49 protein-coding genes (1 of these 49 cut by a window edge) are annotated in these 57,175 nt (G+C 66.2%); 31 read left to right on the plus strand and 18 right to left on the minus strand.

What is annotated here, in order from left to right:
- Positions 1–54 precede the first annotated feature (54 nt).
- From Q9293_RS11385 to Q9293_RS11435, 11 genes are all read left to right on the plus strand, one after another.
- The gene (locus tag Q9293_RS11385) at positions 55–981 is read left to right on the plus strand and encodes a carbonic anhydrase (RefSeq protein WP_306246539.1); all 927 of its coding nucleotides are present in this window, start codon (positions 55–57) and stop codon (positions 979–981) included.
- A 15-nt stretch (positions 982–996) separates the two neighbouring features.
- Positions 997–2,718 (plus strand): methyl-accepting chemotaxis protein, encoded by a 1,722-nt coding sequence (locus Q9293_RS11390; RefSeq protein ID WP_306246541.1) that lies wholly within the window; start codon positions 997–999, stop codon positions 2,716–2,718.
- Positions 2,719–2,792: 74 nt separating this feature from the next.
- Positions 2,793–4,520, plus strand: a complete 1,728-nt coding sequence (locus tag Q9293_RS11395) for a methyl-accepting chemotaxis protein (RefSeq protein ID WP_306246544.1) — start codon at positions 2,793–2,795, stop codon at positions 4,518–4,520.
- A 100-nt stretch (positions 4,521–4,620) separates the two neighbouring features.
- Positions 4,621–5,121, plus strand: coding sequence for a chemotaxis protein CheW (locus tag Q9293_RS11400; RefSeq protein ID WP_306246546.1), 501 nt, complete (start codon positions 4,621–4,623; stop codon positions 5,119–5,121).
- Positions 5,122–5,125: 4 nt separating this feature from the next.
- Entirely contained in the window at positions 5,126–5,428 is a 303-nt protein-coding gene (locus Q9293_RS11405; RefSeq protein ID WP_306246548.1) for a lipid asymmetry maintenance protein MlaB, read from the plus strand.
- On the plus strand, positions 5,425–6,498 hold the full coding sequence (locus tag Q9293_RS11410; RefSeq protein WP_306246549.1) for a methyl-accepting chemotaxis protein: 1,074 nt from the start codon (positions 5,425–5,427) through the stop codon (positions 6,496–6,498). Before Q9293_RS11405 ends, Q9293_RS11410 begins: the two co-directional genes overlap by 4 nt.
- Positions 6,499–6,512: 14 nt before the next feature.
- Complete coding sequence (locus tag Q9293_RS11415; protein ID WP_306246551.1) at positions 6,513–6,875, plus strand: response regulator; 363 nt, start codon at positions 6,513–6,515, stop codon at positions 6,873–6,875.
- Between the two features lie 7 nt (positions 6,876–6,882).
- Positions 6,883–8,976, plus strand: a complete 2,094-nt coding sequence (locus tag Q9293_RS11420; RefSeq protein ID WP_306246553.1) for a chemotaxis protein CheA — start codon at positions 6,883–6,885, stop codon at positions 8,974–8,976.
- A complete protein-coding gene (locus Q9293_RS11425) occupies positions 8,973–9,833 on the plus strand; it encodes a protein-glutamate O-methyltransferase CheR (RefSeq protein WP_306246555.1) in 861 nt (286 codons plus the stop codon). The genes Q9293_RS11420 and Q9293_RS11425 overlap by 4 nt, the downstream gene beginning before the upstream one ends.
- A complete protein-coding gene (gene cheD, locus Q9293_RS11430) occupies positions 9,830–10,444 on the plus strand; it encodes a chemoreceptor glutamine deamidase CheD (RefSeq protein ID WP_306246557.1) in 615 nt (204 codons plus the stop codon). Before Q9293_RS11425 ends, cheD begins: the two co-directional genes overlap by 4 nt.
- A complete protein-coding gene (locus Q9293_RS11435) occupies positions 10,441–11,499 on the plus strand; it encodes a chemotaxis response regulator protein-glutamate methylesterase (protein WP_306246559.1) in 1,059 nt (352 codons plus the stop codon). Before cheD ends, Q9293_RS11435 begins: the two co-directional genes overlap by 4 nt.
- 88 nt (positions 11,500–11,587) lie before the next feature.
- On the opposite strand, the gene Q9293_RS11440 is transcribed toward Q9293_RS11435, so the two are convergent.
- Genes Q9293_RS11440 through cysK form a run of 5 tightly spaced genes read right to left on the minus strand, consistent with a single transcriptional unit; the run spans position 11,588 to position 15,713 of the window.
- Positions 11,588–12,550: an MlaD family protein gene (locus Q9293_RS11440; protein WP_306246561.1), complete on the minus strand. Its 963-nt coding sequence runs from the start codon at positions 12,548–12,550 to the stop codon at positions 11,588–11,590.
- Positions 12,547–13,209, minus strand: coding sequence for an ATP-binding cassette domain-containing protein (locus Q9293_RS11445; RefSeq protein ID WP_306246563.1), 663 nt, complete (start codon positions 13,207–13,209; stop codon positions 12,547–12,549). The genes Q9293_RS11440 and Q9293_RS11445 overlap by 4 nt, the downstream gene beginning before the upstream one ends.
- Positions 13,210–13,218: 9 nt before the next feature.
- Positions 13,219–14,007 (minus strand): ABC transporter permease, encoded by a 789-nt coding sequence (locus Q9293_RS11450; protein ID WP_306246565.1) that lies wholly within the window; start codon positions 14,005–14,007, stop codon positions 13,219–13,221.
- Positions 14,008–14,054: 47 nt separating this feature from the next.
- Positions 14,055–14,702 (minus strand): CAP domain-containing protein, encoded by a 648-nt coding sequence (locus tag Q9293_RS11455; RefSeq protein WP_306246567.1) that lies wholly within the window; start codon positions 14,700–14,702, stop codon positions 14,055–14,057.
- A gap of 54 nt (positions 14,703–14,756) precedes the next feature.
- Complete coding sequence (cysK, locus tag Q9293_RS11460; RefSeq protein ID WP_306246569.1) at positions 14,757–15,713, minus strand: cysteine synthase A; 957 nt, start codon at positions 15,711–15,713, stop codon at positions 14,757–14,759.
- A gap of 126 nt (positions 15,714–15,839) precedes the next feature.
- Here cysK and Q9293_RS11465 point away from each other — a divergent pair, with 126 nt between their 5' ends.
- Together Q9293_RS11465 and Q9293_RS11470 are read left to right on the plus strand one after the other, a co-directional pair.
- Positions 15,840–16,268, plus strand: a complete 429-nt coding sequence (locus Q9293_RS11465) for an Rrf2 family transcriptional regulator (protein WP_306246571.1) — start codon at positions 15,840–15,842, stop codon at positions 16,266–16,268.
- A gap of 146 nt (positions 16,269–16,414) precedes the next feature.
- Positions 16,415–17,926 (plus strand): serine hydrolase, encoded by a 1,512-nt coding sequence (locus Q9293_RS11470; protein ID WP_306246573.1) that lies wholly within the window; start codon positions 16,415–16,417, stop codon positions 17,924–17,926.
- A gap of 58 nt (positions 17,927–17,984) precedes the next feature.
- Here the strand turns inward: Q9293_RS11470 and Q9293_RS11475 are convergent, their stop codons facing one another.
- Entirely contained in the window at positions 17,985–21,101 is a 3,117-nt protein-coding gene (locus Q9293_RS11475; RefSeq protein ID WP_306246575.1) for a C45 family autoproteolytic acyltransferase/hydolase, read from the minus strand.
- 87 nt (positions 21,102–21,188) lie between these two features.
- Here Q9293_RS11475 and Q9293_RS11480 point away from each other — a divergent pair, with 87 nt between their 5' ends.
- Positions 21,189–22,058: an RluA family pseudouridine synthase gene (locus tag Q9293_RS11480; RefSeq protein WP_306246577.1), complete on the plus strand. Its 870-nt coding sequence runs from the start codon at positions 21,189–21,191 to the stop codon at positions 22,056–22,058.
- A gap of 16 nt (positions 22,059–22,074) precedes the next feature.
- Here Q9293_RS11480 and Q9293_RS11485 read toward each other — a convergent pair whose 3' ends face one another.
- Both Q9293_RS11485 and Q9293_RS11490 read right to left on the minus strand, forming a co-directional pair.
- Positions 22,075–22,581 carry a hypothetical protein gene (locus Q9293_RS11485; RefSeq protein ID WP_306246579.1) on the minus strand — a complete coding sequence of 169 codons (507 nt, stop codon included), beginning with the start codon at positions 22,579–22,581 and terminating at the stop codon, positions 22,075–22,077.
- Positions 22,582–23,192: 611 nt separating this feature from the next.
- Positions 23,193–24,029 (minus strand): hypothetical protein, encoded by an 837-nt coding sequence (locus tag Q9293_RS11490; protein WP_306246581.1) that lies wholly within the window; start codon positions 24,027–24,029, stop codon positions 23,193–23,195.
- A gap of 122 nt (positions 24,030–24,151) precedes the next feature.
- Here Q9293_RS11490 and Q9293_RS11495 point away from each other — a divergent pair, with 122 nt between their 5' ends.
- On the plus strand, positions 24,152–25,099 hold the full coding sequence (locus Q9293_RS11495; RefSeq protein ID WP_306246583.1) for a diacylglycerol kinase family protein: 948 nt from the start codon (positions 24,152–24,154) through the stop codon (positions 25,097–25,099).
- 81 nt (positions 25,100–25,180) lie between these two features.
- Here Q9293_RS11495 and Q9293_RS11500 read toward each other — a convergent pair whose 3' ends face one another.
- On the minus strand, positions 25,181–26,047 hold the full coding sequence (locus Q9293_RS11500) for a hypothetical protein (protein WP_306246585.1): 867 nt from the start codon (positions 26,045–26,047) through the stop codon (positions 25,181–25,183).
- A gap of 101 nt (positions 26,048–26,148) precedes the next feature.
- Here Q9293_RS11500 and murC point away from each other — a divergent pair, with 101 nt between their 5' ends.
- The 3 genes from murC to Q9293_RS11515 are packed head-to-tail and all read left to right on the plus strand — an operon-like array spanning position 26,149 to position 30,726.
- A complete protein-coding gene (gene murC / locus Q9293_RS11505; protein WP_306246587.1) occupies positions 26,149–27,516 on the plus strand; it encodes a UDP-N-acetylmuramate--L-alanine ligase in 1,368 nt (455 codons plus the stop codon).
- Between the two features lie 2 nt (positions 27,517–27,518).
- On the plus strand, positions 27,519–30,137 hold the full coding sequence (locus tag Q9293_RS11510) for a M14 family zinc carboxypeptidase (RefSeq protein ID WP_306252440.1): 2,619 nt from the start codon (positions 27,519–27,521) through the stop codon (positions 30,135–30,137).
- Positions 30,138–30,156: 19 nt separating this feature from the next.
- Entirely contained in the window at positions 30,157–30,726 is a 570-nt protein-coding gene (locus tag Q9293_RS11515) for a UbiX family flavin prenyltransferase (protein ID WP_306246589.1), read from the plus strand.
- Between the two features lie 106 nt (positions 30,727–30,832).
- Here the strand turns inward: Q9293_RS11515 and Q9293_RS11520 are convergent, their stop codons facing one another.
- From Q9293_RS11520 to Q9293_RS11530, 3 genes are read right to left on the minus strand one after another with little or no spacing between them, the layout of a single operon-like run.
- Complete coding sequence (locus Q9293_RS11520; protein WP_306246591.1) at positions 30,833–31,762, minus strand: ABC transporter permease; 930 nt, start codon at positions 31,760–31,762, stop codon at positions 30,833–30,835.
- A complete protein-coding gene (locus Q9293_RS11525) occupies positions 31,759–32,832 on the minus strand; it encodes a hypothetical protein (RefSeq protein ID WP_306246593.1) in 1,074 nt (357 codons plus the stop codon). Before Q9293_RS11525 ends, Q9293_RS11520 begins: the two co-directional genes overlap by 4 nt.
- Positions 32,833–32,839: 7 nt before the next feature.
- Positions 32,840–33,937 carry a DUF4388 domain-containing protein gene (locus tag Q9293_RS11530; protein WP_306246596.1) on the minus strand — a complete coding sequence of 366 codons (1,098 nt, stop codon included), beginning with the start codon at positions 33,935–33,937 and terminating at the stop codon, positions 32,840–32,842.
- 114 nt (positions 33,938–34,051) lie between these two features.
- Between Q9293_RS11530 and ribB the strand changes: the two genes are divergently transcribed.
- The 3 genes from ribB to trxA are packed head-to-tail and all read left to right on the plus strand — an operon-like array spanning position 34,052 to position 36,021.
- Complete coding sequence (gene ribB / locus Q9293_RS11535; RefSeq protein WP_306246598.1) at positions 34,052–35,188, plus strand: 3,4-dihydroxy-2-butanone-4-phosphate synthase; 1,137 nt, start codon at positions 34,052–34,054, stop codon at positions 35,186–35,188.
- On the plus strand, positions 35,185–35,679 hold the full coding sequence (locus Q9293_RS11540; protein ID WP_306246600.1) for a Crp/Fnr family transcriptional regulator: 495 nt from the start codon (positions 35,185–35,187) through the stop codon (positions 35,677–35,679). The genes ribB and Q9293_RS11540 overlap by 4 nt, the downstream gene beginning before the upstream one ends.
- A 21-nt stretch (positions 35,680–35,700) precedes the next feature.
- Positions 35,701–36,021, plus strand: coding sequence for a thioredoxin (gene trxA / locus Q9293_RS11545; protein ID WP_306246602.1), 321 nt, complete (start codon positions 35,701–35,703; stop codon positions 36,019–36,021).
- 66 nt (positions 36,022–36,087) lie between these two features.
- Here trxA and Q9293_RS11550 read toward each other — a convergent pair whose 3' ends face one another.
- Together Q9293_RS11550 and Q9293_RS11555 are read right to left on the minus strand one after the other, a co-directional pair.
- Complete coding sequence (locus Q9293_RS11550) at positions 36,088–36,999, minus strand: response regulator (protein WP_306246604.1); 912 nt, start codon at positions 36,997–36,999, stop codon at positions 36,088–36,090.
- 21 nt (positions 37,000–37,020) lie between these two features.
- On the minus strand, positions 37,021–38,271 hold the full coding sequence (locus tag Q9293_RS11555; protein ID WP_306246606.1) for a 3-deoxy-D-manno-octulosonic acid transferase: 1,251 nt from the start codon (positions 38,269–38,271) through the stop codon (positions 37,021–37,023).
- 45 nt (positions 38,272–38,316) lie between these two features.
- Here Q9293_RS11555 and Q9293_RS11560 point away from each other — a divergent pair, with 45 nt between their 5' ends.
- The 7 genes from Q9293_RS11560 to Q9293_RS11590 all read left to right on the plus strand — a co-directional run bounded on the left by Q9293_RS11560 (position 38,317) and on the right by Q9293_RS11590 (position 47,181).
- On the plus strand, positions 38,317–39,345 hold the full coding sequence (locus Q9293_RS11560) for a GTP-binding protein (protein ID WP_306246608.1): 1,029 nt from the start codon (positions 38,317–38,319) through the stop codon (positions 39,343–39,345).
- Between the two features lie 77 nt (positions 39,346–39,422).
- Complete coding sequence (locus Q9293_RS11565; RefSeq protein ID WP_306246611.1) at positions 39,423–40,769, plus strand: response regulator; 1,347 nt, start codon at positions 39,423–39,425, stop codon at positions 40,767–40,769.
- Between the two features lie 77 nt (positions 40,770–40,846).
- Positions 40,847–43,327 carry a Tex family protein gene (locus Q9293_RS11570; protein WP_372342208.1) on the plus strand — a complete coding sequence of 827 codons (2,481 nt, stop codon included), beginning with the start codon at positions 40,847–40,849 and terminating at the stop codon, positions 43,325–43,327.
- Positions 43,327–43,929: a hypothetical protein gene (locus Q9293_RS11575; RefSeq protein WP_306246615.1), complete on the plus strand. Its 603-nt coding sequence runs from the start codon at positions 43,327–43,329 to the stop codon at positions 43,927–43,929. The genes Q9293_RS11570 and Q9293_RS11575 overlap by 1 nt, the downstream gene beginning before the upstream one ends.
- A 20-nt stretch (positions 43,930–43,949) precedes the next feature.
- Entirely contained in the window at positions 43,950–44,828 is an 879-nt protein-coding gene (lepB, locus tag Q9293_RS11580) for a signal peptidase I (protein ID WP_306246617.1), read from the plus strand.
- A gap of 4 nt (positions 44,829–44,832) precedes the next feature.
- Positions 44,833–45,666: a S1/P1 nuclease gene (locus tag Q9293_RS11585; RefSeq protein ID WP_306246619.1), complete on the plus strand. Its 834-nt coding sequence runs from the start codon at positions 44,833–44,835 to the stop codon at positions 45,664–45,666.
- Positions 45,667–45,768: 102 nt separating this feature from the next.
- Entirely contained in the window at positions 45,769–47,181 is a 1,413-nt protein-coding gene (locus Q9293_RS11590) for an esterase-like activity of phytase family protein (RefSeq protein WP_306246621.1), read from the plus strand.
- 168 nt (positions 47,182–47,349) lie between these two features.
- On the opposite strand, the gene Q9293_RS11595 is transcribed toward Q9293_RS11590, so the two are convergent.
- The 4 genes from Q9293_RS11595 to Q9293_RS11610 are packed head-to-tail and all read right to left on the minus strand — an operon-like array spanning position 47,350 to position 52,517.
- Positions 47,350–47,829 carry a hypothetical protein gene (locus Q9293_RS11595; RefSeq protein WP_306246623.1) on the minus strand — a complete coding sequence of 160 codons (480 nt, stop codon included), beginning with the start codon at positions 47,827–47,829 and terminating at the stop codon, positions 47,350–47,352.
- A complete protein-coding gene (locus Q9293_RS11600) occupies positions 47,829–49,694 on the minus strand; it encodes a tetratricopeptide repeat protein (RefSeq protein ID WP_306246624.1) in 1,866 nt (621 codons plus the stop codon). The genes Q9293_RS11595 and Q9293_RS11600 overlap by 1 nt, the downstream gene beginning before the upstream one ends.
- The gene (locus Q9293_RS11605) at positions 49,687–50,757 is read right to left on the minus strand and encodes a 3-dehydroquinate synthase family protein (protein WP_306246626.1); all 1,071 of its coding nucleotides are present in this window, start codon (positions 50,755–50,757) and stop codon (positions 49,687–49,689) included. The genes Q9293_RS11600 and Q9293_RS11605 overlap by 8 nt, the downstream gene beginning before the upstream one ends.
- Entirely contained in the window at positions 50,754–52,517 is a 1,764-nt protein-coding gene (locus Q9293_RS11610) for a M20/M25/M40 family metallo-hydrolase (RefSeq protein WP_306246628.1), read from the minus strand. The genes Q9293_RS11605 and Q9293_RS11610 overlap by 4 nt, the downstream gene beginning before the upstream one ends.
- A gap of 80 nt (positions 52,518–52,597) precedes the next feature.
- Between Q9293_RS11610 and Q9293_RS11615 the strand changes: the two genes are divergently transcribed.
- The 3 genes from Q9293_RS11615 to Q9293_RS11625 form a co-directional block, all read left to right on the plus strand.
- Positions 52,598–54,385 carry an ABC transporter ATP-binding protein gene (locus Q9293_RS11615; protein ID WP_306246630.1) on the plus strand — a complete coding sequence of 596 codons (1,788 nt, stop codon included), beginning with the start codon at positions 52,598–52,600 and terminating at the stop codon, positions 54,383–54,385.
- Between the two features lie 243 nt (positions 54,386–54,628).
- Positions 54,629–56,545, plus strand: a complete 1,917-nt coding sequence (locus tag Q9293_RS11620; protein ID WP_306246633.1) for a chitobiase/beta-hexosaminidase C-terminal domain-containing protein — start codon at positions 54,629–54,631, stop codon at positions 56,543–56,545.
- Positions 56,546–56,597: 52 nt separating this feature from the next.
- Positions 56,598–57,175, plus strand: partial view of a shikimate kinase gene (locus Q9293_RS11625; protein WP_306246636.1) — the 5' portion only. Its footprint extends 568 nt past the window's final position; the window shows 578 of its 1,146 coding nt (coding positions 1–578); its start codon is at positions 56,598–56,600; its stop codon lies off the right edge, out of view.

The raw sequence follows: 57,175 nt of genomic DNA on the forward strand, positions 1-57,175 counted from the left end.
GCAAAATTAGCCCAGTTATCCCTCCCACAGGATGAAATCACGGCGAGGTTCTCCATGACATCCACGACCTCTCTCCTGGCACTGCTGCTCACAGCCACGCCCTTCCTTGCCGCGCACCAGGAGGAGCCGCGGAGCGCCTTCAAGGAGGATCACGCCAAGCCGCGAGCTGGGCGACTGGAAGCCAAGGAGGCGAAGAAGAAGACGGCTCATGGCAGCGAGGCCAAGACTGCCCAGGATCCAGCGGCACGGTTGAAAGCCCTCGAACAGGAGAATCAGCGGCTGCGGCAGGAACTCGCCGCGAAGAATGGCGCGGCTGGATCCCAACCCGGGGCGGAATCGGCCTCGCCCGAGGGCGCGCTTGCGGAGCTCAAGGCGGGCAACGCGCGTTTTGCCGCAGGCACCCGCACCCGCACCCAGATGGGTTACAACGATGCGGCCTTGCGAGCCACCCTTGCCAAGGGCCAGGCGCCTTTCGCCGTCATCGTCACCTGCAGCGACAGCCGCCTGGGCGACAACTTCATCTTCGATCAGGAACTGGGGCGCCTCTTCACGGTGCGCGAAGCCGGCAACTGTCCCGATACCCAGAGCCTGGCCAGCATCGAGTACGCCGTGGAGCACCTGGGCTCCAAGGTGGTGGTGGTGATGGGCCACGAATCCTGCGGCGCCGTGAAGGCGGTCCTGGAATCGGGCCCCACCCCCCTTCCCGGCAACCTCTGGAGCCTGCAGGCCGCCATGTCGGGCCTGGTGGAAAGCGTTCCCCATGCAGCCAATGAACCCGCCAGCGCGCACATGGCCCACCTGGTGGAAGCCAATGCCCGGCGCCAGGCCAAGGTGGTGCTGAGCCGCAGCGCCATCGTCCAACACCTGTGCGAGACCGGGAAGCTCAACGTCGTGCCTGCCGTCTACGAATTGGCCAGCGGCCAGGTGCGCTTCCTTCCGGCGGTGTCCCTGGATGCCCCCAACACCGAAACCCATCACTGATCCTGGAGATCCGCCATGCTGACCAACCTCAAGATCGGTGCCCGCCTCGGCCTCGGTTTCGGCCTCATTCTCGCCCTGCTCATGGTGGTCATGGGCGTGGGCCTTAACCGCATGGGCGTCATCGGCGAGAACACGAAGGAGATTGTCGAGCACTACAACATGCAGGAACGGCTGGCCTACGACATGGCCGAGCAGCAGCACATCGTTTCCCGTGTCATGCGCACCATCATCCTGGAAGCCGATTCGGCGGAAAAAAAGAAATACGACTCAAAGCTGGAGGAAGCCCGAAAAGCCTACGACGAATCCGCCTCCAAATTGCAGGCCAGCCTGCGCTCGGAGGAATCCAAGAAGCTGTTCAGCGCCGTCCAGTCCGCCCGGGAAAAGGTCCGCCCCTCCAACAACAAGGTGCTCGATCTTTCCCTCAAGGGTGGCCGGGACAAGGAGGCTGCGGCCGTCCTGATCGATGAGGTGCAGCCCCAGGCCAACGCCTTGCAGAAAGACATCGATGATCTGGTTGCCTACCTCAAGGCGGCCACGGCCAAACGCTACGGCGAAGCCAAGGCCGCCGAGTCGCAGGCCACCACGTACATGATCACCATTTCCGTGGCAGCCCTTCTCGCCGGCATCGTTCTGGCCTTGTTCATCACCCGCAGCGTGACCAAGCCCTTGGCGGCCATGGGCGCGGTCATCGAAACCGTGGCCCAGGGTGACCTCACCCAGCGTGTGGAGATCGACTCCAAGGACGAACTGGGCGAACTGGGCCGCATCCTCAACAGCACCAACGAAGGGCTGCGGGAGATGGTGCTGCAGATCCAGGAAAGCGCCCTCGCCATCAGCACCGCCTCGGGCGAGATCTCCATGGGCAACACCGATCTCAGCCGCCGCACCGAAGAGCAGGCCGCCAGCCTGGAAGAAACGGCCAGCAGCATGGAGCAGATCACCAGCAACGTGAACCAGACCGCCGACAACGCCCGTTCAGCCAACACCGAATCCAACAAGGCGCGCCAGATCGCCCAGGATGGTGGCGCCGCCGTCACCCAGGTCATCGCCGCCATGGAGGCCATCAACCAGTCCTCGGCCAAGATCAACGAGATCATCGGCGTGGTCGATGAAATCGCCTTCCAGACCAACCTGCTGGCCCTGAACGCGGCCGTGGAAGCGGCGCGAGCCGGGGAGCAGGGCCGCGGCTTTGCCGTGGTGGCCGCGGAAGTACGCAACCTGGCCAAGCGCAGCGCCGACGCGGCCAAGGAGATCAAAGGCCTCATCCGCGAAAGCGTGGCCAAATCCATGGATGGCAACAAGGTGGCGGCCCATGCGGGTGACACCATCCAGGAGGTGGTAACCAACGTGCAGCGCGTCACCTCGCTGGTGAGCGAGATCGCCAATGCCACTCAGGAACAGAGCACGGGCCTCAACGAGATCAACAAGGCCGTGGTTTCCATGGATGAAGTGACGCAGCAGAACGCGGCCCTGGTGGAAGAATCCGCCGCGGCGGCCGAATCCATGGATGCCCAGGCCCATGCCCTGACGGAAATCGTGGCCCGTTTCAAAACCGGCGTCGAAGTCCGCCGCACCCAGGCGGCCCGGCCCAAACCCCAGGGGCCCGCAGCCCAAAGCGCTGCCAAACCCGCCAGAGCTGCGGTGAAGCGCGGCCCTGCCCGCCCTGAAATCGCCCATGCCAGGCCCACGGTCGCCACACCGAAAAGCGACGAGGACGGCTCCTGGGAAGCCTTCTGAAACCCGCCTTCACCGCCAGTCCACCCCCAAGGGAGCAAGGTCAACCCCTAACCCGGAAGCATCAGGAGGCTCGCATGTCCTTCCTCGACAACTTCAAGATGGGCCCGAAGCTCATCGGCTCGTACCTGGTTCTCGCGGCCCTCGCTGCCCTGGTGGGTACCGTGGGCATCAAACAGATTCGTGTCATCGATGCTGCCGACACCAAGCTCTACGAAAAGATGACCGTGCCGCTGGGCGAAATGGGCGACATGATGCAGCTCTTCCAGCGGCAGCGGGTGAACCTGCGCGACGCCATCATGACCGGCGACGTCGAACGCTATGGAGGCCGCATCAAGGAGCTCGAAGGCCAGCTGAACAAAATTGAGGAATCCTTCCAGAAGACCCTCCTCACAGACAAGGGCAAGACGGCCTTCAGGATCTATAAAGATGCCAACAGCAAATACGACGAGGTAACAGCACGGTGCCTGACCCTCGTCCAGGCAGGCAAGAGCCGCGAGGCCGAGGCCCTCATGCGGGGGGAGGGGGCCAAGGATCAAGCGGCTGTCATCGAAGCCCTCGACAACATCCAGAACATGAAATTGGAACTGGCCAAGGCGACTTCGGATGGCAACACCGCCATCGCCAATGGCGCCGTCAACCTGATGCTGGCCATCATGGGACTCAGCGTGGCCCTGGGCGTGGTGACCGGCATCATCATGACCCGCGGCATCACCCGGCCTCTCAATCAGTTCGGCGAAGTGCTGCACGCCGTGGCCGAGGGCGACCTGAGCATCCATTCCGACCTGTCCTCCAAGGATGAACTGGGCGTCATGAGCGAGCAGCTCAATGCCACCATCACCCAGCTGAAGGAAGCCATGCTGCAGGTGCAGGAGAGCGCCCTGGCGATCAGTACCGCCTCGGGCGAGATCTCCATGGGCAACACCGATCTCAGCCGACGCACCGAAGAACAAGCCGCCAGTCTGGAAGAGACCGCCAGCAGCATGGAGCAGATCACGAGCAACGTGAACCAGACCGCCGACAACGCCCGTTCGGCCAACACCGAATCCAACAAGGCGCGCCAGATCGCGCAAGATGGCGGCGCCGCCGTCACCCAGGTCATCGCCGCCATGGAGGCCATCAACCAGTCCTCGGCCAAGATCAACGAGATCATCGGCGTGGTGGATGAGATCGCCTTCCAGACCAACCTGCTGGCCCTCAACGCCGCCGTGGAAGCGGCGCGAGCCGGGGAGCAGGGCCGCGGCTTTGCCGTGGTGGCCGCGGAAGTTCGAAACCTGGCCAAGCGCAGCGCCGACGCCGCCAAGGAGATCAAGGGCCTCATCCGCGAAAGCGTGGCCAAGTCCGTGGATGGCAACAAGGTGGCCGCCCACGCCGGTGACACCATCAAAGAGGTGGTGGCCAACGTGCAGCGCGTCACGTCCCTGGTGAGCGAGATCGCCAACGCCACCCAGGAGCAGAGCACCGGCTTGAATGAAATCAACAAGGCCGTGGTGCAGATGGACGAGGTGACCCAGCAGAACGCGGCCCTGGTGGAGGAATCCGCCGCCGCGGCGGAATCGCTCGATGCCCAGGCCCATGCCCTGACGGAAATCGTGGGCCGTTTCAAGACCGGCGTCGAAGTACGCCGAAGCCAGGCAGCCAAGCCCCACACCACCATCACTTCTCAGCCCGCCAGCCCAAAAACAGCCGCCAAGCCCACCCGGTCCGCCCTGAAGCGGCCACCGGCCCGCCCCGAACTGGCCGCCGCCAAGCAGCCTGTTCCCATGCCCAAAGGCGACGATGACGGGCAGTGGGAATCCTTCTGACCTACCTTGTGAACCGGAACCAAACTCACACCCAGGCCCCGCCCTTCCGAGACAGTAATCAGCCCTGTCCTGCACGGCGGATCCGATGACGGAGAACACCATGGCTACCACAGACGCCAGTTCCCAGGGGCTCCAACAAGTGCTTTGCTTCGCCCTGGCCGGTGAAGCCTATGCCCTGCCCATCCTGAAGGTCCGTGAGATCCAGGCCCAGGCCACCATCACGCGCATCCCCAAGGCCCCGCCCTACATGCCGGGCGTCATCAACCTGCGGGGCGCCATTGTGCCCATCCTGGAGCTGCGCCAACGATTCTCCCTCGGCGAGGCCCCCGAAGATACCCGCCCGGTCATCGTCATCGTGGAGGTTCAGGGCCGCACCTTGGGCATCCGCGTGGATTCAGTATCAGACGTCCTGGATCTGGATCCCTCCGCCATCCGGCCGGCCCCCGAACTGGGCACCCAAACGGCTTTGGGCCGCGAATTCATCGCAGGCCTGGCCAGCCTTCCAGGCGCCAGTGGCAACGATTCCATGCTGATCCTGCTGGATCTGGACCGCCTGCTTTCCGACGGGGAGCTGCTGGCCCTCGAGAACGCCACGGTCTGATCCCATGGCACGGAAGTCCACTCCCCCCCTCCCATCCCACGCCCTCGAGGGCGATCTGGATGTCTTTTCGATCCACCTTCAATGGGAACGCCTGTTGCCCCTGCTGGGTGATGCGAGGGGAACCCTCCAGCTCGATCTGACCGCGATCAGCGATCTGGATCTGTCCGGCCTCCAGTTGCTTTGCGTCCTGGAACACGACTTGAAGGCCAAAGGGATTCCCCTTTCCATCCTGGGCGTGAAGCCGGAATGGCAGTCCCGCTTCGCGTCCCTGGGACTGGGCGCCCTGTTCGGGGGGGGCCCTTCATGAATCGTTGGTTCCGGGGCGCCCCGGCAGCGGGGCCCGAGCCCATCCTTGAACCGCCACCACCGGCAGCTCCGGATGGACTGTTGCGGGCGAACCTCCTCCGCGTGGCCGCCCATGAAGCCAGCATGCTGGAGGGGCGGGTGAATTTCCTCACCCCGGAGCTGATGCAGGTGGACAGCCTGGTGCGAGAAGCGGCGGGCACCCTCCAAGACGCCTTGAAAACCCTGGACCGCAGCGTTCAGCACCAGCACAGCCTGGCCAGCGACGTGCAGGCCACCATGCGCACCTCCCTCGAGGGCTCTTCAGAATCCGAGGGCTTCGATGCCATGAGCGCCACCATCATGGGCACCCTCGATGGCTTCGTGAACCACATGCTGGAGATCTCCCAATCCACCGTGCAGTTGGCGGAGCAAGTGGACGACATCCGTGATCGCTCCGGGCGCATGGAAGGCATGCTGGTCGAGCTGACCGAGATCGCCGGCCGCACCCACCTGCTCTCCCTGAATGCCAGCATCGAGGCGGCCCACGCCCGCCAGTTCGGCGCAGGCTTCGCGGTGGTGGCGGGCGAGGTATCCAAGCTGGCGGACCGCAGCACGGCCCTCAGCGGCATCATCCAAGAGCAGGTTCTCGGCACCCGGGCCGCCCTGGACCGCACGGATGCCCAGGTTCAGGCCATCGCCAGCAAAGACATGAACGTGGCTTTGCGCTCCAAGGGCGAATCCGAAGCCCTGGTGCATTCGCTGCAGACCACCAATTGGCTGGTGAAGGATCTGGTGGGCCAACTGGAGGACAACGCCCGGACCATTTCCTCCCAGGTGGGCCACGTGGTGCGTTGCCTCCAGTTCGAAGATCTGGTGCACCAGACCCTCATGGCCTGCCTCCAGGATCTGGGCAACTTGCTCGATCAGGCCCAGGCCTGGAAGGCCTTCGAGGCCAGCCTGCAAGAGGGCGGACCCGAGGCCGAGGCCCTCGCCACCCTTGATGAAGCGCTTCGCGGCATCGAGGAAGCCCGGGTGCAGTTCCGCGCGGTGAAGAGCGGTTCGCTCAACGCTGGCGATGTCGACCTTTTCTGACCAGGAGCCTCCCGATGGGCCATTGCATTCTCACCGTCGATGACTCGAGCACCATGCGCCAGATGATCACCTTCACCTTGAAGGGCGCGGGCTACGACGTTCTGGAAGCCGCGGACGGCGTGGAAGGGCTGGAGATGGCCAAAGGCAAAAAGCTGTCCCTGATCATCACCGACGTGAACATGCCGCGCATGGATGGCATCACGCTCGTGCAGCGCCTGCGGGCCCTTCCGGAGTTCAAGTTCACACCCATCCTCGTGCTCACCACCGAATCCGATGCCTCCATGAAGCAGAAGGGCAAGGATGCAGGTGCCACGGGATGGATCGTCAAACCCTTCAGCCCCGAGAAACTCCTGGAAGTGGTGAACAAAGTCCTCTGAGGTTCCCATGTCCGACCCCATGGCCCAATTCCGCGAAGCCTTTTTCGAGGAGGCCGCCGAGCTCGCCAACGGCATGGAGGCCACCCTCCTGTCCCTGGATCTGGACGCGCTGGAGGTGGAAGACCTCCACTCGCTCTTCCGCGCCGCCCACTCCATCAAGGGCAATGCCGGCACCTTCGGCTTTCCCGCGGTCGCCGCGTTCACCCACCAATTGGAAAGCACGCTCGAGCCCGTGCGCCAGGGCACCCGCCCCATGACTTCAGACCTGCGCGAACTCCTGCTCCAGGGCGTCGATCTCATCCGCAGCCACCTGCACCATGCCCGCCGCGATGAGGCCCTCCCGCCCAGGGACCAGCAGGCCCAGGATGCCCTGGTGGCGCGGCTGCAGGAGGATGGCGGAAGGCCCGGGTCGGCCCCGGCCGAGTCCGCCCCGAACCGCATCCAGGTCACCCAGAGCGGCACGGGCTTTGCCATCCGCTTCGAGGCGCCGAGGGATGCCTTCCGTCGGGGCGTGAACCTGGAGCGGATCTTCCGCGATCTGGCCAGGCTGGGCACGCTGCGCAGCTGGCCCGATCTGGCTGCGCTCCCGGCCATGGAGGCCCTGGATCCCGAGGATTGCCACCTCGCCTGGGATTTGCGCCTGGAAACCGAGCGGCCCCTGGCCGATGTGGAAGAAGTCTTCGAGTTCGTGGCAGAGGGGGACAACCTCCGCATCCAGGCCCTGACCCCGGCGGGAGCCGTGCCTCCCTTGGGCGACTTCCTGCTGGCCGACACCGATGTCAGCCCCGCGGACATCCGCGAGGCGCTGGCCCTGCAGAAGCCCCTGGGCGAACTGCTGGTGGACATGGGCAAGGTGAAACCCGAAGCCGTCAGCAAGGCTCTGGACCAGCAGCAGAAGAAACGGAACCAGGCTGAAGCCTCCACCGTGCGGGTGGCCACGGAGAAGATCGACCGCCTGGTGAACCTGGTGGGTGAGCTGGTCATCACCCAGGCCATGCTCGCGCAGGCTTCTCAACAATCCAACAGCCTGCAGGGCGAAGAGCAGATGAGCGCCGCCCTGCTGCAGCTGGACCGGCAGACGCGCGAACTGCAGGAGCGGGTCATGGGCATCCGCATGGTGCCCGTGGAAATGGTGTTCTCCCGGTTCCCCCGCATGGTCCACGAGCTGGGCAAGCAGTTGGGCAAGGATGTGGAACTGGTCATGGAGGGCCAAGCCACCGAGTTGGACAAGACCTTCATCGAGATGCTGGTGGATCCCCTCACCCACCTGGTGCGCAACGCCGTGGACCACGGCATGGAGACCAAGGAGGAGCGCCTGGCCTCGGGCAAGCCCGGCATGGGCACCATCGCCCTGCGGGCTTCCAGCCGGGGTGGCCACATCCACATCGAGGTGAAGGATGACGGCAAGGGCCTGAACCGTGACCGCATCTACCAGAAAGCCCTGGCCCTGGGCCTTCTCCAGCCCGGCAACCGTCCCGCCGACGAAGAACTGAACCTGCTCATCTTCGAGCCGGGTTTCTCCACGGTGGAGCAGATCTCGGATCTCTCCGGGCGGGGCGTGGGCATGGACGTGGTGCGCCAGAATGTACGCAGCCTGGGCGGGCGCATTGAAGTGGAAAGCCAGAGCGGGCGCGGCACCCTGATCCGCCTGGTGCTGCCCCTCACGCTGGCGATCCTGGATGGGCTCACGGTGAGGGTGGCTGACGAGACCTTCGTGTTCCCCCTGGCCTCGGTGCTGGAGAGCTTCCAGCGACAAGCCCAGGATGTGCAGACCGTGAAGGGCGACCGGGAAGTCATCAGCCTGCGCGGGGAGTTCATCCCCGTGGTGCGGCTTCAGAAACTGCTGGCGGTGGGCGCAGAGCAGGAAGGAACGGAGCGCACCCTCCTGGTGCTGGTGGAATCCGAGGGCCGCCGTGCCGCCATGGCTGTGGATGAGCTGCTGGGCCAGCAGCAGGTGGTCATCAAGAGCCTGGAGACCCACTACCGGCGGGTGGAGGGCATTTCTGGCGCCACCATTCTCGGCGATGGCCGCGTGGCCCTGATCCTCGATGTGCCCGGGCTCATGCGCCTGGAGGCCGGGACCGCTGCGGTCGGAGCATGAGCGGACCACGCGGAACCGGGCCCGATCCCCTGGCTTCGGACCGGGAGGCCCTGACCGTCGACACCTTCAAGGCCCTCCGGGAGCGGCTCTACAACCACTCCGGCATCGCCCTGGCTCCCCACAAGATCACCATGGTGCAGTCCCGCCTGGCCAAGCGCCTGCGGAGCCTGGGACTGCGCACCTATGAAGAATACCTCCGCCGCCTGGAAACCCCGGACGACTCCGAGTGGTCCGAGTTCATCAACGCCCTCACCACCAACCTCACCAGCTTCTTCCGGGAGGGGCACCACTTCACCCAGTTGGTGGAGCTGCTGAAAGCCTCCCCCGCCCCGCCCCGTCGCCTGCGCATCTGGAGCGCTGGCTGTTCCACCGGCGAGGAGCCCTACACCTTGGCCATGACCCTGCTGAAGGCCTTCGGCCAGAGCGCCGCCATCCACATCCTGGCCACCGATTTGGACACGGCCGTGCTGGAAACCGCGGCCCGGGGCGTCTATCCCGAAGCCCGGATCGAGGGCGTGGAAGAGGCCTGGAAACGGTTCGCCTTCCTGCGCGGCACCGGTGATCGCAAGGGCATGGTCCGCCTGCGCCCCGAGGTGCGCCAGCTGATCACCTTCCAGCAGCTGAACCTGCTCGATGAGCGCTGGGACATCGACCGGGAACCCTTCCAGGCGATCTTCTGCCGGAACGTCATGATCTATTTCGACAAGCCCACACAGCGCAGGCTGCTCAAGCGTTTCCACGACGCCCTCGCCCCCGATGGCCTGCTCTTCGTGGGCCATTCCGAAGCCCTGCTGGACACCACCCTGGGCTTCCAATCCCTGGGTCAGACCATGTACCGGCGCAGGACGGCCCCATGACCCCACCTCCCGCCTCTCTGGTCCACGGTCGCGCGTCGAAATACCTCGACCGCAACTTCAACCGCCTGGCCATGAAGATCCTGCCTGGCGAATTCTACGCCACGGCCCAGGACGAGGTGATCGTCACCGTGCTCGGCAGCTGCGTGGCCGCCTGCATCATGGATCCCATCGCCATGGTGGGCGGCATGAACCATTTCATGCTCCCGACGAAGCCAGGAGAGCGCGACAAGGACGTGTTCTTCGCCGCCCGCTATGGCGCCGCCGCCATGGAATTCCTCATCAACGACCTGATGCACCTCGGCGCGCAGCGGGACCGCCTGGTGGCCAAAGCCTTCGGCGGCGGCAAGGTGATGCGGGGCATGACCACCGATGTGGGAAACCAGAACGTGGAATTCGTCCGGCAGTTCCTCCGCAACGAGGACATCCCTCTCTGGAGTGAGGACATGGGCGGGCCGCACCCCCGCAAGGTCTATTTCTTCCCCCACACCGGACAGGTGCTGGTGAAGCGCATGGAGCGCACCCACAACGAGACGGTCCTGAACCGCGAGCTGAGTTACATCCAGGAAGTCTCCCGATCCTCGTCGGGCGGTGATGTGGAGCTGTTCACATGAATGCGGAACGGAAACGCCGGGTTCTGGTGGTCGATGACAGCGCCCTGGTGCGCCAGGTGCTCGTCAGCATCCTTTCCCGGCATCCCCTGCTGGATGTTGTGGGCACCGCCAAGGATCCCTACGATGCCCGGGAGCGCATCAAAGAACTGGATCCAGATGTTTTGACACTGGATGTCGAAATGCCCCGCATGGATGGCCTCACCTTCCTGGGCAAGCTCATGAAGGCCCACCCCATGCCCGCGGTGATGCTGTCCAGCCTCACCGCCAAGGGCACCGCCACCGCCCTGGACGCACTGGACCTGGGCGCGGTGGATGTCATCGGCAAACCCGCCATGAATCAGGCCTCTGGCCTGGAGGCCATGGGCACTGAAATTGCCGAAACGGTGTACGCCGCCTCCCTGGCCCGGGTCGCGGGCCGCCGTGCGCCCACGCCCCTGCCCCATGCTTCGCTGGCTCCCCTGGCCCAGCGGGCCAAGGCGGGCCGCGCCCTCATCGCCATCGGCTCCAGCACAGGCGGCACCGAAGCCCTGCGCCAGATCTTCGAGGCCATTCCCGAGAACCTGCCGCCCATCGCCGTGGTGCAGCACATGCTGCCGGGCTTCACCGCCGCCTTTGCCGAGCGCCTGGACCGCAGCTGCCGGGCCCGGGTGAAGGTGGCTGAGGATGGCGAAGCCTTGAAACCCGGCACCGTCTACCTCGCCCCCAACGAGGCTCACCTGACCGTGGGCCGGCACAGCGTAGGGCTGGTGGCCATGCTCGAGGTGGGCGACCGCGTTTCCCGCCACCTGCCCTCGGTGGACGTGCTCTTCCAGTCCGCCGCCGAGGCCTGCGGCCACCACGCCCTGGGTGTCATCCTCACCGGCATGGGTGACGACGGCGCCCGCGGGCTGCTGCAGATGCGCCAGAAGGGCGCCCGCACCCTGGGCCAGGACGAGGCCACCTGCGTGGTCTATGGCATGCCCCGGGCCGCCTTCCTGCGCGGCGCAGTGGAGGAGCAGGCGCCCCTCCACACCATCGCCGGACGCCTGGTGGCCTGGTGCGAGCGGGATAGCTAGCCAGAGTCCATCGGGGCCAGTCTGCAAGAAAAGCACCGGGGTCGCCGGCCCACACAGAACCCTGGTGGGTGGCGCGATATCCGACGTCTCAGGGTTTGGGGGGCGCCTGCTTGGCCTCCAGGGCCTTCCGCGCCCGCTCGCGCTCAGTCTCGCTGGGGGTGCCCCACACCACGCGGTTGGGTTTCTGCTTGAGGAGTTCGAGCAGCTCCTCCACCGAGGCCAGGGACCGGCGCAGGCTCTTGAGGCTCTGCTCCAGTTCCGGTTGGTCCTCTGTAGCAAAGCGGCCCATGAAGGCATCGGCCTGCTTGAGGCTGGCGGCCAGGCTCACAAGGATCTGATCCAGCTCGGGGCCGCGCTTCTCCAACAGGGTGCGCACGCCTGCGAGGCTCTTGTCCAGATCAGCCAGGGCCTTGTCGGCCTCAGCCATGCTGTGATCGGCATGGCCCACGAGGCCTCGGCTGTCCTTGGCCAGAGCCTGGAACTCGCGGAGGGTGCCATCCAGCGAGTGCAGGGTCTGGCGCACGGCCGGATGCTCCAGCACATCACCGAGGCCCTTCTTCTCGATGCGCGTCCGCAGGGCATCCACCCCCGCCTGCAGACTGGCCATGAGGTGGTCGGCCCGGTCCAGCACACCCGCGATGGAGGTGCCGCTGTCCCCGGGAATCTCGTCGCCCGCGGCCAGCGGCACCGTGCGCTCCGCCAGGTCCGGCAGCCGCAGATCCAGCATGACGCTGCCCACGCCCTTGGGGGCAAGGCTCGCCCGTGTGCCGCGCCAGAGCTTGATGTCCTCCTTCACAGCGATGCGCGCCAGGAAGTGGTAATCCTTTCCTTCCTGCCGCAGGTCGACCCGCTCCACGGAACCCACGCGGTAGCCCTTGAGCTGAACGTCCGCCCCCGCCGCCAGGCCTTCCATCTGGTCCAGGCGCACCACCAGGGGATAGCTGCGCTCCGTCACCGCCCCCGCGTTCTTGTAGGCCAACAAACCCAGGAACAAGCCCAAGGCGGCCAGCACCAGCAGGCCGAGACGGGCATCCTGTTTCTCGAATTTCATGGCGTCCCCCAGGGGATGAGATGGGCATGCAGATCCAACCGCTCCGTGGCCAGAGCCGCCAGGGCCCCCGGCTCTTCCTGGGCCACCAGCAGCGTCTTGCCCCGGGAGACCCAGCCGTGGATCACCTCCAGGGCCACGCTGTGATCCGCGGCGTCGAGTCCTTCCAGGGGATCATCCAGCAGGATCAGGTCGGGATCCAGGGCCAGCACCCGGGCCAGGTTCGCATGCTTGCGGGCGGCCGCGCTAACGGCGTGGGGACGCAGCCCTGCCACCGCCTGCAGCCCAAGACGATGAAGGGCCGCATCGGTGCGGGCCGCCCAATCCTGACCCGCGGTACCGCGCATCCTCAGGGGCAACGCGACGTTCTCCCGCAGGCTCAGGTTCGACAGCAGCCCGCCCGTGGCGAAAGCCAGCCCCAGGCTCAGCCGCCCCATGTGCGCGAAGGCCCCTTCCCCCGGCCACAGGTCGCGCCCATCCACCGTGACACGGCCCCGGGCAGGCCGTTCCGTGCCAGCCACCACCCGCAACAACCGGCTCTTCCCACTGCCACTGGGGCCAGTGACAAGCTGTCGGCCGCCTCGTGCCACCGACAGGCGCACTCCCTCCAGCAGGAGGTTGCCATCAGCGGCATCCAGAGCGAGATCGTGGATCTGGATCATCGGCGCCGCTCAGAAATAAAACAGGGCGGCGATGAGGCCGTCCAGGGCGAAGACCGCCACCAACGCCGTGACCACGGTTTTGGTGACGGCCTGAGGGATTTCGGTCTGGCTGCGCTGAATGCGCAGGCCGAAGTGGCAGGCGTGAAAGGTGATCGCCCCTGAGAACATCAGCACCTTGAGCAGGGTGGCGAAGAAATCCCGATTGGACAAAGCCTGTCGCACGGAATCCATGAAGAAGCCGAAGGTGACGCCGTATTTCAGCTTCGCCACGAGGAATCCGCCGGCCAGGGCCGTGGCATCGAAGAACACCACCAGGGCGAACAGGGCGATCACCGCGCCCAGCCAGCGGGGCAGCAGGAGGTACTGGTAGGGGTTGATCCCGTGGGCGGCGAGGGCATCCACTTCGCCGTTCAACTGCATGGCGCCCAGCTCCGCCGCGATGGCCGTCGAGCTGCGGCCGATGACCAGCACGGCCGTCAGCAGGGGCCCCAGTTCCCGCAGGATGATGAGCGCCATGAGCACGCCGATGTAGTTCTCCGCGCCCAGCCCCGAGAGCTGGCTGAAGGCCTGGATGAGGGTCACGGCCCCAAGCAGCAGGGCCGTACCGCAGATGAGCAGCAGGGCATCGAGCCCCGTGAAGCGGACCTGCAATTTGAGCTGTCCGGCCACCACCCCAAGCTGATCCATGCGCAGCAGCAGCGCGTGGCGGAGGGTCCGCAGCACCAGGTGGGCCTGATCGCCCAGGAACTCGAGGAAGCCGCGCACCGGCGCGCCGAGTCGGGCAAGGAATACCGTCACGAATCACCCAGGAAGCGTGCCCCAGGCTAGCAGGAAAACGGCTCTATTCAGGGGCCGAGAACGAAACCATCCGCGTAGTCGATGACCGTCACCACGCGGTACTCCCGGTGCGGGGCCGTGCCGGCGCCAGCCTGGTGGAGATCTGCATTGAAAATGTTCCCCCGATGCCCGCGACTCGCGACGCCATCATCAACCAGCAGCTGGATGACCACCTGGCGGGGATCCTCCTCCAGGGTGCCGATGTTTTCCGCGATGAGGCCGTGCCAGGTTCCCAGGCGGTTGAGCCGCTCGGACAGCCGCGCGCCATCTGCGCCCACATGGTCCAGCACACCGCGGGGTCCGATGTCCCGGGCATGACGGCGCGCCGCCAGAGCCAAGCCCTCATTGAAACGAAGGGGCCCCATGGGCCGCTGCGCCTCCAGGAAGGCGATGGCCTCGTCCAGGGCCTTCACGCCTTCCTCCGTGCGCAGGGGCGTGCGCCCGGGGCGGTTCCACAGGGTGCCCTCGAAATAGGGCCTCAGTTCCCGGAGGTGCCGGGCATAGACCTTGGGCTGCACCCGGGCATCACTCATCTCCTGAACCACAGCGCGCTCGAAGGCCGAGGCCTTCTCCAGGACCAGAGCCCGGCCTGGGACCTGCCCAAGCCCGGTGGACCATCCGGCGAACAGGCAAAAGAACAGCGCGACAATCCTCATGGGCACCTCGGGGGCGGTGGTCCCAGGATAGTCGCGCTGCGAGGACGTGCCGGATCAGATGGCAGGTCCGTCAATTTCCGCGAAGAGGGGGTGGGTCAGGTAGCGTTCGCCGGTGTCGCAGAGCACGGCCACCACGGTTTTCCCTTCACCCAGTTCCTTGGCCACCTGAAGGGCCGCAAACACGATGGCGCCGGTGCTGATGCCCGTCAGCAGGCCCTCTTCGCGGGCGAGGCGGCGGGTGGTGGCGATGGAATCCTCGTAGCCCACAGGCACGATGCGCTGAAAAGCGTCGCGGTTGAGGATGCCAGGCACGAAGTTGGGCCCCAGGCCCTGCAGCTTGTGCGGCCCGGCCTTGCCGGTGCTCAGCAGGGGCGAGGTTTCAGGTTCCACGGCCACCACCAGGGTGCCGGGCTTCTTCTCGGCCAGCACTTCGCCCACACCGGTCACGGTGCCGCCCGTGCCCACGCCGGACACGAAGGCATCCAATTCAGGCACCTGTTCCAGAATCTCCAGGGCCGTGGTGCGGCGGTGCACGGCGGGGTTGGCAGGATTCTCGAACTGGCGCACCAGGAAGTAGTTGGGATCGCTGTCCGCCAGTTCCTGGGCCTTGTCCACGGCAGCCTTCATGCCGCCGGAGCCGGGCGTCAACACCAGCTCGGCGCCGTAGGCCTTCAGGAGGGCGCGGCGCTCCTGCGTCATGGTGTCGGGCATGACCAGGGCGATCTTGTAGCCCTTGGCCGCGGCCACGAAAGCCAGGCCGATGCCGGTGTTGCCGCTGGTGGCTTCCAGCAAAGTCATGCCCGGCTTGAGGAAGCCGCGGGCCTCGGCATCGGTGATCATGCTGAGGGCGATGCGATCCTTGACGCTGCCGCCGGGATTGGCGCTCTCCAGCTTCACGTAGATCTTGGCGGAACCCGCGGGCACCACCCGGTTCAGGCGCACGACGGGGGTGTAGCCCACCAGGTCGTAGGCGTGTTCGACGCGGTTGGGACGATCGGTGGGGCGGCTCATCGGCATCTCCTCATGTGACCCGGACGGGACCGGAAGTGTCATGATGGAAAGGAACGAGGTTGTTGTCAAGTTTGTTAATTTATTTTATTATATATCTGGTGATCAGGAATTTCTGGAGGTTCCACCATGAAGGGATCGGCGAAGGGCCGCTACGGATTGCAGTTCATGGTGGAGCTGGCCCTGCAGGCCGGACGCGGACCGGTGCTGGTGGATGTCGTGGCTGAGCGCCAGGGCCTGCCCGCCAAGTTTCTGCGGGTGCTCTTGGGCAGCTTGAAGAGTGCAGGTCTGGTGAAAGTGCAGCGGGGCCCCAGCGGTGGCTGCGAACTGGCCAAGCACCCCAGCCACATCACCGTGCTGGAAATCCTGGAAACGCTGGAAGGGCGCCTGGGCACCTCGGATCTGCCCGAGGAGGCCACCTATGGGGCCCGCGCCGTACGGGAATTGTGGAACCGCAGCACCGACGCCGCCCGGGCCGTGCTGCAAAGCACTTCCCTGGCCGATCTGGCGGACCGCCAGCGGGCCCTGGAACTGGACAGCCAGGGCTACTCCATCTGAGCAGCCCTCCGCCCACGGAGGTCAGGGGACAGGTCAGGCTTCAGCCTTCGGCAAAGGGTCGCTAACCCGACTCGGTGCCCTGGCGTAGTTCAAGTTCACCCTCGACTCCGCCCGCCTCGTCGCCGCCCAGCTCAAGGAACGTTCCCATGATTGGACGCCTTCCCCTCGCGCTCTGTCTGTTGAGCCTTATCAGCGCGACAACCGGCATGGCTGGCGTCAGGGCTGGCCTGCCCGCTGCTCCACCACAGACCGGAGACGTGGAGGATCCGCTTTTCAAAACGATCAGCGCCCTGGACAGCGCGGTGTTCGAGGCTTTCAACCACTGCGACGACCCCGCGCAGCTGAAGAAGTATGGCGACTACTTCGCCCCGGACCTCGAGTTCTACCACGACAACGGCGGTGTCACCTGGACCCGCCAGGAGATGGTCGCGAACACCGCCAGGAATGTCGCCGGGAAGTACCGGCGGAGGCTGGTGCCGGGAAGCCTCCGGGTCTACCCCATCAAGGGGTTCGGCGCCATCGCCACCGGCGTGCATCGCTTCTGCCAGATCGGCACCGGCGACTGCGAGGGCTTGGCGGATTTCACCATGGTGTGGCGGTTACAGGGGGGCCAGTGGCAAATCACGCACGCCCTCAGCTATGGGCACCGCGCCAATGATGCCACCCCCTCGCCGGGGCTCGATCCCATGAAGGATGAAGGCGCTCTGGGGGCCTGGCTGAAGGAGCAGGGCATCCCGGTGCTGGGCCTTGGACTGATCCGGGATGGCAAGCTGAAGGAAGTGCGGGTCTTCGGCAACCTGACCGGAGGTGGCACAGCGCCCTTGGACACCCTGTTCAATGTGGCCTCGCTGACCAAGCCTGTCACCGCCATGGTCGCCCTCCGCCTGGCCAGCGAAGGACGCTGGGATCTGGATGAGCCCTTATCCCATTTCTGGGTGGATCCCGATCTGAAGGGCGATCCACGGTTGCCGGAACTCACCACCCGCATCGTCCTCAGCCATCGAACAGGTTTTCTGAACTGGCGCTGGATGGCCCCTTCCAAAAAACTCGCCTTCATCTTTGAACCCGGAACGAAGTACCAGTATTCGGGTGAGGGTTTTGAATACCTTCGGCGAGCCCTGGAAGCGAAGTTCGGAACCTCGCTGGAAGACCTGGCCGCCCGTACCGTCTTCGGGCCCCTCGGCATGCGGGACACGCACTTCACTTGGGGGAAGGATGTGGATGAAGCGCGCTTCGCCCTTGGATACGACGCGAAAGGCTCTCCCTACAAACTGGAGAAATGGAGCCAGGCCAATGGCGCCGACCTGCTCCTCACCACCGTGGAGGATTACGGGAAGTTCCTCGCGGCCGTCATGAGCGGAAAGCTGCTCACCGAGGCCATCCACAAGGACATGCTGCGGGCCCATGTGGACGTGAAAGCAGGCAAGGCCTTCGCTTTGGGCTGGGAGCGCTACGACCTCGGCGGCGGGGATTTCGCCTTGGCCCATGGTGGGGCCGACGAGGGTGTGCAAACCCAAGTCTTCCTGTTTCCCAAAACCGGGCAGGCGCTGATCCTGATCACCAATGTCGATGATGGCTACAAAACCTACGGGCCGCTGCTGAAGCACTTCATGGGAGCACAGGGACAGAAGGTCTTCGAGATCGAAACGGCCAAATAAGCCTTTGCCACGCAAAGAAGCCGCCCAAGGGCGGCTTCTTCGTGAACCCCGACCTTGCTCAGGGCTTGAAGGCCTGCACCAATCCTTCAGGCATGGCGTGTCCCTTCACCTGCACCTCGCTGCCGCGGTAGATCGCCCAGCCTGGCAGGCCCCGGGGAATGGCCTTGGTCATGGCCCATTCCTGGGTGCGGCTGTTGGAGAGCACCAGCACCAGCATGCGCTTGGGATTCCAGGGATTGGGGAGCGCCAGGAACAGCCCATCGTCGGGCCGTCCGTAGGTGCGGCCCTGCCACTTGAACCAGCCGGAACCCCCTTCGGCGGGCAGCTTACCTTCGGCCTGAAGCCGGGCGCTGAGGCCGTTTTCAGCAGGCCCGCCGAAGACCACCAGATCGCTGGCCGCGAGATCCGTGTCGCTCAACTCGGCATCGGCTTCCACGGGCAGCAGCACTTCCGTCATGCCGTCGGCCAAAGCATCGCGGTAAGCCAGGGCCAGGGTGCGCTGGGCTTCGACTTCGCGGCCGGTGCCGTAAACCAATCGCGTGGCGCTCCAATCATCGAGCACGTTGCCCGGAATCCAGAAGTTGACGCGGGAAACGGGGATGTCGTTCCCGGCATTGAACGCCACCCGGGTGGGCGCGGCCTCGCTGGCGAAGGTGAAGGAACCGGTGCTACCGGCCATTTCCAGGCGCTCCAGCTTCGCACCCTTTTCCGTCTCCACGGCCACGAAGGCCACGAAGGGATAGGGGAAACCGGACTGCTCCACGGCGAGTTTCACGCCGTAGCCCTTCTCGGCCTTGACCACCTCGGCCCGGATCTTGGGCGCGGGCAGATCCGCGCGCTCCAGCCAGGGTTTCAGGATGGGCGCCACGTCCTTTCCGGCCGCATCGGAAAGAGCCTTCAGGATCTCGGCAGTGCTGGCGGGCTTACCGCTGAAGCGGGTGTGCACGGCCTTCATGGCCTTGGCGAAGGCCGCATTGCCCAGGTGCAGCCGCAGCTGGTGCAGCGCGAAGAGACCCCGGATGCGGGGGATCTGGTAGGCCCCGTAGCGGTCGTACTCGGTCTTCGTGGCCAGGGGCGCCTTCACGCCCTCCTTGGCTTCCAGCCAGAGGTGACGGGTGTTCAGATCCCCCAAGGTCGCGCTCTGGGTTTCAAAGGCCTTGGCGGGGGCCGCAGGCAGGTTCTTCAGCTGCTGCCAGTAGGCGGCCGAGGCGCTGACGAACCAGTTCTCGGCATCCGAGGTGGGCTTGACAGTCCCTGTCCAAAGCCCCTTGGCATCGAAGCTGAAGGCCTCCTTCACACCCGCGACTTCGGGCGCGGGCATAGCCTTCGCCTGCTTTTCCTCTCTCCAGGCTGCCTTCGCAGCCTGGAGTTTCTCGGTGATCCAGATGGGGCTGAAGGCGGTGTAGCCGTGGGTCAGGTGGGGTGTGGCGCCAGGAAGATCGGGGATCCACCGTCCGCCGACCATCTTCTCGCGCAGCGTGGTCTTGCCCTGGTGGGCGATGAACACGAGCTTTTCCGCCATCTCGGAGGTGGTGAGCTTGGCGTCACAGGCGTGGGGCCGGTTGATGGGGCTGGTGGCCATCACGCGCGTGGCGATGTCAATGTCGAAGCCCTTCTGGCCATAAGCCTTGAACACCTCCTGGAAGGCGATGTCGCGGTTCCAGGTATTGAAGGCCAGATCCGCAGGCGCGTTCTCGGGGTTGGCCCCGTACTCGCCGCGCACCTCGAGATCGCGGTTGTTGTTGTTGGCCCAGATGAAATCGCGGTGGTTGCCCGGCGTATCCGCAGGCTTGCCCTTAGCGCCCGTGCGCCACATGCGCGTTTTCTCGGTGCCCAGCAGGAAGCAGGCGCCTTCATCGGTCTTGGTGTCGGCCATGGTCCAGTCGTTGGTGTAGAGGCCGTTGTTCTGCTTGAAGAGAATGGCGGCGGCCTCGTCGATATTCGCCGCGTATTGGGCGGCCTTGCGGATGCGGTTGCTCTGGGGTGTGCCATCCGCATTGAAGGGCGTCTGGCCCACGGTGGTTTCGCCCATCACCAGGCCCGAGGCATTCAGGTACCAATCGGTACCGCTGTGGATGCCGCCCGCGAAGGTCTGCAGCACCAGGCGGTGGCCCTTCTCCGGCACGATGTCCAGCATCACGTTCCATTCGGTGCCCGTGTAACCGTTCCACATGAACATCTGGGTGAGGATGAAGCGGCCGCTCTTGGTGGCGCCCTTGGTGGCCACGAAGGAGGAGCAGTGGTCGCCCTTCCCGCCCTTCTCCATCTCGTCGTCACCGCTCATGAAGGTGCGCCCCGTGAGCGGATTCGGCGCGTGGGTCAGGCCCTCCTGCAGGGAGCTCATGTCCACGGCGCTGTTGAGCGTCACGATGTCCAGCAGGTCGACGGGGCGGCCCTTGAAGCTGGCGCCCGCCTTGACGGCGCCATCGGCGATGCCCTTCATCTCCTCCAGGAATTCCACGTCGTACTTGCGGAAGAACAGCGCATCGGCCATCTGCCGCTGATCGGCCCAGCCACGCACCGGATCGGCCGCGTTTTTCTGCACGCCCAGCTTGGTGATGTAGCGGACGATCTCGTCGGCCATGAGCTCGCCGTGCTGGCGGCCCCGCGCGTAGGGGGCGCCCTCGATGTGCAGGAAGGTCCAGCCGCCCATCTCATAGCGGAAGCCCTTCCCCGCCCAGCGAACGGTCTCCATGGGAATGAAGGCAGTGACATCCTCCACCTTTTCCAGCTTCACGTCGCTGAAGGTGGCCGCGCCCGTGGCCTTGCCGTTGCGGCCCAGGTGCAGCTGCACGCGGTCGCTGGGGCTGGTGGCCAGGAACAGCGTCGAGACTTTGCGCTCCGAGGTGCCCGCCACGCTCTGCGAGGCGTTGGTGAAGGGGAAGCTCTCCATGGAGAGGCAGGCCCCCAGGGCCGTGGGATAGCGGGCCAGCGCGTCGGCCTTCACCCTGTCGGTGCGGACGGTGGCGCTGAGGCGGTAGAGCTCGCCCACCTTCAGGCTCAAGGACGCCGAAGCCAAAGTGGCTTCCGATCCTTCCGCCGCCGCTTCCAGGCGCAGGCCCGAAGCCTTGGCCGTCGAGCCAGGTTTCAGCGTCCAGCCGGACACGGGAAGGTCGGCCGCGGCGGCGATCACCGCCAGGGCCAGGAACAGGCCGGCGCGAAGCATTCGGATCATGGGAGCCTCCGCCTAACAGCATGCCAAAGCCCCGCGGGAACTGCCTCGTTTTTTGAGGCAATTCCCGTCACCAGTTAGTCTGGAGCCATGACGCTTCGCAAATGGACCTTCACCGTGGACCCCGAAGACGCCGAGTTGCGTCTTGATCAGCTCATCGCCAAGCGCACGGAGCTGTCGCGCCGCTCGGCTCGGGAGGCCCTGAAGCTGGGCGGGGTGCAGGTGGATCGCAAGCGGGTCAAGGTGGCGGGCAAGGTGGTGAAGCCCGGCACGGAGGTGCGGGTGGCCTTCGATCCGGATCTGCCGCCGGTGCCCGATACCGCCATCCCCGTGGTCTTCGAGGATGCATGGATCCTGGCCGTGGACAAGCCCGCGGGCATCGCCACCCAGGGCACCTGGGCCTCGGACCGCCACGACCTGCTGGCCCTGCTGAAGACCCAGCGCCCAGACCTGAAGCTGGCCCTGCACCATCGCCTGGATCAGGGCACCTCGGGCCTGCTGGTGCTGGCCAAGGACCCCAAGGCCAACGCGGGCCTCGCGGCGGCCTTCGCCTCACGGGATCTGGTGAAGCTCTACCTGGCGCGGATCTCGGAACCCCTGGAAGCCTGCACGGTGGAGGAAGCCATTGGCCGGATTCGCGGTGCCGATCCAGGCCGCTTCGGTTGCCGGGGCGATCTCATGGACCCCAAGTCCGCCCGCACGGATTTCCGGCCTGCCACCGCTGAAGAAACCGCCGGGCTCGTGCCCGGTCACTGGATCGTCGCCCGCATCCACACGGGCCGTACGCACCAGATCCGCGTCCACCTGCAGCACCTGGGCCGGCCCATCCTGGGCGATGCGCTCTACGGCGGCGCTGCCTCTGATCGCCTCTGGCTTCACGCCTGGCGCCTGGGTCTGAAACATCCCGTCACCCAGGAAGCCCTGCTGCTGGAGGCGCCGCCGATTCGCTTCCGGCGCTGAGGGCCAGCCTTCCGGCCTAGAGGCCGGATTCCAGTGAACGCTTCATCGAGGCCCGATCAAGGTTCTCAAAGCCCTTGGCCAGGACGATCCGGAAGGCATCCCCCTTCATTCGGGCGCCCGCTTCGGTCCCCACGCCAATCCGCACATGCTTCAGCTGGCTGCGCAGGGCAGCCAGTGCCAGCGTGTCGCGCGCCATCTCCTCGAAAATCGATTCGAGGTCATCCAAGGCATTGGCCAGACGATGGCGGATGCCAGGAAGGTCCGCCAAATCCTGCCAGGCCGCTTCGAGGGATATGGGCAGCCCGATGTGGCGTACGAGCTGCTCTTCCAGCCTCGCCACGCGGCGTTCCAGTTCCAGCAGGGTGGGCGCCTCGGTTTCAGGCGCGTACGCAGGAGCGTCATGCAGAATCACAGCGCTGATGGAGGCCAGAGACAGGTGCATGACGTCGTACCGGAGGTTCTGAAGGTCTGGCCCGGGAACATGGAAGAGAAGCACCCAATGGCCATCTTCCTCTGCGGCCATGCGCAACGCGTACCCGGAAGTGCTTTGTCCGGAGTGCAGATGCAAAGTCAGCCGAGGAAGGTTGAACTCCGGTTCCCATTCGCGCCGGGCCGCCAGCGCGCACATGTCGGCCAGAAGCCTGTGGCAGGATTTGGCCTCGAGCCTCAGAAGAGACCGGCCTTTGGAAGAGATCCATTCAGCCATTACAGGAGCGACCCCAGGGCCTTCCCAGCGGAAGTGCCTCCCGCCGGGAGGCTGATCGCGACCGCCCGCTCAGCGTGAATCCGGGGGCATGGCCGGTCCTTGGGACCTGCACTTGGTCTGCGTCCTTCCCGTCCCATGGCGGCCTCCTGCAACTGGTTGGTGAAAGTCACTGACGGGGCGAAACCGGAGGCATGCGCCGAAGCCGATGAAATCCATCATTCCGAAGGGCGGGCCTCCAGCCCAGGTCCACTTGGGACAAATCTGGCTGGTCCACTTTTCCGACACCCCGTGCCCAACCCGAAGGGCAAGCAGGACCCGCCACCCTGTCGAGGCAGAGGCCGTTCCAGATGGGCCCTCCCTCGGAACAGAAACACCAAGGGCGGGGCCCCGTTCAGCCCCGCCCTTGGTATTACCTCGAAGGCTGGCGGCTACTCGGCCTTGTCCCAGGAACGGGGGTGAGTGGCCGGCAGCTTCCAAAGAACGATGTGCTCACGATCCGCCATGTAGAGGCCCCCTTCAGCGCCGCCCGCATAGCCCACCCAGGACTGGTAGGGCACCCGATTCAGAGAGCCGCCGGTATAGACGGTCTTGGTTTTCTTGGTGGGATCGGCCGTGAGCTCCGCCACCGCCGATTCATAAACCGTGTCGGCCACCAGGCCGCGGCCGCTGGGTTCCAGCTCCGTGAACATCACCTGACGGAACACCTTGCCGGGGCGGTGGGTGGCGTACCAGGCGTACTCGGCTGGCGTGAGGTTGGAGAGCACCACCAGTTCCACGGGGGCCAGCACCATGTAGAGACGCGGCTTGCGCGCGGCGGGCTTGGCGGATCCCGCCAGTTCGGCAATGTCGTCGGGACGCAGGGTCTGGCCCCAGGCGTAGGTGTGGGCCTTGGTGCGGGCCAGCTCAACCTTGGCTTCCAGAGACAGGGTCTGGCCACCCGTCTTCGCGAGGGTCACACCGTTGTAGGCCTCGATGGGGGTGATGCTGAAACCGTTGTTGGACAGGGCCGTCTTCGTCCGCTTCTTGCCGTCTTTGCAGGCATCCAGGGCCACCGCGGTGTCGCCCGCGGCATCGCGCCAGCCGCCTTCTTCCTGGTAGGTGAAGCCGGGCTTGCCACCCGAAACCGCCAGATCCACATAGACTTCACGGCCCTGGAAGTAGCGCCCGGCACCGGGGCTGCGATGAAGGGCCAGGCCCTCCACACCGAGGGAGGTCGCGATCACCGAACCCTGGGGGATGGCCAGGACCAGATTGAGCTGGGACATGGGGTGGTCTCCGTGATGAAAGCAGCGTCTGTGCGGAAAGAATGCCAGCCCGCGCCAATCCTGGGAAGCCGTTAAAGCTGACAACCGGATCTCCGCTGCACCTGATGGGGTATCCTCGCCAGATGAAGGCGCCACTCCTCTTCAACGCTGCTTCGGGAAGTTCGCCCAAGGATCCGGATGCGCTGCTCCGGGCCCTTCCGAAGGTGCTCCGCGAGCAGGTGGAACCCCTCGCCTTCGGCCCACCCTGGGATTTCGAACCGGCCATCGCCCAGGCCCAAGCGGCCGGACTGCCCCTGTTTGTCTGGGGGGGTGACGGCACCCTCCACCACGCAGCCAAGGCGCTCATCCAGCGCGGCAACCCGGTGCCCCTCGCGGCCATCCCCGGCGGCAGTGGCAACGGGCTGGTGCGGGGGCTTCGCACGCCCCTGCAGCCTTCGGGAGCGCTTCAGCGCCTGCTGGAGGGCCGGGAACTGCGCATGGATCTTCCCCGCCTGGATGGCGAGCCCTTTCTGAACCTTTGCGGCACGGGCTTCGAGGCCGCCGTGGCCCATCGCTTCGCCGCCCTGCCCGGGCGCGGTTTCTCTCGGTACGCCCGGGCCTGTCTGTCCCTGTGGCGTTCCTGGCCCAGCGTGCCGCTTGCCTGGGAGGCCGAGACGAGCCCCATGCCGACGGACCCGGGACGGTTGGCCCGCATCAAGGCCGCCTTCCAGGCCCCGCCACCAGACCTGCCGGAATCCGCCTGGAGCCTGTGCTTCGCCAACCTGCCCCAGTATGGCTCGGGCCTCTGGATCGCCCCCGGGGCCGATCCCACGGACGGCGCCCTGCAGTGGGCGACCCTGGCCAGGCCCTCCCTGCTGGACCTCATGACCGAGGGGCCCAGCCTGTTCCGGGAGGGAGGCCGCTCCTCGCTGCGCCGGGAAGGGCGTTTCCTTCGGGCCACCTTGCGCCTGGACCACCCCCTGCCCTGGCATCTGGATGGTGAACCCGCGGCGGAGCGGGACCGCGCCGAGCTCAGCGTTGAAAGCCGAACCTTCCGCATGCAGGTGACCCAAGCCTGCCCTTGGGAATAGGCCGCAACGGAACGGCCTTCCTTGCACAGACAAAGCAAAGACCCGGCTCAGCCGGGCCTTTGCATGCGCCTGCGGAGAGGACTACCGCGGATAGACCGCAGGGCCTGAGAGGCTGGGGCCACGGAATTCTGCACTGACGCTGGGCATGGCACCCCAGAGACCGGCCACCATCTTGACCTGGCTGAGGTCGGTTTTTGCCGGGTCCCAATCACGGCGGATCAGCAGGGTGTAGGGGTCCTTCGCATCGGACCACCAGCCGGGGTCGTCGACGATGACATAGACGGCGCGGGCTTCCTTGTCGGGATTCTTGTAGAACACCTGGATGGGCCGGTAGGCGATGGCGGACTCGAGCATGCCGGGCCCGGGTTGGCCCCATTTATCCATGAGCATGAGCCGGAACCAGGCGGATTTCGGGTGCTGCACCTCCAGCACCACGGTGCCGCCCGCGGGAACAGAGACGCCATAGGCCCGCCAGCCGGCCGGCTGCTGAGAGTAATCCGTGAGCATGTCCACAGAATCGCCAATGGGGCTGACCGGAATGAACCCAGAACGGGCCATCCACTTGATTTCCGCCGTGAGATCCCGACCATGCCAAAACGCGGGGGTCGGGAAGAAGACCGCCCGGTCCAACTGTCGGGGGATGACGGTTCTGGAGCCGGGATAGAACCGCGGACGAATCACCGCAGCGGAACCATTGTTTCCAATGCGGCGAGGGGAAGAAACGCCGCGATCATTCTGACCCCGAAGGGGGCGCGGCCCAGGATCAGGGGCGGTTCCGAGGGATTCCCGGGTCTGGGTCGCCGTGGGGGGTGGCGTCAGGGGCCTCTGGGCATTGGGCGCTGGACGTTGCACGATGCGCTCCTGAGGCACTTCGCCACACAAACGGGACCCACCGGCCAGGGTCGCGATCAGAACCAGACTGAGCAGAGACGGGGCAGTTCGACTCATGATTCCCTCCTTGATCCGTGGGCTGGAAGGCTTATTGCGAGAGGCATGCCAGGAGTGTGACACAGGGGTATCCTGGCAGATTCAATGATGGGGGCCTTCAGGTGTTCGGCAAGATCCAGCACATCCATTTCGTGGGCATCGGCGGCATCGGCATGTCGGGCATCGCCGAGGTGCTCGCCAACCTGGGCTACCAGGTCTCCGGTTCCGATCTCAAGGAAAGCTCCGTCACCCAACGGTTGCGCAGCCTGGGCATCACGGTGCACCTGGGCCACCACGGCCGAGCCATCGAGGGCGCCCAGGTGGTGGTGATCAGTTCCGCCGTGAAGGGAGACAACCCCGAGGTGGTGGCGGCCCATGCGGCGAAGGTGCCCGTCATTCCCCGCGGAGAGATGCTGTCGGAACTGATGCGCATGAAGTACGGCATCGCCATGGCGGGCTCCCACGGGAAGACCACCACCACCAGCATGGTGGCCCAGGTGCTCAGCCAGGGCGGCATCGATCCCACCATCGTCATCGGCGGCAAGCTCGGCACCATCGGCAGCAACGCCAAGCTGGGCAAGGGCCCCTTCCTGGTGGCTGAGGCCGACGAAAGCGACGGCAGCTTCCTCATGCTCAATCCCACGCTGGCGGTCATCACCAACATCGATCGTGAGCACCTCGATCACTACAAGGATCTGGACGAAATCCAGGAGGCCTTCGTGGCCTTCGCCAACAAGGTGCCCTTCTATGGCTCGGTGTTCCTCTGCATGGACGACGCCAACGCCGCCGCCGTGCGCCCCCGCCTGAAGCGCCAGGTGCGCACCTACGGCACCCATCCCCAGGTGGACATCCGCGCCCGCGAGATCCGCCAGGAGGGCTTCCGCACCCACTTCAAGGTCACGGCCCATGGCGCGGACCTGGGCGCCTTCAGCCTGGGCGTGCCGGGGCATCACATGGTGCTGAATGCCCTCGCCGCCATCGGCATCGCCTTGGAGCTGGATGTGGAACCCGAGGTCATCCGCGCCAGCCTCTCCAGTTTCACGGGCGCCGACCGCCGCTTCCACCTCAAGGGCGAAAAGGGCGGCGTGCTGGTGGTGGACGACTACGGCCACCATCCCACGGAGATCGCCGCCACCCTGGATGCCGCCCGTGCGGGCTTCCCGGACCGGCGCCTCGTGGCCGCCTTCCAGCCCCACCGCTACAGCCGGACCAAGGCCCTGCTCGAAGAATTCGGCACCGCGTTCTTCCAGGCGGATTCCGTCATCGTCACGGATATCTACGCCGCCGGAGAGCAACCCATCCAGGGCGTGGATGGCGCGGCCGTGGCCGAGGCCCTGCGCGCCCACGGCCAGAAGGACGTCCACCTGGTGGGCCGCGTGGAGGATTTGCCCGAGGCCATGAAGCGCCTCACCCGCAGCGGGGATCTGGTCATCACCTTCGGGGCCGGATCCATCACCCATGCCGGTCCGGCCTTCCTGGAACTGGCTTGACCATGCGGCATGTCCGCCTGGCCCTTCCCGCCCTGCTCTGCACCACCCCGCTGCTGGCTGGGCTGCCTGCGGGACTGCTGCCCGCCTCGGATCATCGGCCGGACGTCCCCCAGCCCAGCCTGGGAGCCCGCTACACGCCCCACGCCGAGTTGATGGCCTATGCCCGCGCCCTGGCCGCAGCGGCTCCAGACCGCGTACGCCTGTCGACGCTGAACACCACGGAGGAAGGCCTCGAACAGCCCTTCCTCGTGATTACCTCGCCGGAGAACTTGAAACGCCTCGAGGAATCGAAAGCCCGCAACGCCAAGCTGGCGGATCCCCGGGGTTGTTCCGAGGGCGAGGCTCAGCGCATCGCGGAGAACAACCCGGTCTTCGTGTGGCTGGGCTATTCCGTGCATGGTTCAGAAGCCTCAGGCTCGGAGGCGGCCTTGGCCGTGGCCTACCACTTTGCTTCGGCCCGCAATCCCGAAGTGCTCAAGCAGTTGGAGCGGGTGGTGATCCTGATGGACCTCACCCAGAACCCCGATGGCCGCGCCCGGCACATCCAGTCCGTGGCCGAGACCGCCGTGCCCTTCGTGGTGGACGATCCCATGGATGCCCAGAATGCGCCCCGCTGGCCCAGCGGCCGTTTCAACCACCGGCTCTTCGATTTGAACCGCGACTGGGCCTGGCAGACCCAGGCGGAAACCCGCGCGAAAACGGCGGCCTTCCTCCAGTGGAATCCCCAGGTGGCCGCGGATGTCCACGAGATGTGGGCCGAGGCCTCGTACTACTTCCCGCCCACCATGCAGCCCATCCACGAGGCCCTGCCTGAATCGTTCTCGGGCCGCTGGCAGACGGCCTTCGGCAAAGGCATCGCCCGCGCCTTCGACGCCCAGGGCTGGGCCTATTTCAGCCGCGATGTCTTCGATCTGTTCTACCCCGGCTACGGCGATTCCTGGCCCACCTTCCAGGGGGCCGTGGGCATGACCTTCGAGGCGGGTGGCCAAGGCGGTCTCGCCTACAAGCGGCTGGATGGCGAGGTGCTCACCCTGGAATTCCGCATCCGCCGCCATACCGCGGCCAGCCTCGCCACCGTGGCCACCGCCGCCAGTGAGCGGCAGGCCCTGCTCTGGGATTTCCAGCGCGCTCGGCGCGAACGGGTGGCCCTCGGGGAGAAGGCTGGCGCCTTCCTGCTGGCGGAGGGCGATGATCCGGCGCGCACCCGCGCCCTGGTGGCCGTCCTGCGGCGCAACGGCATCGAGGTGCAGCGCACCGGCGCTGACCTGACCACCACGGGGCTGGAGCCCATCGGCCTGGCCCAGGCCAAAACGCTTCCCGCAGGCAGCTTCCTGGTGCCCCTGGATCAGCCCCGGGGCGCCCTGGCCCAGGCCCTGCTCGAAGGCGAAGCCCGCATGGGCCCCAAGCCCACCTACGACACCACGGCCTGGAGCCTGCCCCTGGCCTTCCACACCCCGGCTTGGCGCGCTAAGACCCGGCCCAAGGTCAGCGTCATCGCGGAGGAGGCCAAGCCCAGCGCCATCGAACTCGCCGAAGCCGCCTGGGGCTACCTCGTTCCCGCCGGTCACGAAGGCGTGGAGCGCACCCTGGCCGCCCTGCTGCAGGAAGGCTACAAGGCCTCGGCCCTGGCTGAACCGGCCACGCACCTGGGCCAGCGTTTGGAGGCCGGCACCCTGGTGCTGCCCCGCCGGGGAAATCCGCCCACCCTCCGGATGCGGCTGCAGGCCCTGGCCCATCAGAACCAGCACCCGGTGCTCCCCACGGACACCGCCCAGATGGCCGCAGGCCCCGACCTCGGCTCGAACCGAACGCTCATCCTGAAGGCTCCGCGCATCGCCCTGCTCATGGACCGCCCGGCCAACCCCACCGCTTTCGGCGCGCTGGCCCACACGCTCACGGAAGCCGGCCTGCCCTTCGTGCAGCTGCGCACCGAGCGCCTGGGCGCGGCCACGCTGAGCCGCTACACCCACCTGATCCTGGTGGATGATGGCGGTGAAGGCCGGGGCTGGCAGCAGGTGCTGGGCGAAGGTGGTGCGGCCAAGCTGAAGGCCTGGGTCGCAGGCGGTGGCAGCCTCCTCGCTTTCCAGGGCGGGGCCGCTTATACCTCTCGGGCAGGTCTCACTTCAACGGGTTACCACCTGCTGGGCAAGGCCGCCGAGGAAGCCCATCTGAAGGAGAAGGATCCCAAGCGGGAAGCGCCCAAGACCGACCCCGCCGACCTCCTGCGCCCCTGGGACCAGCGCGAGGAACGGGCCCTGGAGGAGAGCATTCCCGGTGCGTTCCTGAAGGTCCGCGTGGATGGCAGCCATCCCCTGGCCTGGGGGCTGCACGCAGAACAAGGCGCCGCCGTGCTGAACACCAGCGATCCCATCCTGGAACTGAGCCCGGGCGGGGAAAACCCACTCTTCTACGTCAAGGAGGGGCTGAAGGTCTCCGGGCTGGTACCCAAGGGGCTGGAGGCCAAGCTGCAGCAGACGGCCTACGCGATTCGCGAACACTCGGGCCTCGGGACCCTCATCCTGGTGGCGGGCGATCCTGTCTTCCGGGCCCAGACACCCTTCACCCGCCGCCTCCTCTTCAACGCCATCTTCTTCGGTGCCTACCGGCCCGCCGGGGACTAGGAACTGATTGGGAGCCAACATGGGCCTCCGCTTCACCCTCGCCATCACCGGTGCTTCCGGCTCCGCCTTCGGGGTGGCGGCGCTGCGGCGCCTCTCCGCCAGTCCGCTGGTGGAGCAGGTGGCGCTGCTGCTCTCGCCCACGGGGAAGCGCTGCCTCCTGGATGAAACAGGCCTGACGCCCAAGGAACTGGCGGCCCTCCCCAAGGTGAGCCTGCGGGACGAGCGCGACCTCGGCGCCGATATCTCGTCTGGCTCCCACCGCCACGACGGCATGGCCATCGTGCCCTGCAGCGCGGGCGCCATGGGGCGCATCGCCTCGGGCGTGAGCGAATCCCTGGTGAGCCGCGCCGCGGATGTGTGCCTCAAAGAGCGCCGCCCCCTCGTGATCTGCCTGCGCGAAACGCCGCTCAATCGCATCCACCTGGAGAACATGCTGCGCCTCCACGATGCCGGCGCTGTGGTGATGCCCATCATGCCGGGCTTCTACAGCGGCCCGAAATCGCTGGAGGACCTCTTCGACACCTTCGCCACCCGCGTGCTGGATCAGCTGGGGCTTTCAGAGGCCGATCCGCGGCGCTGGAAAAACTGATTCACCACGGAGGCACACCGAGCACCGAGGGCCGTGGAGAATTGAAGCTCCCTTCACTCCGTGTTTTCCTCCGTGACCTCAGTGGCTCGGTGGTGAAGCGTTCTGATCAGCCCGCACTCTCCATGAGCGCGGCTTCTTCGCGCTGGGCCTTGCGGGTGGTCCAGAAGGCCCACAGGGCGCCCAGGGCGCCCGTGGCCGCCCCAACAAACGTGAGCAGGAACATGCTGATCCAGGAGAAGAACCCGAGCCGCGCCAGTTCCACCAGCATGGGCGAGAGGCCGCCCACGCCGCGGGACAGGGGAAGCCAAAGGGCGAAGAGCCCCAGCAGCGCGATGAGGCTGCCACCGACGCCCAGGAACGCGCCCTCCAGCAGCAGCGGCGTGCGGATGAAGGATTCGGAAGCGCCCACGAGCCGCATGATGGTGATCTCTTCTTCCCGGGCGAGGATGCTCATGCGGATGACGTTGCCCGTGGCGAAGCCCGCGGCCAGCAGCAGCAGCACGCCCAGGGTGGTGAGGGCCGAACGCAGCATGCGCGCCATGCGCTGCAGGTTCTCCAGACGCTCCTGATCGGCCAGGACATCCCCCACGCCGGGCAAGCTGCGCAGGCTTTCAGCCACTTCCACGGCCCGGGCCCCCGTAGCCAGATCCGGGCGAAGGCTCAGCTCGATGCTTTCGGGAAGGGCGTCCTTGCCCGCGCTTTCCAGCAGCAGCCCTGCTTCGCGGGTGGCCGCCATGAACCGCTGCCGGTTTTCCTCGGCGGTCATGCGCCGCACCTCGCGAAAGCGCGGATCCCGCTTCAGCTTCGCCGCCGTTTCATCCAGGGTGCGGCCTTCGGCGGCGTAGACCACCACCTTGGCCATGCCCTCCAGGCGGCCCACGAAACGGTCGAGGCTCTCCACCAACAGCAGGCCACCGCCCGCCAGCAGCAGGCCGGAGGCCAGGGTGAGCACGGCGAGCACGTACTGGCCGCGGTGCCGGAAGAGATCCCGGAGCACATCCTGCAGCAGCAGCCCCAGCAGGCGCAGGCTCGTCACGAGGCGTTCCCATCCACGGCAACGCCCTTGAACACGCTGCCACTGGCAGCGGTGGCCACCTTGGCCGCCGTCCCGCCCAGAGGCGATTTCCAGAGGTAGATGGTGTTGTAGCCGGTGGTGCCGTTGCCGCGCAGACCCACCAGCCAATCCTTGGTGCCCGGATGGGAAAGCACGCGCAGGTCCGGCTGGCCCGCAGCGGTGCCCACGGTGAGCGCGGGTGCCTGGTTATAGGAGAGTCCGAACTGGCCTGTGCGGAAGGCCTGGATGGGCGCCGCCGTGCTGGCGGCATCGGTGTTGTGGCGGGCCACGAAGAGGTAGCCATTGCCCGTGTCCAGGGCCAGACTGCCGTAGATGCCCAAGGTGGTTGAGCTGCCCAGGATCACCTGGGAGGCGTCGAAGGAGACCGCGTTGCCCTTGCGGAGGCGGGGTCCGGTGAGCGCATCGGTGCCCACAGTGCCGCCATCCTTCATGAAGGCATAGACCGTCCCACTGGCAGCGGCCACGCCGGTGCCGCCCGAATCGCCGCTCATCTGCAAGGCCTGCAGGGCGACGGTGGCATCCTGGATCTGGGCGCTGGCGCTGGCCACCACCCAGATCTGCGTGTTGCTGTCTCCGGTTTCGGTGATGAAGAGGGTGTCGTTCTGAGGATCCAGAGCGATCTGTCCGAACTTCCCATTGGTGAGTCGACCCGTGCTAGCGAGGCTGAAGGAGTAGACCTCGCCATTGGGCACGGCGCCCGACTGGGAGCGGATGTTGTTCACCCGCACGATGGTGCCGGTATCGGACACCAGGTAGAGGATGCCCCGCTGCCGATCAAAGGCGAGGCCACCCCAGGCCAGGCTGGACACCTTGCTGAAGAGGCTGGAGGTGATCTGAAAGCTGGGAGAGGGCGTGGTCGTGGCGTCATAGACCGCGCTCACGTCCTTCCAGATGAACACCGCGTTGGTGGTGGAATCGAAGGCGTACAGGGCCGCGCCGCTGGTGCCCCCCGAAGAGCCATCCGGCTCCTTGCATCCCGCAGTCAACAACAACAAGGTGGCCGCGAGGCCGAGGAACAGACGGGATGTCATCGGGAACCTATTTGGTGGAGAAGAGGGCCTTGAGGTGGGTGTTCAAGGTGCGAACCATGTCCGCGTCGCAGCCCGCATCCACCGCGCCCCGGCTGATGGCCAGGGCCAAGCCCTTGACGGCCTCGGGGCCATCTCCGGAAATGATCTGCTGGGTGGCCTTGGCCTGGAGCCGGTTCACCATTTCATGCTGCGCTTCGGGCAGCACCATCTTGGCGGCCTGGGCGATGCGCTGGGTGAAGTTCATGAGCTTGACCATGCGCTGGGGATCGTCCATGGGCGCAGGCTTGGGAGCCGTCCCTTGCGCCTGGGAGGGAGGAGGAGGGGTCAGGGGCACCCCTCCAGCCACGCCGCCGCCCACCGTTTCCGGCAACGGCTCCTCGTTCTCGGGAAAGCCACCCATCCGGGGCAGCGGAGGCGGCGCCTGGATGCGGACAATGGCTGTTTCCTCTTCCGGGAACTGGGGAGTCACGGGCCCGGAGGCGGCGAACATCGCCGAGGCCGGCACCAATTCCCTTGCCGGGGCTTCCACGGGGGCTTCCACCTTCGGAGCCTTGCCGGAGCGGATGCCCTTCATCACCAGGTGGCCGGCCATGACCAGGCCATAGAGATCCTTGGCCACATTGAGCACGGGTTTCTGCAGGACTTCAGCCAGCTCCGCCACGGTGTAATAGCCTGTGGCCAGGCCCAGCAGCTTGGCTTCGCGGGGATTCACCCCCTGCGCCGTTTCCCCGGGCAGAAGGGTGGAGGCGGGGTAGAGCTCCACCGAAGGGACTTTCTGGCTGATGACGCGCCATTCATCCATCCGGCGTCCCAACTCCATCAGGATGGAGGCGTTGGGCTTGGTGATGGTGGCAGTCACTTCAGCCGCCTCCTCCTCGAAACGGTAGGTGCCATCCAGCCACAGGGCCACTTCCATGAGGGCCTCGAATCCCTCCCCGGCATGGGTGACCGCGTGGATGATGCGTCCGTCCTTCAGGTAGATGCGGGCCCGTGAGGCCTCCTGCTGCACATGGAAACAACCGGACTTCCCGCCCTGGCTGACAAGCTGGATGATGTCGGGCAGCGGCGCCTCGCGCATGGAGCCTTGGATCACACCCTGGGACATGGGTTGTTCCTCTCGGGGAAGATGAATCGGATGCCCAACCATACCACGGAGTGCGTCCACACCTCGTAGTGCGCACTTCCCCAGGAAGGTCTCATGAGCGATGCTGGATGTCCTATGAGCGCCCGCCCCGACTCCCCTTTCGCTTCCATTGAGGAAGCCATCGAAGCCATCCGCCAGGGCCGCATGGTCGTGGTGGTGGATGACGAGGACCGGGAAAACGAAGGTGATCTCACCCTGGCGGCCGAGCATGTGAGCCCGGAAGCCATCGCCTTCATGGCCACCCATGGCCGCGGCCTCATCTGCGCCGCCTTCGAGGGGCCCCTCCTGGACAAGCTCCAGATCCCCCTCATGGTCCGAGACAACACCAGCCCCTTCGAGACCGCTTTCTGCGTCTCCGTGGAAGCCCGGGAGGGCACCACCACGGGCATCAGCGCCCAGGACCGCTCCCGGACCATCGAGGCCCTCATTGCCCCGGACGCCAAACCCCAGCATTTTGTGAAGCCCGGCCACGTCTTCCCCCTGCGCGCCCGTCCCGGCGGCGTGCTCACCCGCACTGGGCAGACCGAGGCCAGCGTGGATCTGGCGCGCCTGGCGGGCCTCCACCCCAGCGGCGTCATCTGCGAAATCATGAAGGATGACGGCACCATGGCCCGGGTGCCGGACCTCGTGCCCTTCTGCCAGAAGCACGGCCTGCCCCTGGTCACCGTGGCCGATCTGGTGGCCTACCGCCTGCGCCAGGAGCCCCTGGTGAAGCCCCTGGAAACCCGCACCATGACCAGCATCTGGGGCGAGTTGAAGGTCCACCGCTTCCAGAGCCTGCTGGATGGCGGCAGCCACCTGGCCTTCGTGCTCGGCGATCTGGCCGCGGGCGGCGAGCCGCCCCTGGTGCGGGTGCATGTGGAAACCCTGCCCGACGACCTCCACGGCTTCGAATCCGGCCTGTTCCAGAAGGCCATGGGCGTGCTGGCCAAGGAGGGTCGCGGAGCACTGGTCTACCTGCGCCGCCATGCCCACACGCCCGGTGTGGCCGACGAGGGCCCGGTGCAGGCCCAGGCCATGAGCGACCGGGATTTCGGCGTGGGCGCCCAGATTCTGAGGCAGATCGGCATCGGGAAAATGCGCCTCCTCAGCCGCCATGAAACCAAGTACATTGGCCTCCGTGGCTTCGGCCTCGACCTTTGCGCCCACGTGCCATTGGAACCCGCCGCAGCTCATTCCTCCCCGGATAAGCCCACTCTGGATAAGCGTTGATCGACGCCACCTTCCTGACCCAGTCTCCCCTGTTCAGGAACCTGGACGAGACGGAGCGCGCCCAGATCCTCTTCATCGGCCAAAGGCGTTCCTGCCAGGCCGGTGAGGTGCTGTTCCGGGAAGGGGATGCAGGCGATGGCCTCTACATCGTGGTGAAGGGCTCGGTGCGCATCTCCAAGCAGAGCGCCACGGGCGAGGAGGCCCTGGCCGTGCTGGAACCGCCGGCCTTTTTCGGCGAGATGGCCCTCATCGATGTCTCCGCCCGGGCCGCAGATGCCATCGCCAATGAGGCCACCGAGCTGTTCTTCATCCCGCTGCAGGATCTGCGGGCCCTCATCGAAGTGCAGCACCACATCGCGCTGAAGATCCTCTATGCCCTATGCGAAGTCCTCGCCCAGCGCCTGCGCGAAACCAACGAACGCTACATGAGCATTTTCACCATCGCCCAATGGGGGGGCTCCAATCCCGACGGCCCCCTTCCCGTACCCTGACCGAACTTGAAAGGAGTTCCCATGTCCGACCTCGTTGCGCACATCACCGACGCCGAGTTCCCCCAGGCGGTTGCCCAGGGGGTGACCCTGGTGGATTTCTGGGCCCCCTGGTGCGGCCCCTGCAAGATGATCGCCCCCGTCCTCGATGAGCTGGCCGCTGAAATGCAGGGCAAGGCCAAGTTCGTGAAGATGAACGTGGACGACAACCCGCAGGTGGCCGGCCAGTTCGGCATCATGAGCATCCCCACCCTCATCGTGTTCAAGGACGGCAAGCCTGTGAACAAGCTCGTGGGTGGCCAGCCCAAGCCCCAGCTCAAGGCCTTCGTGGAAGGCGCGTTCTAAGAACCGGCTTTTCACCCTGCAAAAAACGCGGCCAGGGCCGCGTTTTTTGTTGTCGCGCGAAGTGCCTTACTTCCTCCGCAGCACCAGCCGGATCTGATTGCCCTTGTCACTGAAATGGACTTCATCCATCACCAGCATGATCAATGGCAGGCCGCGCCCACAGTGAGGTGCCATTTCGGAATCGCCGCGCAGGGGCGACAGCTTGCTGGCATCGAAGCCCTTGCCTTCGTCGCTGATCTCCACTTCGAAGCGCTCGGTGTCCATGGCCAGGCGCACCTCGATGAGGCGGCCTGCGTAGGCCTGATCGGCCATGCGCTGGTCCCGCAGAAGCCCATAGGGATCCTCCTTTGCGAAGAGGTCGCCCTTGAGGCTGGAATCCAGTTCCAGGTTGCCATGCTCCAGAGCGTTCACCAGGGCTTCGTGAAAGGCCATGGCGATGACATCCAGGTTGCTGGTGGAGGCGAAACCCATGGGCACCAGGCGGTCCGTGAGGTGCCGCACGAGGCTGGGCACGTTGAGCTCGTCGGATCGAAAGAGGAAGTGGCGCCGCTCGTTCACCAGGCCCCGCAGTCCGTCATCGGCCAGGCGGAAGTCCCGGTGCAGATCCACCAGGTGGAAGACGCTCTGCACCAGGTCGCGGATGGCAATGGGCTTCATGAACAGGTTCGCGGCGCCCAGGCGCATGGCCCGGATGGCGTAGTCCACGGAGGCCTGGCCCGTCATCAGCACCACCGGCAGGCGCGGATGGGTGGACTTCACCTTGTGGATGACGTCGAACCCATCCAGCCCCTCCATGTTGATGTCCGAAATCACCAGATCGAATTCCGGCGCGGCGGGATTCTGGATGAGTTCCAGCGCCTGGGCCGCCTCTGAGTAGGCATGCACCTCCATGCCGTAGTGGGCCAGGGCTGACTGGACCATGTCCAGCACCGCCACATCGTCATCAATGAGGAGGATATGCGTGGCCTTGCGATTCATGACGGCTCCGTTGGAGCGATTCTATCCAAGCCGGGGCAAATGAGGCTCGATCAATGCCCAGGTTCGATCCAAAGCCCCAACCAGGCCCTCCGGCAGGGATGGGGCCGGGCCCGGCCTCAGAGGCGCTCTCTGCAGGGCGGCCAGAACACGCTCCTCGATCGCGCCACTTTCCACCACCTCCAGCCTTCCGGCCGCCAACAGCGGCGGCACCAGATCCTCGAAATTCGTAAACCCAGGGCCCAACAGGGTGGGAACGCCTGCCCGCACGGGTTCCAGCGGGTTGTGCCCTCCGGCTGTGGTCCAGCCCCCAGCCACCAGGGCCACGGTGCCCTCCGCGTAGACCGCAGACAACTCGCCCAGGGTGTCGAGCAGCAGAACGTCGGTGGCGGCGAAGGCGGCGGCATCGGGCCAGGGGTCAGAGGCCCGGCGGAAGGCCAACCCACGGGCGGCAAAGGCCTGTGCCACGCCCTCGAAACGGCGAGGCTGGCGGGGCGCCAGGATCAGACGCAGCCCGGGAACCTGGGCACGAGCAGCCTCCCAGGCCTTGAGGAGGATGGCCTCCTCGCCTTCCACGGTATTGCCCGCGACCAGAATGGGGTGCTCCGCCCATGCCGCGCGCAGGGCATTCCATCCAGGGTGCAGGGGATTGGGCGGCGGCAGATCCGCCTTCAGGTTTCCACCCAGGGCCACTTGGGGTGCGCCCAGCCGCCGAAAAGCCTCAGCGCTGGCCTCATCCCGGGCCGCCACTTGGGTAAGCCGCGAGGCCGCCCGGCGCAACCAGGCGCCACCCCGGTCCATGGATTTATCTGTCAGCCTGCCATTGACCACCAGGCGCGGCACGCCCTGTGTTTCCAGGGCCTGCAGCAGGCCCGGCCAAAGTTCGGTTTCCAGGGCGATGAAGACTCCCGGGGGGCGAAGCAGGAAAGGCTCCAGCCCCGCGGCATCATCCAAGGGAAAGGCCCCGCCCGTGATGAGGCCCGTATCGGCGTTCCATCGTGGCAGGCGTCGTGCCAACAACTCCAACCCCGCGGGTGTACCCGTGCTCAGGTGAACACGGTGCCCGGCCTCCCGCAGCCGCAACAGCAGACCATCCGCCAGCAGCAGTTCGCCCACACTGACCGCGTGCAGCCAAACCCACCGGCCCGCCGAAAGATCCGGGCACTGCGCCTCCAGGCGCACACGCCAGCCCGGGGGCAGGCCCCGGACGCAGGCCCGGGCGACGGCGCCGGCCAGGGACACCGCCAGTCGGTAGCTGAGGTCGAGAGCATCCACGCATCCACGCTCTCACATTTCGCATTCGAGCGGCATCATGGATGGATGGACGCGACCCACCCTCTGAACACCCTCTTGGACATCCTCATCGTCACCGGCCCCCTGGGCGCCGGAAAAACCACCTTGGTGAACCGCCTGCTGAAGGCCGAAGTCGCAGCTGGCCGCCGGGTGGCGGTGCTCATCAACGAATTCGGCGCCATCAGCGTGGACGGCACCCTGGTCGATGCGGAACGCCCAGAGCTAGCCGGTGTGGAAAATCTGGTGAACGGCTGTGTCTGCTGCAGCCTGAGGGATGACGTCGTGGCCACGCTCCGGGCCTGGTGCGACCAGCCCCAGGGCCAGCGACCCGAGCGGGTGGTGCTGGAAACCACGGGGCTGGCCGATCCCACCGACCTGCTCGACCTGGAGCAGGAGCCCGACCTGGCGGGTCGCCTCCGGCTGGCGGGCCTGCTCACGGTGGTCTCCTGCCTGGCCCCGGTGGACCACCTGAAGACCAAGCCGCTGCTGCACCGCCAGGCTGCCCTGGCCAGCCTCATTCACCTCAGCAAGGCCGATCTGGATCCATCCGGCGCCGTGGCCTGGGAAAGCGAGCTGCGCGCAGCCTTCAAGCAGATCCCCATGGTGGCGACCCGTCAGGGCCTGGCCCCGGAAGGCAGCCCAGATCCCTGGCTGGGAGACGTCCAGCCCCTGCCCGAAGGCTGGGAGGCCTCGGCTGGCACCAGCTTCGCGGAGGCACGGGCCTTCCATTTGGCCTTCGACCATCCCGTGGACCCGGCGGCACTGGAGGCCTTGCTGCTGGCCCCGGCAACCCAGGGTGGGCTGCTTCGCGCCAAGGGCGTATGCGCCTTCGCCGGGTGGGCGCGGCGCAACGACGGCAGCGACCGCTGGGCCTTCCAGCTGGCGGACGGCCGGCTGGAGATCTCCCCACTTCCCCTGAAGGGGGACGGAACGGCCCCTGATTGCGTGGCCGTGGTCATCGGCACGGGGCTGGATCAGGTCCGCTGGAAAAAGGATTTGCGTGCTCTGGAAGTGGTTCCAGAAGGCGCCCGGCGGAAAGTCATTCTCGATCACTAAGGTGCTTTTCGCCTTCTGGCAGAAGGCTTTCATTTCCCTTGGAGCCCCGTTAGTGTGGTGGTCTCCAAGGACAATTCATGTTGAAGCGTTTTGGCTTCGCAAAGAGCGATCATATAGATCGTGAGCCCGTCCAGATGGACGTACAGCAGATTCTTGCTTATCTGGAGGAGCTGGCCCGCCTGCGGACCCTCCTGCAGGTCCACGTGCCTTCGGACCCTCCAGCCTTGCTGAGCGCCCGGGTGGAGCTCGTGAACGATCAGGATTTCCTCTTTTCCCTCAGTTTTCCCCACCAAGTGCCCCGCCTGAAACCAGGTGAATCCGTTGAGCTGAACTTCCCCCTGGCGGGCATGAGATTCAAGGCCCAGGCCACCTACCATGATCGCGGCCGCTACATGGAGAGCCTGTTCAAGGTCCCCCGGGCCGTCCATTTCGCAGACCGGCGCAGCGCCATGCGAACCCGGATCGGATCCCGGGAGAAGGCGAGCGCGGCGGTATTCGAGAGTTTCTTCGAGGGTGTGGCGGCCTCCGGCCGGCTGCTGAACATCAGCATGGAGGGCCTGTGCCTCCGCATGGAAAAGGCCATCCAGGTGCAGGGCAGCAAGCGCCTCGCGCTGCACCCGGAACTGTTCCCGCCCGGAAAAGAACTGCAGATCGTGCGGATCATGAACCTGCCACACCTGCCCACCATCGAATGCTCCGGAGAAGTCCGCTACTGTGCCTCCACGGCCGGCGGGCCGGTGCTCATGGGCATCCGCCTCGAAGGCATCGGCAGCCTCGATCACGGCAACCTCCACAAGTTCATGCTCCGCCGCCTGCCCACCTTCGGGCGGGCCTTCCCTTCCCGGCAGCGGCGGGGCAGCGAGGAGGAGGCTCCCGAAGAGGAACCGGATGCCTCCGATCAGGAGACCGAAACCTCCACGGAGCCTGCGGTCATCGATCCGGCCTTCGGAGACGAAGTGGATGCCCCTGGAGACCCGGTGTTCGACGCGCTGGAATCTCCCAGCGCCCCCAGCGAGGACCGTCTCCTCCGCCTGCGCCGCCGGGGCAAGCGGTTCCTGGTGATCATGCCCGATGACCTCGACCGCAGCATCTTCGTCTGCACGCTCCACGTGGGGGGGTACACCTGCTTTTTTGAATCCCGGAACCTCGTCCACGGGCTTGAACTGTCCAAGAAGGCCAAACTCGACGCCATCTTCCTGGACCAGCAGATCGGGCCGCTCACCGGGAACGAAGTGGCCCAGCGGCTGAGGAAGATGGGACGACTGGAAGGCGTTCCCATTTTCCAGCTCATGCAGGCGCCGGATGTGCGCGCCGTGCTTTCCGCCAAGGCTGCGGGCGTCAACCACGTGGTGAAGGTTCCTGTGGATTTCGACGGGGAATTGAAGCATCTCCTAGACCGCACTTTGGGCCTGACCAAGCAGTAGCGGCCTGTCCTTGGTATGATCACCCTTCCCGCTGGGAAAGATCGCAAGGAGCAAGTGTGGATCAGGTGCTGGACCTCATGGCCAAGGAGCTCAAGCTCCCCCGCGCGGGCGTGGCCGCCATCGTGGCGCTGCTGGATGAAGGCAACACCGTTCCCTTCATCGCCCGGTACCGCAAGGAAGCCACAGGCTCGCTCGATGAAGTGGCCATCCGCAATGTGGAGGATCGGCATGCCTACTACAAGGACCTGCTGGACCGCCGCAAGACCGTGCTCAAGTCCATCGACGAGCAGGGCAAGCTGACCCCGGAACTGAAGGCCAAGATCGAGACCACCTGGGTGAAGGCCGAGTTGGAAGATCTCTACCTGCCCTACAAGCCCAAGAAGCGCACCAAGGCCACCGTGGCCCGCGAGCGCGGCCTGGAGCCCCTGCTGGATTCCCTGCTGGCCGATGCCACTGGCGCTGATCCTTTCATCATCAGCGAGCCCTTCATCAAGGATGAGGATGGGCTGCGTTCCCCTTCGGAATGCCTTGAGGGCGCTGGCCACATCCTGGCTGAGCGCCTGGCCGAGGATGCCGCCATCCGCGCCTGGCTGCGCCTGGAATTCCACGAGCAGGGCGTCATGCACTCCGTCATCCGGGAAGAGCGCAAGGCCGATCAGGCCGCGCTGCGCTTCAAGCCCTACTTTGAATTCTCCGAGCCCATCCGCAAGATCCCCAGCCACCGTCTGCTGGCGCTGCGCCGCGGCGAGAAGGAGGAGATCCTCACGGTGAAGCTCCTGGTGGAACGCGAGAACCTTGTCAGCCAGCTGGTCTCCAAGGTCGAGGTCAACCCCGCCAGCGGTTATCGCCGCTGCCTCAACGAAGTCTGCGGCGATGCCTTCGACCGGCTGCTGGCCCCCACCATCGAATCCGAAGTGCGGTACGAGGCCAAGAAGAAGGCCGACCTCGAGGCCATCAAGGTCTTCCAGACCAACCTGGACCACCTGCTGCTGGCGCCCCCCGCGGGCCAGCGCTGCACCCTTGGCGTGGACCCCGGCATCCGCACCGGCTGCAAGCTGGTGGTCATCAACCGCCTGGGCCAGCTCGTGCAGAACGACGTGATCTACCCCCTGGAGCCCAAGCGCGACCTGGAGGGCAGCCGCGCCATCCTCGAGAAGCTCTGCACCGGCAACCCCGTCGAAGCCATCGCCATCGGCAACGGCACCGGCGGCCGCGAGGTGGAAGCCTTCATCCGCGAGTGGCTGCGGGAGACCAACCGCACCAACCTCATCTGCGTGAGCGTGAGCGAGGCGGGCGCTTCCGTCTACTCCGCCAGTGACATCGCCCGCGAGGAATTCCCCGAGCATGACGTCACCGTGCGCGGCGCCGTGAGCATCGCCCGCCGCTTCCAGGATCCCCTGGCCGAGCTGGTGAAGGTGGATCCCAAGAGCATCGGCGTGGGCCAGTACCAACACGATGTGAACCAGACCTCCCTCAAGAAGGGCCTGGATGACGTGGTGGAAAGCTGCGTGAACCGCGTCGGTGTCGATCTCAACAGCGCCTCTTACAAGCTGCTGGCCTACGTGGCGGGCATCGGCGAAGGCCTGGCCAAGAGCATCGTGTCGCACCGCTTCGAACACGGCGCCTTCAAGCGCCGCGAGCAGCTTCTGGAAGTAAGTCGCTTCGGCGCCAAGGCCTTCCAGCAGTCCGCAGGCTTCCTGCGCATCCGTGATGGCGAGGATCCGCTGGATGCCTCCGCCGTCCACCCGGAAAGCTACCCTGTGGTGCAGCGCATCTGCCAGCTGGCGGGCAAGACCGTGCCCGAGCTCCTGGGCAACGATGCGGTGCTGGATGCCCTGGACCCCAAACTGCTCGTCGATGAGAAATTCGGCATCGAAACGGTGAAAGACATCCTGGGCGAGCTGAAGAAGCCCGGCCGCGATCCCCGCCACCAGTTCGAGATCGTCCAGTTCCGCGAGGGCGTCAACAAGCCCAGCGACCTGGAAGTGGGGATGGAGCTGCAGGGCATCGTCACCAACGTCACGGATTTCGGCGCCTTCGTCGACATCGGCGTCCACCAGGATGGCCTGGTGCACCTCTCCGAAATCGCCCACCGCTATGTGAAGAACCCCGCCGATGCCCTCAGCGTGGGTCAGGCCGTGAAGGTGAAGGTGCTGGCCGTCGATCTGGAGGCCAAGCGCATCGCCCTGTCCATCAAGGCCACCCTGGCCGCACCCGAAGGTGCTGGACAGCCCCAGCAGCACCGCCGTCGTCCGCCCCGATCTGAGGGCCAGCAAGGTCGCCCCCAGGGCGCCCCCCGGCCACCCCGTCCCGAAGGACCAAGGCCTCCGCGCCCCGAAGGTCAGCGCCCCCAAGGCGCCCGACCCCAGGGCTTCCGGCCTGAAGGCCCCCGGCCGCCCAGGCCCGAGGGCCCACGTCCGCCGCGGCCCCAGGATGCCCGGCCTCCGCGACCCGAGCGGGACTCCCGTCCGCCCCAGACCAACCGCGAACCCGCCGTGGCCGCTTCGGGCGCCTCGCTGACCGATCTGATGGCCAAATTCAACAAGGGCCACCGCTGATGCGCTCGCGCCTGGCCCGCCTGGCGCCTGCGGCCCTCCTTCTGCTGCTGGCCTGCCAGCCGCGGACGGCGGCGCCGGTCTTCGGTCCCTGGGAAGAAGGCCTCACCCTCAACTACGAGGATCCCTCCGCGCCTCAGCCAAAGCGCTCGGCTGAGCGCCTGCAGGTGCGGGTCGCCAAGGCGACCTTCACACCTGGCAGCCCCTCCCTCATCCAGGTGGATATGGCCAGCAGCCAGGGCCAACTGCCCCTGACCTTCAAATACGATCGGGGCGGCATCGCCCTGGTCGACGGCCAAGGCGAGGTTGTTCGGCAAATCCTTCCCGCCGGTTTCCCTGCCGTCGATCAGTGGACGGATCACGGCATTCAATTTCGCCTGATGGGTCGAGCCACCTGGGAGGGCGCCACGATCCTCCCCGCCACGGCTGATCCCGTGGGCTACTGGGTGGAGGCACGCACACCCAAGGGGTTGGTACGGAGAACCCTCTACCTGCCCAACCTCGGCGAAGTGGAATCGCGTGAACAGCGCGATGGCGCCTGGGTGACCATCAGCCGCCTCGTGGCCCGCGGCTTCACCGACATTCCCGCCATCAAACGCTCCTGAGAGCCTCCACCGGAGCCCCCGTGACCGAATCCCCAAAGAATGCCAGCCAGGAAGAGCTTGAGATTGTCCTGCCCCCCGGGGCCGAAAAGGGCGCGGTCCGCGACAACCTCGAAGTGATCTGCTTCGCCATGGTGCTGATCCTGTTCTTCAAGGCCTTCGTCGGCCAGCAGTTCAAGATCCCCTCGGCTTCCATGCGCAACACGCTCATGATCGGCGACCACCTGCTGGCCAACAAGTTCATCTTCGCCCAGCCCCAGTGGGCCTGGGAGGAGAAGCTCTTCCCCATGCGCGCCGTAAAGCGCGGCGACATCATCGTGTTCCGCTACCCCATCGACCGCGACCAGGACTACGTCAAACGCTGCGTGGCCCTGGCGGGCGATACGGTGGAGATGCGCAACAAACGCCTCTACGTGAACGGCAAGCAGGTCACGGGCCCCTTTGAGCATCAGTTTGGCCAGAGCCCCGAGGGCCCCACCCCGGGCCCGTGGCCGCCCCAGCGCTACGCCGGGGAAGCCGAACATCCGCTGGGGCTGTGGCGCCACACCGACGCGGAGGTGCTCGCGCTCCACGACCACAACCAGATACAGGGGATGAACAGCCTCATCCAGAACGGGTTCAAGGACCAGCTGGGTCCCATCACCGTGCCGCCGGGGCATGTCTTCGCCATGGGTGACAACCGCGACAACAGCATGGACAGCCGCTATTGGGGCTTCCTGCCCATGGATCATCTGCGGGGTCGGCCCTTCATCGTGTGGTGGAGTTTCCGCGAAGGCGATACGGACAACGACAACGGCCATGTGCCCGAAGGCCCGGTGGACGTGGCCTCGGATTTCATCGACGCCGCCCGCCACTTCTTCACCCGCACCCGCTGGGACCGCACGGGGACCATCCCTGAGTAGGCCCTTGAGTCGTCCCCTGCTGAAGGCATCGCTGATGGCCGCCTGCCTGGTCGCTCTGCCCCTGGGGGCCTGGGGCGACAAGGGGCATCGCGTCGTGTCGATCCTGGCCCTGCGCTCCCTGCCCAAGGAGCCCGGCGACTGGTTCCGCGGGCGCGAGGCCGAGGTGGCCGACCATGCCTCGGACCCAGATCACTGGAAGCAGGATCGCAAAGAAGGCCCCCGCCACTTCCTGGACATGGAGCCCTACGGCGGCCCTGACCATCTGCCCCACGGCCAGGAGGAGGCTCAAGCCCTGCTGGGCGGTGACTATGCCCGCCGCGGCACCGTGCCCTGGATCATCCAGGACCGGTGGCGGGATCTGGTGGCGGCGTTCAAGGAGGGCGACCCGGCCAAAGTGGCCCTGGCCACGGCCATCCTCGGCCACTACATCGGCGATGCTCATGTGCCCCTGCACACCACCATGAATCACGATGGCCAGCTCACCGACCAGAAGGGCATCCACAGCCGCTGGGAAAGCGGCCTGGTGGAGCGCTACATCTCGGTGGAATCCCTTTCCGTTCCCACGGCCCAGCCGGATCCCGCCTTCCTGAAGCGCCCCTGGGAGTGGCTGCGGGCCTCGTACGGCCTGGTGCCGCAGCTGCTGGCCGACGACCAGGAGGCCGATCGCACCACGCCCGCAGGCAATCGCGGCCCCCTGCGCGGCCAGGCCTACTGGACGATCCTCTGGGACAAGCAGGGCCCCGTGGTGAGGCAGCAGCTCCAACTCGCGGGACAGCATCTGGGCGAAGCGGTTCTCAGCGCCTGGATCGCGGCAGGCAAGCCCGCCGCCCCGAAATAGCATCCTCCGTCCGTCGCCAGGAGATCACCGGACCGTCACACCGGTCGAACCTGGCTGTTCCAGGCGCGGTGCAGGCTGGTGGGATTCCCCCCGGGAGATCCCATGACCCCACGGTCCCTGCTGCCCCTCCTCCTGGTCGCCCTGGCCGCCGCCCAGGCTCAGGCCCAAGTCAAGCTCATCGCCATTGGCAGCCTGAGCGGCCAGTACGAAGATCTGGCCCACGTCACTGCCCCGGCCCTTGAGAATGGCATCCCCGGCAACCGCCTCGGCGGGCTTGGTTCAGGCCTGGCCTACGCCGGTGGCACCACCTTCCTGGCCCTGCCCGATCGCGGGCCCAACGCGAAGGCCTACAACAGCGCCGTCGATGACACCGCTTCCTACATCCCCCGCTTCCACACGCTGGATCTGAGCCTGGCGCCCAGCGACCCCGGCTCGCCTCTGCCCTTCGTGCTCACGCCCTCGCTGCGGGACACGACGCTGCTCTCCAGCTCCCAGCCACTGGTCTATGGAACGGGCAAGGCCTACGGCCTGCCCGGTGGCGCGCCCGCCCTGAACACCCGCCACACCTTCTATTTCTCGGGCCGCTCGGACAACTTCGATGCCACCCGGCCCTCCACCCATCCCCTGAACGGCCGCCTCGATCCCGAAGGCATCCGTGTCTCCCGCGATGGCCGCAGCGTGTTCATTTCGGATGAGTACGGCCCCTTCCTCTACCAGTTTGACCGCCACAGCGGCCGACGGGTGCGCGCCTTCCAGTTGCCCGCCAAGTTCGCCGTGCACAACCTGAGCCCCAGGGGCGACGTCGAGATCAGCGGCAACACCGCTGGCCGGGTCGCCAACAAGGGCATGGAGGGCCTGGCCATCACCCCGGACGGACGGACCCTGGTCGGCGCCATGCAGAGCCCCCTGCTTCAGGATGGCGGCACCAACGCCCCCTTCATCCGCCTCGTGGCGGTGAACCTCCGCACCGGCGCCACCCGGGAGTACGCCTACGAGCTCACCAACATCGGCACTGCCGCCAAACCCAAATACCCCACCGTGAGCGAACTGCTCGCCATCAACGAGCACGAATTCCTGGTTGATGAACGGGATGGCAAGGGACTCGGCGACGGCTCCGCCGCAGGCTACAAGCGCATCTACCGCATCGACCTGAACGGAGCCCAGGACGTGAGCGGCCTGATCGGCGCCGCCAACCTCGCGGGCAAGGCTGTGACCAAGAGCCTGTTCCTGGATGTGGTGGCCGCCTTGGGCGCCCAGGGGTACTCCCCCGAGCAGATCCCCGCCAAACTGGAGGGCCTCGCCTTCGGCCCGGATGTGCAGGTGGATGGCACCTCAAAGCACACCCTCTTCCTGGCCAACGACAACGATTTCAGCGCCGTGATCACGGACAGCCTGCATCCCACGGGCGCTGCGAATCCCAATCAGTTCTTCGTGTTCGCCTTCAGCGACAACGAGCTGCCGGGCTTCGCACCCCAAAGGTTCTGCGGCGAGGAAGCAGACCGCGACGAGGACTGAAGCCGTTTGCCTTCAAGCGCATCAACAGCAGGAACCGCGAATGGCATGAATGGGCGCGAATGAAAGGATCCTTGGCCGCATTGAACTGACCTTGGCTTCTTCATTCGCGCGCCCGCCTGGCGATTCGCGCCATTCGTGGTTTCATCTTTTCGCGGGCGGGTGAGCGCTCTACTTCGCCTCATCCCACCGCTTGCGGTCGAGCCACACCTGCTCGTCCTTGCCCCGCGCATCCTTGCCGCGCCAGTGCAGCTTCAACGGGCCCTGGGCATCCTTCTTCTGCACGGAGAGACCAGCGCCTTCCCCGGTGCGAAGCAGCCGCAACAGGCCTTCCACGCTCTGCACCTGGGGCAGGAAGGGCAGCGGCAGTTGAGCCAGAGAGGCGGCGCGTTGATCCACCTTCTGCCGCGGCACCTGCAGGCGGTAGCCCGAGGCCTTGTCGCCTTCCAGCAGCATGAGCCGCTCTCCGGGTGCGTGCAGTTCCAGCACCAGGCGACCGGTGGCAGCCTCCAGCAGCAGGCTGAGGGTGCCTACGCCCTCGCCATCGGGGCCTGCGTAGCCCCAGCCGTACTGGGCCCGAACAGGAACGGCGGCCTGCGCCGGGGTGATGATGCTGGGCGGAGTGGTGGCGGGTGGGGCTTGCAGGGGCATCACTGGTCGTCCTCGTCATCCTCGTCAGGTTTGGCGGCAGGCGCCACGGGCGGGGCAACGGGAGCGTCCAGCTTGGCCGCCTGCTCCTTGGCGATGCGAATCCGGAGATCGCCCAGGCGCTTCTCGAGGGCAGCCCGCTCGGGAAAGACAAAGGCGAGGGCGCGGTCCCATTGTTCGGCGGCCTCGGTCAGCTTGCCCTGCTTCACCAGCACCTCGCCCAGGTGCTTGCGCACCTCGGGACTGAAGGGGTTCAGCTCGGCGGCGCGGCGCAGCGTGGTTTCCGCTTCATCGACGCGCCCCAGCTTGAACTGGGCCCAGCCCAGGCTGTCCACCACATTGCCGTTATCCGGCGTGGCCTTGGCGCTGGTCTGGATCAGCGAGGCCGCCTCCTCGAGGTTCTGCTCCTGTTCCAGCAGCAGGTAGCCGAGGTTGTTCTGCACCAGCGGATTGTCGGGTTCCAGGGCCTGAGCCTCCCGCATGGCCGCCAGGGACTCCGCGTGTCGGCCCAGCTGGTCGTAGGCCTGGCTTTCCATGATGAGCATGTCCACATGTCGCACGGGCGACACCTTGCCTGCGCGCTCCAGGGCCTCCAGGCATTTGTCCCAGCGCTGAAACTCCTGCCACAGGGCGGCCATGCCCTCGAGGTGCATCTGTTCCAGGGCCGCGCGGGTCTCCTTGCGCGAGAAAAAGGAATACTCGAGGTACTTCGGCGGCAGCAGGCTGGCCTGTTTGAAGAAGGCGATTTTCGGATAGCGCGCGATGCCTTCCTTCAGCACTTCCAGGCCGCTCTTCCAGTCATTGAGGCTGATGAGGGCCTGAGTCTTGAAGACCAGGGCCTCGCCGTCGGTATTGGGATTCGAGGGACGGTCCTTGAGGAAGGCCAGCAGGGCTCTGCCCTTGCCCTGCAGCAGCAACGCCTCTGCATAGAGCATCGGCCCGCCGTCTTTGACACGCTGCGAATCCGTGGGCTGAGGGAGGATCTCCTTAAGCCGCTTTTCCGCCTCCTCGAAGCGACCCAGGTTCATGAGGGCCTGCGCCGTGTAGAAACCCAGGGCCGGGGTCGGCTTCAGGGCCTCGGCCTTGGCCAGGGTTTCCAGGGCCTCGGCGTAGCGGGCGGTCTGCATCCGAACCAGGGACACGTTCTCCCACAACCCAGCTTCCTGGGGCAGGTGGCGCGCCAGCAGGAGGAAGCTCTCTTCGGCGTGGGCCAGGTACCCAGCTTTGATCTGCTCGCGGGCCAGCTCCTCCAGCAGGCGCAGGTGGCGATCCTCGGGATTGCGGGCATTGAGCGCCAGCAGGGCCTCGCGCTTGCCTTCGTAGTTCTGCGTGGCGCGGGCATGGATGAACGCGCGCTCCCAGGCCGGGGTGAAGCTGGGACGCATGCGCCCGAGACGCAGCCAGGCCTGCAGCGCACCCTCGCCATCCTTCATCTGCTCGGAGACCTCGCCCAGCCTCGCCCAAAGCTCGGGATCCTGCGGCAACCGCAGGGTCGCAGCCCGGAGTTCCTTCGCGGCCTCGGGTGCCAGAGTGGCATCAACCTGCGCCCGCTGGTACTGCAACAAGGCCAGATGGGCCTGAGCCTCGGCGTTTTGCGGAGCCAGTTCCACCGCCCGTCGGGCCGGAGCCACAGCGCCGTTGGCATCCTGGGTCTCCTGCAGGGCCTCGGACAGCCGAAGGTTCGCCTCGGCACTCTCGGGCACCTGGGCCAGCACGCGCCGGTAGATGGCCACGGCCGCGGCAGGATCAGCGCCCCCGCCCCGCAGTTGCAGGGAGCGGGCCTGAAGCATCAGCGCGCGGACATCTTCGGCGAAGGCTGGGGCCGATGCCAGCAGAACCGCAAGAACGGGAATACGAATGTCACGCACGGACACCCTCCTGGTGAAGCAGAGACAGGAGCCGGGCATGGGAGGATTCCCAGGCCTGCGGAGGCAATACCCGCTGTACGGCGGGCTCGCCCGGTCGCGGAAGGATGCAGTGGATCTGGATGGCTGCTTCGGCCTGACCAACGCTTGGGCCGGGGCCGCGCTCGGCCTTCTTGTCCCGGGCCAGCAGAGGCAGGCAGGCCTCCCAGGGAGCGGCCAGCGGAGCCAAGGGCGCCAAGCGGCGAGCCAGGGCCCCCAGCACCTCCGCAGGGAAGGGCTTCAGGCCCTGCTCTTCCGCCAGGAAGCAGGCTGCGAACAGGCCCATTCCCACGGCCTCTCCGTGCAGCAGGTGGTAGCCCGAAGCCGCTTCCAGGGCGTGGCCCAGGGTGTGGCCCAGGTTCAACAAGCGGCGCTCTCCCGATTCGCGGGGATCGCGATGCACCACACCGGCCTTGAAGGCCAGGGCCCGCTCCACCCAGGGCAGCTTCACAGGGCCGTCCTGCAGCATGTCCAGGGCCCAATCCATCTCACCCTGGATGAGGGCCGTCTTGATGAGTTCCCACCGGCCGTTGTCCAACTGGCGCTCAGGCAGACTCGCCAGCAGGTTCGTGCAGGCCACCAGGCGGCGCGGCGCATGGAAGGCCCCCACCAGATTCTTGCCCGCATCGAGATCGGCGCCCGTCTTGCCGCCCAGAGAGGCATCGGCCATGGCCAGCAGCGTGGTGGGCCACACCTGCCAAGCCACGCCCCTCAGGTAGAGGGCCGCCGCCAGCCCCGTCATGTCGCTGAGCACGCCGCCGCCCAGAGCGACGACGGTGGCATCCCGGTGGAGGGGCACCCGGGCCCAGTGCTCTAGCCATGGAATCAGGGTGCCGAGACGCTTTTCCTCCTCGGGCACGGATACCCAGAGGGCGTGCCTTGGTTCCGGCATGCCGGCTTGGGCCCAGGCTGCGCGCAGGCGTTGGTCGCCCACCAGGGTCCAGGGGCCCTCGGGCAGCAGGGCCGCATCGGGCCCTTCCAGCAGGAAGACCTCCGTGGCGAAACCCGCAGGCGTGGCCAGCCTCATGAACGGCCCTTCAGGGTGGCTTCGGCCTTCATCAACTGATCGCCGCGGAGCCACTGGATGAGCACCTTGTCGCCGGGCTTGTAGGCGCCCAGGGCGCCCATGAAGTCATAGACGTTCTTCAGCACCTTGTCGCCGAACTGGATGAGGATGTCGCCGGCCTGGAGGCCGATGGTTTCCGCGGTGCCATCCTTGGACACGCCGTTGATGCGGAAGCCCTTGGGATTGTCCGCGTAATCGGGGATGGTGCCGAAGGCAATGCGCATGGGGCCGCCATCGCCGCGCGAAGGCAGCTTTGCCGTTTCGGGATCGAAGGCCGGCAGGGTGTCCGCGTTGGCCAGATCCAGCGTCACAGCCTTGCCAAAGGCCGCCAGCTTCACCATGCCCGGGTAGTTGATGCGGTCCGCCGTATCCGTGGGGCGGTGGTACTCGCCGTGGATGCCCGTGAAAAAGAAGAAGGTGGGGATCTTGGCCTGGGAGAAGCTCATGTGATCGGAGCCGCCCACGCTGGCGCCCACATCGGCGCTCACGGCGAAATCCTTGGGCACGAACTTCTGGGCCGCCTCCACCGCGGATTTCGGCGCACCCAAGCCGCCCATCATGAGCTTGGGGGCCTTCGGATCGAGGCGGCCCACCATGTCGAAGTTGAGCATGAACTTCACGGCTTCCAGGGGGTGCGTGGGATGCTGCACCCAGTACTGTGAGCCCAGCAGGCCTTCTTCTTCGCCCGCAAAGTTGAGCAGCAGGATCGAGCGCCGGGGTTTCGCATCCTTCAGCTCCCGCGCCAGTTCCACGACCAGGGCTGTGCCCGAGGCGTTGTCATCGGCGCCGGGATGGATCTGGCCCCGGGCTTCGGCCCCACCCATGCTGTGGCGCTCGCCCAGGCCCAGGTGGTCCATGTGGGCGCCGAGCACGATGTATTCCTTGCTCAGCTTGGCATCCTGGCCCGGAATCACCGTCACCACATTGGGGATCTGCGCCTCGTCCCGGCGCAGCTTGAGCTCCAGCGAGAACGTGGCCGCCGGAGCGTCAGTGGTACCAGGCCTTCCAGTCTCCTTGATGGCCTTCAAGCGTGCGGCCACATCGCCGCAGGCGCCGCCCAGGCCCTCCACCGTCATGCCCACCACCGGCAGGTCCACCTTCACGGGGCCTTCCTCGCGCTGCAAGGGGCGAAGGGCGTCTTCCAGCACGATCACGCCCGCGGCCTTGGCGGTCTCCAGCTTCTTCAGCCGGGCCAGCAGACCCCGCTCACCGCGAGGAAGATGGGCGAAGGCATCCAGATCGGGCACGGTGCGGGCGATGACCACCACGCGATCCTTCAGGTCGAGGCCCGCGAAATCGTCGTAGCCACCGGGGATCTGCACGCCGTAGCCCGCGAAGGCCAAAGGCTTGCCCTTGAAGTCCGCGTCGCCGCTCAGCCCCAGGGCCTCGATGTCCTTGCCCCAGACCAGGGAATGGGCGCTGCCCGCCAGCGTCACCGCCGCCGCCTGCCTTTCCCGGGCCACGCGGGCGATGAAGGGAAAGCGCTGGATCTGGGGTTGGAGGCCCAGGGCCTTCAATTCGTCCTGGATGCGCTTGGCGACCACGTCCAGCTCGGGATAGCCGTTGCCTCGGCCCTTCAGTTCTGGCGCCGCGAGAAAGGTCACATCCTTGCGCAGGCGCTGTTCTGCGGCCTGGTCAGCCTTGCTGGCGGGAGCCTGGGCCAGAGCCTGGACCGGGGCCACGAGGGTGGCGGCGAAAAGGAGGGGCATCCAGGAACGCATCTTGTCTCCAGGGGAAGCTCCAGTTTACATGAGGCCAGCGGACAACTCCGTGGGGACTCCGCCTGTGGGACAATGACCCCATGTCCGAACAGGGAGCCTTTTTCCAATCCGACCGCACCGATGAGCGGCCCATGCGCCATGCGCTGCTCTGGCGCCTGGCCAGCTACCTGCGCCCCCAATGGGCGGCGTTGTTGCTGCTGCTAGGCCTGATGGGCCTGGGTGCCTTCCTGGAGGTGCTGCCCTCGGAGATGACCCTGCGGCTCATCAACCGCTTCATGGGCCAGGGCAGCCTGAAGGGGGCCGCTCCCCTGGTGGCGGGCTTCTTCGGCGTGCTCATCGCAGGCTTTGTGGTGAGTTTCGCCCGCTATTTCATGCTGGCCAAGGTGGGCCAGAAGGCGATGCTCGACCTGCGGGTGCAGCTCTTCCAGCACCTCATGGGCCGCAGCACCGATTTCTTCCACCGCAATCCCGTGGGCCGCCTCATGACCCGCGTGACCAGCGATGTGCAGAACCTGAACGAAATGTTCGCCTCGGGCTTCGTGGCCATCGTGGGCGATGCCCTCTCCCTGCTGGCCATCGTGGGCTGGATGTTCTGGACCCATGCAGGCATGGCCACCGTGGCCCTGGTGATCCTGCCCTTCCTGCTGGTGGCCACGGAATTCTTCCGCCGCCGCGCCGGTGAAGCCTTCCGGGAAACCCAACGGCGCTACGCCGCCATCAACGCCTTCCTGCAGGAGCAGATCTCCGGCATGGGGCTGGTCCAGATCAACAGCCAGGAACAACACAGCGACGCGCAGTTCAAGGTGCTCAACGAGGACTACTTCCAGGCCTTCCTGCGCACCATCTTCGCCTACGCCGTGTTCTTCCCGGTGGTGGAGTTCATCACCTCCAGCACCCTGGCCGCACTCATCTTCTATGCGGGCATCAAGCTCAAGGCCGGCGCCATCACCTGGGGCTTGCTGCTGGCTTTCATCCAGCAGTCCAGCCGCTTCTTCCGGCCCATCCGGGAACTCGCCGAGCGCTACAACGTCATGCAGACCGCCCTGGCCTCCAGTGAGCGCATTTTCCGCCTGCTGGACAACCAGGAGCAGATCCCCGAGGCGCCCGACGCCAAGGTGGCCTCCCTCAGTGGGGAGATCCGCTTCGAGAACGTCACCTTCGCCTACGAGGAAGGCGGCCGCCAGGTGGTGCGCGAGCTCAGCGGCGTGATTCCCAAGGGGCACCGCGTGGCCGTGGTGGGCCATACCGGCGCAGGCAAAAGCACGCTCATCAACCTGCTCATGCGTTTCTACGACGTAAGCGAGGGCCGCATCACCATCGATGGCGCCGATGTGCGCAGCCTGCAGCTCCGCAGCCTGCGCAGCCTCTTCGGGCTGGTGCTGCAGGATGTCTTCGTGTTTTCCGGAACGCTGCGCGACAACATCGTGCTGGACCGACCCCTGGATGAGGCCCGGCTGGCCTCTGTGCTTGAACAGAGCCAGCTGAAGGATCTGGTGGGACGCCTGCCGGAAGGCCTGGAAACGCAGGTGGGCGAGCGGGGCCAGAAGCTCAGCGCCGGCGAAAAGCAGTTGCTGGCCTTCGCCCGCATGCTCTACCTGGAACCCGCTGTGCTGCTGCTGGACGAAGCCACCGCCAACATCGACTCCGAAACGGAATCGAAGATCCAGACCGTCATCGAGCGCGTGAGCCATCGCCTCACCACCTTCACCATCGCCCATCGCCTTTCAACCATTCGCGAGGCCGACGAAATCTGGGTCATGGACCAGGGCCAGCTCGTCGAGCGCGGCACCCACGATGGCCTCATTGCTCAGGATGGCGTCTACGCCAAATTGGTGCGGCTGCAGTTTGCGGATAGCGAAGCGGCCTGATTGCCGCGAGGGGAGACGCCTCACTGGTTGTGAGATCGCTGGGCTTCCGCCCGCGGCTCATCCCATGGGATGCGCCGTGGCTACGCCATTTGTTCTATCAAGCGGACCAGCCCAAATTCCGCTGAAGTGGACCTGTTCCTTCCCTGGTTCTGCGTCCAACTTAGGAGGTTTCGCGCACACCCACTCGCACCTCCCTGAGCGCAACGTCTCTCATCTGCGCTCCTATGCCCACGGAGCCCGTCCATGAGCAGAAGGTTCTTGATCCACACCATCAGCCTGATGGGGGTTCTCCTTGCGTTGGCCTGCGGCGGCGGTAGCAGCAAGACCGCCTCAGCTCCCGCGCCCGTCCCCACTCCAGTGACGGTCACAGGAGTGGCGCTCAATCAGGCGATGCTCAGCCTCGCCGTTGGCGGCACCGGCAATCTGGCTGCCACCGTGGCGCCTGCCGAGGCCACGGACAAATCGGTGGCTTGGCGCACCTCTGACGGCACCGTGGCCACCGTCGACAGCAGCGGCCTGGTTGGTGGCGTGAAGGCCGGAACAGCCACCATCACCGTCACCACCCATGACGGTGCCAAAACGTCCACCTGCCTCGTGACCGTCACGGGATCTGTCGCGAATACGGTGGGGACGCCCACCTTCTCCCTGCCTTCCGGCGGCTACGCCAGCGCCCAGTCGGTCGTCATCAGCACCGCGACTGCCGGAGCCACCATCCACTACACCACCAATGGCCAGGCCCCCACGGCCAATGCCGCGGTCTATGCTGGCGCCATCGCCATCACCCAGACCACCCTCCTGCAAGCCATCGCCGTGAAGGCCGGGTGGACCGACAGCCCCGTCGCCTCGGCCACCTACACCATCGGTGGCAATGCCGGGTGGACCAGCGTCCAGCCTTCGGCGGACTCCCGGATGATCTACGTCAGCGCCTCCGGAGGGAGCGACGGCAACGATGGCCTGCACGAAAACACGCCCTTGAAATCCCTCGTCGCGGCGAAAGCCAAGCTACGGGATGGCTACCCCGATTGGTTGCTTCTGAAAAAGGGCGACACTTGGAATGAGGGGATCGGGCAATGGCTCTGGTCGGGCCGCTCGGCCGCTGAGCCCATGGTCGTTTCCAGCTATGGCAGCGGCGCCCGGCCCGTGATGATCACGAACGGCGGCCAGGATGGCATCTACGCCTTCGGCGGCGGCCCCAGCCACAACCAAGTCATGTCCCATGTCTGCTTCATCGGGCTGGATCTGTACCGCAGCGAACGGGATCCCGATTCGCTGGCCTTTAACGCGAGCCCCGGCGACACGCAGGCTGTGAACTGGCTGGAAGGATCGGTGAACCTGCTCTTCGAGGATTGCCGCTTCCGGTTCGCCCAGGTCACCTTCCAGCGGGACGCTGCCGCAGCCTACCCCTTGAAAAATGTTCGGCTACGCCGCTGCCACTTCTTGGACACCTATGGCGACCACGCCCAGGGCACCTACATCCAGGGCGTGGACGATCTGCTGATCGAAGGCTGCATCACCGACCACACGGGCTGGAACACCAGCCCCAAGGTGCATGACGGGCAACCTTCCATGTTCAATCAGTCCCTCTACATCCAGGAAACACGGGCCACGGGGGCCATCGTGCGCGACAACATCGTCCTGCGCCCGGCCTGCGGTGGCATCCAATTGCGCCCCGGCGGCGTGGTGGAGGACAACCTGGTGGTGCGGGCCCCCATCGCCATCCTCTGCGCGTTCGGGGGAACGGTGCTCAACAACGTGGTGCTGCAGGGCACCGATCTGTCGCCCGATTCCGAGGGCCATCGGGGCTGGGGCATCGATGTGAATTTCGACGATCCCACCAGCACCTCTGTCCTTTGCAGCCGGAACGTGGTCGCCCATCTCGATGGCTCGAACGACAACAGCCACTCCATCATGAGCCTGTCGGCCCGGGTCACCTACGATCACAACATCGTCTACCAGTGGGGCGTCCAACCCGCCTTCGAGACGCCAGGCCCCTTTCTGGACGGGAATCGCTCCGTGGCTTCCTACAACCAGCTGCAGGGCGGGCCTGGCACCCTGGATGCCTTCATCTCCGAAGTGCGCGCCCAATCCAAGGATCACTGGCAGGATGCCTACACGGCCCATGCGGTGAACACCTACATCCGCGCCGGGTTCGGAATGTAGCCCCGGCACGACTCCAGGTTCCGGCGTCGCCCTCCCGCTAGACTGGAGGGCCATGCTGCACCTGCCTCCCCTCTATCCCATCACCGACGCCACGCTCGCGGAACCGCTATCCGATCAGATTCGCCGCCTGGGCGAGGCGGGATTTCCCCTGGTGCAGTTCCGGGGCAAGCCCCTCGACACCCAGGCGCAGTGGGTGGAGTTGCGGAAGGCTCTCACGGCGTCCGCCGACCAGGGCGGCTGGCCCCTCATCTGCGTGAACGACCGCGCTGACTTGGCGCTCTTGGCAGCCCGGGAGGGCCTGACGCCCTGGGGCCTGCATCTGGGACAGGGGGACCTTCCGCCCGCCGAGGCGCGCCGCCTGCCCGGTCTCGAGCCCGTCCATCTGGGCACCTCCACGCATCAGGCTGACGAGTGGAGCGGCGTCGATCCAGCCTGCGATCACGCGGGCGTGGGGCCCTTCCGCGGCACGGCCACCAAGGCGGACCACGCGACCCCGGTGGGCCTGGAGGGCCTCCGCTCCGGGTGTGAGGCCCTCCGGCGCCAAGGCCTCGCACCCATCGCCATCGGCGGACTCACCCTGGCCGATGCCGCCGCCTGCTTCGAGGCCGGGGCGGAGTCCCTGGCCATGGT

This window comes from Geothrix sp. PMB-07 (assembly GCF_030758935.1).
GTDB lineage: Bacteria > Acidobacteriota > Holophagae > Holophagales > Holophagaceae > Geothrix.

Coding starts and splice junctions, on each gene's coding strand:
- Q9293_RS11390 (WP_306246541.1), top strand. CDS start 997: ATGCTGACCAACCTCAAGATCGGTGCCCGCCTCGGCCTCGGTTTCGGC.
- Q9293_RS11605 (WP_306246626.1), bottom strand. CDS start 50,757: ATGAGGCTGGCCACGCCTGCGGGTTTCGCCACGGAGGTCTTCCTGCTG.
- Q9293_RS11500 (WP_306246585.1), bottom strand. CDS start 26,047: ATGAGTCGAACTGCCCCGTCTCTGCTCAGTCTGGTTCTGATCGCGACC.
- Q9293_RS11385 (WP_306246539.1), top strand. CDS start 55: ATGACATCCACGACCTCTCTCCTGGCACTGCTGCTCACAGCCACGCCC.
- Q9293_RS11440 (WP_306246561.1), bottom strand. CDS start 12,550: ATGAAATTCGAGAAACAGGATGCCCGTCTCGGCCTGCTGGTGCTGGCC.
- Q9293_RS11405 (WP_306246548.1), top strand. CDS start 5,126: ATGGCACGGAAGTCCACTCCCCCCCTCCCATCCCACGCCCTCGAGGGC.
- Q9293_RS11565 (WP_306246611.1), top strand. CDS start 39,423: ATGTTGAAGCGTTTTGGCTTCGCAAAGAGCGATCATATAGATCGTGAG.
- Q9293_RS11465 (WP_306246571.1), top strand. CDS start 15,840: ATGAAGGGATCGGCGAAGGGCCGCTACGGATTGCAGTTCATGGTGGAG.
- Q9293_RS11530 (WP_306246596.1), bottom strand. CDS start 33,937: ATGTCCCAGGGTGTGATCCAAGGCTCCATGCGCGAGGCGCCGCTGCCC.
- Q9293_RS11480 (WP_306246577.1), top strand. CDS start 21,189: ATGACGCTTCGCAAATGGACCTTCACCGTGGACCCCGAAGACGCCGAG.
- Q9293_RS11495 (WP_306246583.1), top strand. CDS start 24,152: ATGAAGGCGCCACTCCTCTTCAACGCTGCTTCGGGAAGTTCGCCCAAG.
- Q9293_RS11415 (WP_306246551.1), top strand. CDS start 6,513: ATGGGCCATTGCATTCTCACCGTCGATGACTCGAGCACCATGCGCCAG.
- Q9293_RS11455 (WP_306246567.1), bottom strand. CDS start 14,702: ATGAGGATTGTCGCGCTGTTCTTTTGCCTGTTCGCCGGATGGTCCACC.
- Q9293_RS11510 (WP_306252440.1), top strand. CDS start 27,519: ATGCGGCATGTCCGCCTGGCCCTTCCCGCCCTGCTCTGCACCACCCCG.
- Q9293_RS11560 (WP_306246608.1), top strand. CDS start 38,317: ATGGACGCGACCCACCCTCTGAACACCCTCTTGGACATCCTCATCGTC.
- Q9293_RS11470 (WP_306246573.1), top strand. CDS start 16,415: ATGATTGGACGCCTTCCCCTCGCGCTCTGTCTGTTGAGCCTTATCAGC.
- Q9293_RS11485 (WP_306246579.1), bottom strand. CDS start 22,581: ATGGCCGCAGAGGAAGATGGCCATTGGGTGCTTCTCTTCCATGTTCCC.
- Q9293_RS11610 (WP_306246628.1), bottom strand. CDS start 52,517: ATGCGTTCCTGGATGCCCCTCCTTTTCGCCGCCACCCTCGTGGCCCCG.
- trxA (WP_306246602.1), top strand. CDS start 35,701: ATGTCCGACCTCGTTGCGCACATCACCGACGCCGAGTTCCCCCAGGCG.
- Q9293_RS11595 (WP_306246623.1), bottom strand. CDS start 47,829: ATGCCCCTGCAAGCCCCACCCGCCACCACTCCGCCCAGCATCATCACC.
- cheD (WP_306246557.1), top strand. CDS start 9,830: ATGACCCCACCTCCCGCCTCTCTGGTCCACGGTCGCGCGTCGAAATAC.
- Q9293_RS11590 (WP_306246621.1), top strand. CDS start 45,769: ATGACCCCACGGTCCCTGCTGCCCCTCCTCCTGGTCGCCCTGGCCGCC.
- Q9293_RS11400 (WP_306246546.1), top strand. CDS start 4,621: ATGGCTACCACAGACGCCAGTTCCCAGGGGCTCCAACAAGTGCTTTGC.
- Q9293_RS11435 (WP_306246559.1), top strand. CDS start 10,441: ATGAATGCGGAACGGAAACGCCGGGTTCTGGTGGTCGATGACAGCGCC.
- Q9293_RS11515 (WP_306246589.1), top strand. CDS start 30,157: ATGGGCCTCCGCTTCACCCTCGCCATCACCGGTGCTTCCGGCTCCGCC.
- Q9293_RS11570 (WP_372342208.1), top strand. CDS start 40,847: ATGGCCAAGGAGCTCAAGCTCCCCCGCGCGGGCGTGGCCGCCATCGTG.
- Q9293_RS11525 (WP_306246593.1), bottom strand. CDS start 32,832: ATGACATCCCGTCTGTTCCTCGGCCTCGCGGCCACCTTGTTGTTGTTG.
- Q9293_RS11395 (WP_306246544.1), top strand. CDS start 2,793: ATGTCCTTCCTCGACAACTTCAAGATGGGCCCGAAGCTCATCGGCTCG.
- Q9293_RS11420 (WP_306246553.1), top strand. CDS start 6,883: ATGTCCGACCCCATGGCCCAATTCCGCGAAGCCTTTTTCGAGGAGGCC.
- Q9293_RS11425 (WP_306246555.1), top strand. CDS start 8,973: ATGAGCGGACCACGCGGAACCGGGCCCGATCCCCTGGCTTCGGACCGG.
- Q9293_RS11490 (WP_306246581.1), bottom strand. CDS start 24,029: ATGTCCCAGCTCAATCTGGTCCTGGCCATCCCCCAGGGTTCGGTGATC.
- cysK (WP_306246569.1), bottom strand. CDS start 15,713: ATGAGCCGCCCCACCGATCGTCCCAACCGCGTCGAACACGCCTACGAC.
- Q9293_RS11475 (WP_306246575.1), bottom strand. CDS start 21,101: ATGATCCGAATGCTTCGCGCCGGCCTGTTCCTGGCCCTGGCGGTGATC.
- ribB (WP_306246598.1), top strand. CDS start 34,052: ATGAGCGCCCGCCCCGACTCCCCTTTCGCTTCCATTGAGGAAGCCATC.
- Q9293_RS11615 (WP_306246630.1), top strand. CDS start 52,598: ATGTCCGAACAGGGAGCCTTTTTCCAATCCGACCGCACCGATGAGCGG.
- Q9293_RS11550 (WP_306246604.1), bottom strand. CDS start 36,999: ATGAATCGCAAGGCCACGCATATCCTCCTCATTGATGACGATGTGGCG.
- Q9293_RS11620 (WP_306246633.1), top strand. CDS start 54,629: ATGAGCAGAAGGTTCTTGATCCACACCATCAGCCTGATGGGGGTTCTC.
- Q9293_RS11445 (WP_306246563.1), bottom strand. CDS start 13,209: ATGATCCAGATCCACGATCTCGCTCTGGATGCCGCTGATGGCAACCTC.
- Q9293_RS11575 (WP_306246615.1), top strand. CDS start 43,327: ATGCGCTCGCGCCTGGCCCGCCTGGCGCCTGCGGCCCTCCTTCTGCTG.
- Q9293_RS11410 (WP_306246549.1), top strand. CDS start 5,425: ATGAATCGTTGGTTCCGGGGCGCCCCGGCAGCGGGGCCCGAGCCCATC.